Source organism: Elusimicrobiota bacterium (genome assembly GCA_016218575.1).
Lineage (GTDB): Bacteria > Elusimicrobiota > Elusimicrobia > UBA1565 > UBA9628 > JACRDN01.
The window spans coordinates 1-46,144 of the sequence record JACRDN010000008.1; the positions used below are offsets into that span (position 1 = coordinate 1).

Consider the following 46,144-nt stretch of genomic DNA (forward strand, 5'->3'; position numbering starts at 1 on the left):
CGCAGCCCAAAAGCGCTCGGCCCCTTCGGGGAAGCCCGAGCTTGGCCGATTTCTTCGTTGCTCCTCGGTCACATAGCTACCGCTATGCTCCCTCGTCGCGCCTCGAACTCGCCTCAAGCTCGGGCCTCCAAATTGATCATATTATTACTTGACAGGGCCTTATCTCAGGAAATCCCTGATCCAGGGAATCTGCGCGTAGGGGCGGATCGGGCGCGGAGAGTGCTTGGTGTCCACAAACACGATTTTGGCCTTGGGGAAGGTCTCGTGGAAAAGATTGATGTGGGCCGGCTCGTTCTCGAAGCCCGCCGCGACGACCCCCTTTTTCTGCAGGCGCTGAACCGCCTCGTTCTTGAACTCCCAGTCGGAGACCTCGAAGCGGGGCTTGAGGATGAGTTCGACCTCGCCACCATGCTCGGGCATGGGGAAATTGTTGCTCTTCAGAGACTCCAAGGTTCCGGTCCTCATGGTTTCATCGCGCCCCGTCAGGTACACGAGGCGTCCCCCGCTCTTGAGGACTTCCCGGCAATACACCGCGGCCCCGGGAACGGCGAGGTCCGTGCGCAGGTATTCGTTGGTGAAGAACCGGCTCTGCCAGAAGCTCTTGAGCTCGGCCAAGATCTCCGGTTCTTTGACCCCGACGGAAACGGCGGTGTCCAAGATCGAGTAATGCAGATGCCCGGAGTCGAGCTGGCACAAGGTCCAGGCCTCCTCGAAGAAGTTCAGGCGTATGTGGATTTGGGCGCAGAACTCTCTGAGAATCCTTATGTGCCTCTGGGCCGTGGAGAGCAAGGTGTCGTCGAGGTCGAAGACGACCAAGGGAGAGGAGGCACCAGGCCTCTTGGATTTCAGTTCCCGGAGGAGGGTGTTGAGGACTTCCTTTTGTTTCGGGATCACACCGGCACCGCCTCCTCGTTCTCGCGGGGCAGGGCGGAAGCGGGGCCCAGGCTCACCGTCGTGTTCATCGGAGTAGCCCTCCATAGAGGGAGCATCAGAAGCGCGCCGGCCGCGGAGAAGGGCATGATCATGCAGGTCCAGGCCCCCCAGCCGAATTTATCGAGAAGGGCTCCGAGGAGAAAGCCGGCCAGGCCGGAGGCCACGTATTGGACCCCGTCCAAAAGCCCGGTCACCGTGGCCGCGGCCTTGGTGCCGCCGAAGTCCATGGAGGCCGTGCCGGAAAGCATTCCGTGCACCCCAAAAATCCAGAGGCAGGTAAATCCGATCATGAACGAGGCCATGGCCGGCGACGAGGCCCGGCCCAGGGCGGCCAAGGCGGCGATTTGCCCCAAGTAGAAGATGAAGGCCACCGGAGGCCTTCGGGACTGGAAGCATTTGTCCGAGAGAAACCCGCACAAGAGCCCCCCCGCGATCCCGCCCAAAGTGATGCCCAAGGTCGCCATGGAGAATAAGCGGGTTCCATGCTGGACATGATGGACTTCTTTGAGGAAAGGCACGAACCAAAGGAGCAGCCCCTGGCGGACAAAGCCCGTGCAGAACTCCGCGGCGGTCAAGGTGAGGATTACAGGGTTGGAGAACACGTTCTTGACGAGATAGGAGAAGTCAACCGGCTCGTCCTTGTCAGATCGTCCGCTCGTAGCGTCACCGGTGTCGAAATTCGAGAAGCCCGCTTGGGCGGGCGTATCGGCCACCAGGACCTTGTCGGCGAGCATCATGGCGGCGACGGCGGCGGCGGGGATCAGGAAGACGCAGTACCAGGGCATTGAGGCCAAAATCCAGCCCCCGATCGTCATGGCCAGGAAATAGCCGCTCGAGATCATAATCCCGAAGATGCCGCCGAAGACGCCGCGCTCGCGCACGTGGAACCAGGGGGCGTTGATCTTGACCACGGCCAAGGCCCCGAAGGACTGGAAATATTGGTTGACCGCGTAAAGCAGGCTCATGCCCAGGAGGACCTTGGAGGCCCAGCCGTTGAGAAAGAGCAAGCCCACCGCCGCATTGACCAAGGCTGTGCCGAGGGCCCCGAAGAGGATGGCCTTCTTTCCCCCGCAGCGGTCGGTCAAGGGGCCGTTGACGATGACGGAGAGGGCGTAGGTCCAAAAGCCGGCCGTCGCGATCAAGCCGAACTGGGCCTTGGTAAAATGGAACCGGGTCATGAGCTCGGTGGAGGCGACGTTGAGGTTGTACCGGCTCATATAGAACGCGGCGTAGGTCAGGCCCAAGGGGAACCAATTCCAGAAGCGCCTGCGCCGGTAAGCCGCGCTGTGGGGTGTCACGTTAGTGCCTGATCCTAGCATATCCGAGTCAAGGGTGGTATAGCCCCTTCGATGACGGTGAAGTTGATCGACGAATCGCCGAAGGTGTAAAGACGGGCATCCTCGCTGCGTGTCGCCCGACCCCTAAAAATTGGGGCTTTTTCGGCAACCTGCTAAAGAGGTCCCGGCTTTCGACGCGGCCCCCGGGCGGTCGCCTCAGGCGCAAGGCCACGGCGGTCCTTGAGCGCCCGTGCCCGCTCGAGTATGTCCCGGACCATCTCGGGGCGCAGGTAGCCCAGGGAGGGCATGAAGTCGGTCATGAAGAAGCCGTAGGTGTGGGAGGCGATGAGCCCCCCGTGCGTGCCGGCGCGGCCGGCCACGGCCTTGTCGAAGACCGCCGGGCCGAAGGCGTAGCCTTCCTCGAAGCTGACGAGCACCGTGGCCGGATTCTGGACGAGGCCGCCCAGCCCGTCCCATATGCGGTGGATGGCGTCGGGGTAGCCGTGATCCCGGGTGGCCTGCCACCAGCTCGAATCCAGGGCGAAGCCGCGCACGTCGAACCGGCCCGCGGCCTTAAGCCGGCGCGCGACGCCCTCAAGACCCAGGGGGTCTCCGGAAGAGGCCTCGTAGCGGTAACGCTCGCCCAGCCTCGCTATCACGGCCTGCCCCCGGGGTCCGACCACTTTGATCCCGCCGTCGGCGCGGAAGAGACAGAGGTCAACTCCCCTCACCCCCGAAAGGACCCGGCACATCCGCGGTGCGTTTGCGGGATCCGTATAGACGGCCGCCGCCCCGACCAGCCCGTTCTCCGGCAGGACGAAATCCTCCTTGGCCGCCAGCGCCCCGACGGGATTAAAACCCGCGGAGCGCAGGGGTCCGGCCAAGTCCACGCGCCGGTTGGCGGCCAGGTTGTTACCGTGGTCCGAGAACATCACGATCTTGAGGGGGATCGGCAGTTCCGCCCTCGTCTTCTCAATGAGCGCGTCGAATTCGCGCAGGAAGGCCTTGAGCCTCTCCTCGCCCTCGACATGGGCGATCGGGTCAGTTAGGCCCATGTAGGCGATGAACTGGTCGCCCTGGAAGCGGAGTATCCGCTTCTTGAGTCCCGCGAAGGCGAGGTCGGAGAAGCCGCGGGGGAAGGCATAGGCGATGTAGCCGGGAAAGCCCAGGAAGTTGAGGGTCGGGTGGTAGTCATAGTGCTCCTTGGGCGTGGCGAAGACCTTCTTGGCGAGGCTCAAGCCCTTGAGGCGGCCGGCCGCCACGTCGTAGTAAAGCCGCTCGTAGCCGTAGGGCGTGCCGCCGGTCAGCATCTTGGAGAAGCTGGGCCGCGTCAGCGAGGGGAAAGTGCTCACGAGACGAGCCGGCTCCTGGAAAACCCTGAAATGCCCCTCGGCCTTGAGCTCCTGGATGACGCGGTAGGGAACCCCGTCTACGGCCAGGATCAGGCAGAGGAAGGGGCGCTCACGAGCCCCGGCCACGGCATCCCGCAGTTCCTCCTTCTCAATGTTCCAGTTCCGGCTCATCACCCAACGAGCGTAGAAACGGGGCAAGGCGGCCAGGCCCGCCGTCAGGAGACCGAGCGAGACAAGAGAGAACGCCAGAATCCGTGATTTTCGCGAGGCAAGCATAGGCTGCCCGTATTGTACAAAAAAGCGCGGGGCGGGGGAGGGCTTAGCCGAGCCTGGGCACGTTGGTTAGGGTCTTAAGGCCTAGTCTAGACTAGGCCTTAAGACCTAGCACGTTTGGGTCCTAAGTCCTATACTTTATTTCCCTGGGTTTATTTAAAATGGGCGCGTGAGAAGGCAAGGCCTCTCCCTGGCGCTGCTGCTTCTGCCCCTAGCCCCAGCCTCGGCCGGGACCACTACCCGCTGCTGGAAAACCGGGGACTTCCTTGGACGCGCCTACCACGTCGCCTTCATAGGGAATCCCGAGCGCAATCTTTCCATCCGCCACAAGCGCGGGGGCGAGCCATTCTCGCGAGTCCAGGACCTCGGCGTAGTGGTCACAAACGGCACCTTCTTCGATCCCATGCTGAGAGCACTCGGGGACATCCTCATTCCCGGAGAGCCCCCCTACCGGCCGCCGTGGCTGGTGAGCAAGCGAGAGCCGGGGCGCGTGGTGGACTTGAGGCGGCGCTGGGGAGTCGGCGTGCGCCGCGACGGGACCCTCGCGATAGCCCGGGGCCGCGCAGCGCTTTCCGAAATGAAGCTCTACCTCGGCGGCGCGGGAATCCTGCTCATTGGCGGCGCGGATCGGAGCGATGACAATTATCCCGAGACAGGCGTGCCCGGAATCAGCTTCCCCAGGGACGTCATCGAGCGCCGAGCCGGGCGCACCGCCCTCGGGCTTGCCCTGGAGAATGGAGAAACCATTCTTTTGATCGTAAACGTCCCCTCTCCCGTGGGACTGTTCGAGCAAGGCAGCGCTGCCCTGGGCTTGGGCGACAAGGGTGCCAGCGTCAAGGAGTTGGCCCAACTCATGAAAACCCTTGGAGCCCGGGACGCCGTGTTCTACGATGGTGGAGGCGCGTCCGCCTTCGCCGCCGGGCCGCCAGGAGCCAAGGATATCCTCGTCCCGCCAAGCAACCCCCAAGAGGACAGGAACCCCTCCCACATCATCGTAAAAGCCTGTCAGTAGCGCCGCGCAAGGCGGCAATCCCAGCCGCAGGCGGGCTTCCATCATTCCCCCTCCCGCCACTGCGGCACCTGGTCGCTGTTGTAGTCGCGCCGGGCGATATTGCTGACCTGGGGCGCAGCGTAATCAAACACTTTCTTCATATCCACGGGCCCAGTGCCCGCCTGCTCCTTGATGCCTTTGAGCAGGAAGTAGGTGAAAAGCCCGTGCCGCTGCGCCTCATAGGCATGGCTGATCTGGTCCGAGGCCGAGGCGGAAAGGACCCTGATGTTGGAAGGGACAACTCCGCCCATCCTCACGTTGACCAGCGGGCGCGCGCCCTTGGCGAGAATAGAACGTCCGCCGGCGCCCGAGAAGCACGAATCCACGATGACGGAGATATCCCTGGTCGGGAGTTGGGAGAGCGCCTCATAAAGACTCTTGAGTTGGTAGCCCGTCTGTTTAAGGTACGTCGGGTCGCCGTCATAAGGCACCAAATAGGCATCGCCCGTCTCGGGATTGGGCGCGCCGTGACCCGAGTAATAGACAAGAACCTTGGCGTCCTTCTCCACGCGGTTGGGCAGCCACTGGTCAAAATATTTCTCGAAATCGCCTTTGGTCGCCTCGTCGTTGACCAGAGTGGCGACGTTGGCATCCTGATAGCCCATAACCCGCGTCAGATAGCGCGAGACAAGGCGCGCGTCCATGTCGGCGAAATCGGCGTCCGGGAGCTTCTGCCGGTACTTGCCGACGCCGATCACCACGGCATAGGCATCCCGGCGCGCCGGGGACTTGGCCGCCGGAAGGTCGTCAACGTCGGAGGCGACGCGTGCGGGCGAGAGAGCGGGCGTCTTCGGAACGCTCGCCACGATCTGCGGCCCCGAGAGCACCGCGACGATCTCCTGATACCCGAGGGCTTGAGCATACTCCAACGCCGTCGGCCGCCCCCAGCCTGGCTGCTTGAAGGCCGCCGCCCTGTCTGCTCCCGCCTCCAGCAACAAGCGCAGCGCCTCGGGCTTATTGTCCATTGCCGGCCCGTAAAGCACTGGATACCCCGAGGAGGATCTCCCGTTAGGATCGGCTCCGCGGGCAAGGGCTTCTTTCATCCTGTCTGTCAAGCCCCATGCCCCCGCCAAGTACAGCGCCTCGATGAGCTCCTGGCGTTCGCCGCTTGCGATCGCTTCGGCTATCCGTTTCTCGGCGGCCGCCTGTCGGCTCTCAAGAGTCGTGCAAGCGGAAAGCAGGAGCAGCAAGGCGGCAACGACGGCATTTTGGTTCCTGCCACTCCGCTTCACTTAGAGCGCCTCCAGAGAATCCTTGGCGGTCCGCCTGCCCAGCCCCATCATTTCCCCTGCCGCCATTGCGGGTCTTGGTCGGCGTTGAGCTCGCGGCGCGCGTAGGCGCTGACTTTCGGCTTCAGGTAATCGAAGACCGACTGCATGTCGTCGCCCTTTTCCTTGAGCCCCTTGAGGAAATAGTAGGTGAAAAGCCCATGGCCCTTGTCCTGGTAGGTGTTCGAGATCTGATCGCCGGCCGAAGCCGCCATCACGGCGAGCTTGGCCGGGACATCCGTCTGCGCCACGGTGACGAGCGGCCTTGCGCCCGCGGCAATCACCGAGCGGCCGCCCGCCCCGGAGAAACACGAGTCCATGACGACGGTGATCTTCGCGGCAGGGAGCCTAGCCAAGTGCTCGTACATCTTCTTAAGCGGATAGCCGGTCTCGGCGATGTAGGTCGGGTCGCCGTCGTAAGGAACGAGATAGGCGTCGCCGGTCTTGGGATTGGGCGCGCCGTGGCCGGAATAATAGACGAGAACCTCCGCGCCCGCCTCGGCATGGTTGGGAAGCCAACGCTCGAAATATTTCTCGAAGTCGCCTTTCGACGCCTCGTCGTTGATCAGCATGGCGAGGTTGGCGTCCTGGTAGCCCAGCGCCCGCAAGTATAGCGTGACCAACTTGGCGTCAGCGTCCGCAAAATCGGCGGCAGGCAGCTTATGCCGGTACTTGCCGACCCCGATCACGACAGCATAGGCATGAGACTTGGCCGCCGCCGCGCGCGGCGGCGCGTCGACATCCGAGGCGACCGGTGACGACTGGACCCGCTCATGCTCCGACATGGGCGCGGAGCGCGCGAATTCCGCCAGCTTCGCGGAGCCCAGCAGCGCGCTTTCCATTTGGTCGCGTGCGGCCTTGATGGCGATGCGGTTGATGTCGTCGGTCAGCAGGAACGGCCGCCCCTTCTGCCATCCATGGACGGCCAGTTCCTCGATCGACTGGCCATCTGGCTTTGAAAATCGCGCGCGCGCCTGGACGTGCGTGATCCCGAACATATTCGCGGCGTACTTGACGTTCACCGACAGGTTCACCCTCAAATCGGCATCGCGCGCAGCGGTCTCCGCTAGCTTTTCGAGCAGGACTAGCTGAAAATGGGGTCGGAAAGCATCAATGATCTGTTCGGCGACTTGGCCGTCCGAGGCTTCTCTGGCATCTGCCGGAACGAACACCGCAAGGCTCAGGCGATTGAGAGCCAGGTTCACCGGGCGCTTCACGGCCGCCGGTGAGGCGCAGCCCGCAAGCAGCATCGTCGCGGCGAAGGATGCGAGGGCCAGTCCTCCGTACCCAGTTTTCATTAGCCTCAGCCGGGCGAAGCCGCGCTGGGCGGCGGAGACATCGTGGGCTTGAGCGACGCCGGGAGGTGGCCTTCGATGACAGCGGGCGTCTTGACATCCTTGGGCAGCAGGTCCAAGCGCTTGAAAACGGGGTGCTCGGCGTTCGGCTGGGAGTCGAGCGAAGTCTGGTGGCCGGCCACGCTCGAGGTCGGAACCATGCGAATAGTATCCCACGGGCAGTCCTTGGCGCAAAGCTGGCAGCCGATGCAGATGTCGTAGTTGACGTAGACTCCGAAGGTCGAGGGGTCGTCGCCGAATTTCTCGATGCAGCTGGGGACCGGGCAGACGGCCACGCAGACCTCGCAGCCGGTGCAGGCCCCCAAGTTGACCAGGGCCTTGATCTTGGCGCGGGAGGCGCCCTTGACCAAAGCAAGCCGCCGCGCGTCGTTCTGGGGGAGCGGCATTAAAGCGCCCCCATGAGGCCCCGGACGTGCTCGGGCACTTTCACCTTGCGCAGGACCTGCCTCAGGCGGCCGTCGGGGCCGATAACGAAGGTGGAGCGCTCCACCCCCAGGTACTTGCGGCCGTACATGGATTTCTCCTTCCAGACGCCGTACGCTTGGCAGATTTTCCTGTCCTCGTCCAGGAGCAGAGGGAAGGGAAGGGCGTGCTTTTCCTTGAAGCTGCGGTGGGACTTGGCGGGATCGGGGCTCACGCCCAGGACCACCGCGCCCTTTTTGAGGAAGGCTTCGTGGTTGTCTCGAAAATCGCAGGCCTCAACCGTGCAGCCCGAGGTATGATCCTTGGGGTAGAAGTAAAGGACGACGGTCTTGCCCCGGTATTGCTTGAGGCTTTGGGAGCGGCCCGCCTCGTCCGTCGTCTCAAAAGCGGGAGCCGCGTCCCCGACCTGCAACTCAGCCGCTGCCTTGATCGCCATATCGCAAGTATAGCAGTTGGCGGAAATTTAATTCAACTTCGGGCGGCAAGGAGGATCTTGGCGGCCTCCCTGGCCGCGCTCGGGCGGCCGAGGGCCTTGGCCCGGGCGCGCAGGGCCTCGAGGCTCCCGTTGGAAAACAAGCGCTTGAGGCTCTCCGTCAGCGCGCGAGGAGATTGCGCCGCGATGGCTCCTCCCTGGGAGAGGAGGTAGCGCGCGTTTCTTTCCTCCTGGCCGGGGATGGGATCGACGATGGCCACGGGAAGCCCCACGGCCAAGGACTCCGCCATGGTCAGGCCCCCGGGCTTGCCGATGAGGATGTCGGAGGCGCCCATGAGGCGGCAAAGACTCTCAGGCTCTTGGTGGGAATAGACCTGAAGGCGGCTTCCTCCGCGCAAAGCCTCCAGGTCCCGGGCCAGCGCCTCGTTGCGCCCGCATAGGGCCAGGACGTGGGCCCGCGGAAAGTCGGCGAGGAGGCTCTGCGCAATTCTCGGCAGGGGACCTAGTCCACGGCTGCCCCCGCAGAGAAAGAATACCTGGGCCTCCTGAGGCAGGCGCAGTTGCCTCCTAGACTCCTCTTGGGGAAGCGGCATCTCGAAGGCCGGGTGGACCGGGATCCCGGTCACGTGGATCCTCTGGGGCGGGATTCCCTTCTTGCGCAAGGCCTCGGCGACCTCGGGAGTGGGGGCGAGATATATGTCCACTTCCGGACTGATCCAATAAATGTGCGCCTCGTAATCCGTGATCACTCCCGCCAGGCGCGCGGAGAGCCCCCCCCGTTTCTTCTCGAGGGCCAGGGCCGCCAAGGGCGGGGCGTGAGTACAGACAATGAGGTCGGTGCCGAGCTCCGCCAATTTCGAGCGGCACTTGCCCCCCTCCAGGAAAAGGTAGAGCCTGCGCCAGTCGCGCGCGAATTTCGCCACGGACTCGTTGTCGTAAAGAGTCGCCCAGAGACCCGGGACGCGCTTGATGACCGACAAGTAGGCCTTGGCCAGGGCCGGCCCCAGAACCGGATGGAGATCGGAGGAAATGTTGACGCGGGCGGCCTCGCCTCCCTGGTCGGAAATGGCCTTTTCTAGAGCCAGGGCCGCGCTGGCGTGCCCGGAGGGCTCATAGCCGTAGACAAGGGCGACACGCACGGGAAATGCCCCGCGAAGCGGGGCAGGCTAGAGGTCGTTATCCTTGGCCAACTCCTCGTAGCGCTTGGGGTATTTGGCCTTGAAGTCGGCGACCAGCTTCTTGCGATGCTCGGCCCACTTGGCGGCGTCGGCGCCGGTCTTGCGCTGCTGGCTGTCGTGGACGAGGAACTTCCAAATCTTGGCCGCCTCGCTATCCTTGCCGCCGGCGCTGATGCCGCAGCCGGGCTTGGAGACCATCCTCTTGACGTAGCGGTTCCAGATGTTCCACTCGACCTGCCAGACCGTGTTGTCCTTGAATATCTCCGGCTGGTCTTTCTTGAGTTTTTCGATGGAGGCCTTGCGCTCGGCCTCGTCCTTCCCAGGGAGCTCCAAGAAGCGGCTGTTGAGGGGACGCGCCGCGGTATGGCAGGACTGGCAGTTCTTTTTCTTGTCCGAACCGAGCATGATTTTATATCCGGCTTGGACGTCCTTCGGATAGCCCGCGAGAACCCCCTTGTCGAGTTCGGCGGGGCCCAAGTCGTTGGGGTAGGGATTGGCCATGGCCTTGGCCTTTTCCTCATCGGCGGCGGATTTTCCAGCGGCACGGGACGTCGCAGGCGAGAGGATGAGGCAGGCGGCTAGCGCGGCAAAAGCGGACATTTTTTTCATGGGCATTCTCCTTAAAAAACGCAACGACCACGACGAAACTCCTAAAGACGCCACGACTACAGCAGACGAAAGCGGCTTAGAAGCCGCTTTCGTCTTTCTTGGCGACGCTCAAGAGCCAGCTCGCCAAATCCTCCAATTCCTTGCCCTTGATTTTATCTTTCCAGCTGGGCATAAACAAGGGCGGGGTCGGGCCGTTGGGGTTGAATTTCGCGATGGCCGAGGCGGGCACCCCTTGGGCGATCTTCTTCATGAGCTCCTCGTGGGTGTAGGTCCCGACCACGTCCACCAAGGTCGGCTCCCGGCCCTTGGCCATGTCCTTGAGCGGGTCTTCCTGCCCGGGCCCCATGGCGTTGAAATTGCGCCGGCCCTTGAGCGCGTCCAGCCCGTGGCAGCCCTGGCAGCCGTATTTCTCGAAGACGAATTTCCCGTGCCGGACCGGGTTGTAGATGCGAGGCTGGGCCTTGGGAGGAACTGAGACGAAGTATTTATGGGGCAAAATTTCCTCGGTCATGGACATAAGAAAAGTCGTGATGGCGGCCGCTCCCTCCTGGCCCAGTTCGGCGCGGAAATCCTGCATGCCGCTGGGCGCCACGGGCTCCGGGTTGAACTGGGCGTGGGGGTCGTTGGGGGTGACCTCTATGGGGTCATTGGTCAAATGTCCCATGATCCAGTTCTGGATGTTCCAATCGTGCCGCGGCAAGGGCTTGCCGTCCTGCATGATCCGCGAGAAATTGAAGCCCGCGATGCGCTCCAGGGGCTTGTCCGCGATGTCCTTTAGGTCCACGCTGACGATTCCCCCCTCCCCCCGTATGGCATGGCAGCCCTGGCAGCCGTGCTTGTAGAACAGCTCCTTGCCCTTGGCCGCGACCTCGGCTCCCGGGAGGGTCTCGAAATCGGCGTGGCAGCGCGCGCAGGAGGCCTGGACAAGGGAGCCCTCGAGCAGGGGCTTCTCCCAGTTATGAACCTTGCCGTGGGCGTCGACAGCCGTGAGGGCCAGGCCCTGGCCCTGGTGGCAGACCGTGCAGCCGTACTTCTGGAAAGGATGGTTCTTGACCACGGAGTCGATTTTTGGATGGGCCTTGTAGGGATGCTGGGCGAAGTCGCTGGTCAAGGTCGGGTTGGCGTACTCGTCCATGCCCACGTGGCAGGTAATGCAGCGATCGTAGCGCTGCAAGTCCTTGACGATGATCTGCTTGATCTCAAGATGCGTGCGCCGGAGCTTGGCCGCCTCTGCCTTGAGCCTTTCGGCCTCCTCGGGGCTGGCGGAGGCCGCCTTCTTATCCAGGGTTTCGGCCGCCATCTTGTAGTAGGTCCTCTGATAACCTTTCCACTCGGCCGAGTAATCGAGGGCGAAGGCCGCGGCGAACACGGCCAGGATCGCGGCGTTAAAGAAGTAGAACAGCTTTCGCAGGCTCATTTAGATGTTCATGCTGACCGCGGGAAGGGTCAGGATGTATTTGACGTTAAAGGCCAGGCGAGCTCCCATCTTAAGGAGAATGCCCATGGTGCAGACCACCAGGAACATGGTCACAAGATACCGAGCCCAGTCCACGGCACGGATGTAGCGTTGGGGCAGAAGGAAGCCGAAGTAGAAGTAGAGGTAGCCAAAAAAGATCAGCCAAATTCCCTGACTCATCGGCACCTTCCAGCCCAGGCGCGCCGCCAGCGCCAGCAAGGCCATGCCTGCGAAGAAGCAAGCCTGCGCCTTCCTGCCGTCTATGTCCTTTTGGACGAGCTTGGGCAGGAGCATGGAGCCGGCGAAGAAAGCCCCCAGGACCGGAACGCCCATCCAAACCGGCAATTTGGCCACGTCCGAGGGGCCAAACAGGCTCCAGGTCGGGGCCGGAGCGGGCTTGGGCATGATCCAGGAGTCCCAAGGCCAGTACCAGAAATAGTTCGGCCCGCGGCAATAGTAGCCGATGAAGATGAGGATGAACCACATGGCCACTCCCAGCATGAATAGGGCGTTGGCGAAGGGTCGCTCCTTCCAGGCATAATAGCCCACGCCCTTGGGGCTCGGGTCTATATAAGGTATGGCCATGAGGCCTGCTATGATGAGCCCTGGCACGGCCACTCCAGCGATCCAAGGATCGAAATAGACCAGCAGCTCCTGGAGGCCCACGAAATACCAGGGGGCCTTGGAGGGGTTGGTGGTAACGTTGGGATTGGCGATGCTCTCAAGCGGAGCGTTCTGCAGGACGCTCCAAAGCATCATGAAAAGCACGCAGGCCGCGGCCGCGATGTACTCCCGGACGATCAAGTGCGGCCAAACCTCGAGTTTCTCCTCGTCGGCCTGATAGGGAGCGGCTGAGAAGCTGTCCTTCCTGACCCGCCAGAAGTGGAGGATGAGGAGTATCCCCACCAAGAGGGGCACCGCCACGCAGTGGAGGACGTAGAACCGGAGCAAGGTGTTCTCGCCCACCATGGTCCCCCCCAAGAGCACGAAGCGCACGTCATTGTTGATGCGCATGCCCATGAGGGACCCGAAAGGACCCTCGTTGCCGAGCCCGGGAGTGGCCCCGGCCATGTTGGTGCCCACGGTCACGGCCCAGATGGCGAGCTGGTCCCATGGGAGAAGGTAACCCGTAAAGGACAGGAATAGGGTCAAAGTCAGAAGAAGGACTCCCACTCCCCAGTTGAACTCGCGGGGCTTCTTGTAGGCTCCGGTCAAAAATACCCGCACCATATGGGCGATGACCATGACCACCATGGCCTGCGCCGACCAGCGATGGAGGTTCCTCATGAGCTTGCCCAAGGTGACGGCGAACTCGAGATCCTTCATGTCGCGGTAGGCGAGATCTATGGTCGGCCGATAGTAGAACATCAAAAGAACGCCGGTCAGAGTCAACAAGAGGAACAGAACGAAAGAGAGGCCACCCAAGCCCCAGGTATAGGTCCACTCAAGAGCGCGCTTGCGGGCGCGCACCGGGTGCAGGTGGAGCCATACGTTGCCGATGATGTGGGCGGCACGGTCGCGCGGCGTGTCTTTCCAGACGCCTCCGCGGAATACGCTGCGCCAAATCTGGGAGTCAATGACTTCTTTTTTTATTTTTTCGATGTCCAGGGCGGGCATTTCCTATGCGGTGAATTCCACGAAGTACGGGGCCTTGTCCCGGCTCCCCGGCTTATTCTCCAAAACAGCCTTGTCTATGATGAGGTCCCCGGTCGCGGCGAGGTCTATCTTGGCCCGCCACAGCGGCTTGGGGGCGGGGCCCGCGATCACGTCCCCCTGGGGGTTGAAGTTCGAGCCGTGGCAGGGGCACTTGAAGCGGTTCTGGTCGTCGAACCAGTTGGGGGTGCAGCCGAGGTGGGTGCAGCGCGCCCACAGGGCGTAAAAGCCCTTTTCGGTGCGGATAACCCAAACACGCTGCTCGTTGGTCCATTTCGTGGAGACCCCGACCGCGTAATTGGCGGCCGGCCCGGCGTTAAATTTCTGCGAGGGCTCGTAAATCACGTTAGGGAAAAAGAAGCGGGCGGTGGCGGCAGAACCCGAGGCGAAGAAAGTCGCGAGCATGCTCCAGCCGACCCAGAGGAAATCCTTGCGGGTAATCTTCGCGGCTGCCGCCGGGGCCGCGACGGGCCTGGGAGCCGGGGGTTGGGCCGCGGAAGGCTGATTAATTTCAGTCATAAGCGGGAGATAAAATACAAATTATTTTTTGCGATCGTCAAATTCCCCTCATGGCCCGATCAGGACGATGGCCCCGCAGGCGATGCGGCCTCCGGCGTTGCCGGCGGGCTGGCTGAAGTCATCCGCTTTTTCATGAAGCACGACCGCGCGTCCGGCCACGGTCCTCGCGCCCGCGGAGAGCGCGACCTTGGGCAGCAGCAAATCGGCCGAGGCCGTGCCGTCGGCCGCCGCCGTGATGTTGCCGAAGTCTCCGACGTGCGCCCGCTTGAGGCCGTCCCTGAGCGCGTGGCCGTGGGGTTTCTTCATGGGGTTGTAGTGGCTCCCCGCGGCCTTCCCGGAATCCTCGCAGTTGCCGAACTCGTGGATGTGGAAGCCGTGCTCTCCAGGCGGCACCCCCTGCAGGCGGACGGAAACCTTGAGGCCCCCCCTGGCGTCCTCGAAGGAAACCGTGCCGCGAATGGGGGAACCCTCGGCGGTTCCCAGGATTTTTGCCGCTCCAGTCGCTGCCCCAGCCGGCAACGCCGCCGAAAAGGCGCAAAGCGCGAATATCCACTCTTTCATTTTGATCCTCCTTTGAAACGCATTTCCTCCGCCGCGCCGCGCGCGGTTTCGCGCGCCCAACGCGCGATGTTCGGATGCGGGCAAAGAGTGTCCCCGCTCCAGGAATAGTCCAGCCCCTTCAAAATCCCGGTGATGTGATCCTCTATGCCGCCGCGGGCGACAAGATAGGGGATCACCAGGGCGCGGCCGCGGGCCTCGGCCACGAGACGGCGCAGCTCCGCGGCCGCCTTGGCCTTGATCGGAACCGCGGAGTCGTCGCGTATGGTGGCGGCCGCGGCAGAGGCAAATCCCCCCTTCCTGCGCACTCCCGCCGCCAACCACCTCATGGACTTGAGCCAGGAGCGGTTGGCGGCCTCATCCACCGGACCATGGCCGACCAGGATCAAAGTCTCGCGGGCGGGCTCCCGGCTCAAGGCCCGCGCGCGCTCCAGCACGATTTGCCCGACCATGGGATGGGCGTCCAACGCCGGGGTCAAAGTCACGGGGACCGCGATGCGGGCCCGCGCGAGCGCGTCGCCGCCGTGGCCATGGGAGTGCGGCATGGAAGCCATGGCTTTCACGAAAACCTTCGAAGGCCGGGCCTTGAACCCCAGGACATAACGGGTTTGCTCCATGACCTCGGATCGGGAGCTGATGAAAAGGGGCACGGCCACGATCTTGGACACCCCCTTTGACTGCAGGCGGTCCACGGCCTTTTGGATGCTCTGGACCTCCGCCATGCCCAGAGCAGCCTCGGTCGGGACCTCCATCGAGAGCTCTTCCTGGATCTTGATCACCTCCCGATTCCATGAGGGAGATCCCCCATGAGCCAAGAGAAGAATGCCGTAAAGGAAAGTCTTTGCCATCATGCGGCCTGCCGCTCGGCGGCATGCCTTCTGAGACTGACCTCGCGCCCGCTCAACACGGACTCGTGCCAGGAGCAGAACTCCGCGGCCTTGGCGCGCGCGATTTGCCGGGCCCTTTCAAGCTCCGCGCCCCGGCTTTCCAGGTTCTCGGCCACGATGCCTTCCAGGTCCTCCAGGCGGTACAAATAGGCATGGTCGAGGCCGTGCACGGATTCCTCGACGTCCCGCGGCATGGCTATATCTATTAGGAAAAGGGACCTCCCGGAGCGGGACTTCATGGCCTCCGCGACCATGGAGCGCGTGATCACCGGTTCCGCGGACCCGGTGGAGGCGACGACGATGTCGGCCTCGGCCAAGGCCCGGGGGAATTCCTCCCAGGGGCAGGGCTCGGCCGATAATTTTTCGGCGAGCTCCGCGCCCCGGCTCCAGGTGCGATTGGCGATTTTGATCCTCCCCACTTTCTTGCCGAGAAGGTGCTTGGCCGAGAGCTCTGCCATGTGCCCGGCTCCCAGGATCAGCACCTCGCGATCCCTCAAACCCCCGAATATCCTTTCGGCCAATTGCGCCGCCACCGAGGCCGTGGAAATCTGGCCCATGGCGATGCCGGTGTCGTGGCGCACCTTTTTGCCCGCGTTCAAGGCCCTTTGAAAGAGAACGTTGGAAAGCTTGCCGGTCATGCCGGCGTCGCGCGCGGTCTCGTAGGCGGCCTTGACCTGGCCCAGGATCTCGCTCTCGCCGACGATCAAGGAGTCCAACCCCCCGGCCACCTCGAAGAGATGCTCCACGGCCCGCGAGCCTCCGCGCGCGTAGAAACGTCCCTCCAGGCTGCGGCCGGAGAGCTCCGCCAGAAGGGTCTCCGCCTTGGCGGGCGCGTCTGACTCCCGCGAAAAAAGGTACACCTCGAAGCGATTGCAGGTGGATAGGATCACGGCCTCTGGCGATCCCTCCCGGCGCAGGGCCGCGTAAAGCTCGGAATGCGGCAAGCGGGCCAGAGCCTCCCGCAGCTCCACGGGCGAGCTCTTATGGCTGAGGCCAAGGAGGGACAGCTTCATTTCAACCCCCTCCAGAAAGATAGCCGTGGAGCTGGCTCAGGAAATTGACCCCTATGAAGGTGAACACCACCGAGGCAAAGCCCACCATGGAAACGTAAACGGCCTTGCGCCCGCGCAGGCCCGCGATGAAGCGCATGTGAAGATACCCGGCGTAGATGAGGGCCGTGATGAGGGCCCAGGTTTCCTTGGGGTCCCAGCCCCAAAAGCGGCCCCAGGCATTGTAGGCCCAGATGCCCCCCATGATGATGCCCACGGTCAGAACCGGAAATGCCGCTACGATGATCTTGTAGTTGAGGTCGTCTAGCTCCTCGATGGAAGGCAGGCGGTAGCAGAGCTCGCTCGGCTTTCTCGACTTGATCTGGTGCTCCTGGATGAGAAGGGCCAGACCCACCCCGAAGGCGTTGCCGAAGGCGGCGTAAGCCGTCATGATCACCATGGGATGGATGTTGATCCAATAGCTCTGAAGGGCGGGCACGAGCCCGCTCACTTTGGGATCGGCGAAAATCACCGCGGCCCCGATCCCGAGGGCGGTCCAGGGGAGCACGAAGGCCCCCAGGATTCCCAGGCGATGCTCTCGCTCGACCACGAAGAACACCAGGGCCACGGCCAGCGCCAGGTACGACAAGGCGCCGAAGAATGTGTTGATGGGCAGGAAATACCTGTTCTCGGGAATCGCCCAGAAGGCCTGCAGGCGCAAAGCGAAGCTCGCCAGATGAAGAGCCAGGCCCGCTCCCAAGAGCCGCAGCATCCACAAGCTCCATTTCTCCTCCCGGTAAAACAGATAAGCGAACGCCAGGACGGTCGAGACCCCGTAAAAGGCCAGGACGGCCTTGATCAAAATGACTTCCATGCTCATTTATGAAACCTCCACCAGCGGACTCTTAGAAAGCCGGAACTCCTTAGCCCCCAACTTCTCCCTCAAGCCCCGCATCAAGGACTCGAATTCCTTCTCGAACTCTCTGGGCCCTCGGGAGCTCCACCCCCCCACAGATATCTGCGAGACCCCTCCGGGCTGGGGCTCGAGCAGGATCCAAAGCCTTCGGCGGTGGAGGTAGAAAAGGCAGATCATGCCGAAGAGCCACAGCGCGGAGCCGAACAAGACGACCTTGTAGCCCGGATCATAGGCGACCTGGATGCCGGAGAAGAGGATCGGATCGAGGGCCGCGAGCTGGAAGGGCGGCTCCGGCGCGCGTGAGAGAGTCCCGCCATCTCCCTCCACCAGGCAAAGCTTCGGATCGTTCTGAAAAAGCCACAGGGGGGAGGTTCGGTGCGGACCGACGTGGAAAATAAAGCGCACCGCTGGATTCTTGAGGTCCAGTGAGGCGTTTTCCACCTGCCCCCCGGCACTCACCGCGAAGTTCGGCATCATCACGTCCGCCTCAACCTCGAAGGGGGAGCCGGGAATCCGCTTGCGGCCGCGCTGAGGCAGGACCACAGTCTGCTTGCCCACCTTCAAGGTGGCGCTGCGAAACATCCCCCCCGCGCCCCAGGAGGCTTGGTAGAAGCGCACCCCCTTGATGTCCAAGGGATCGTTGACGTAAATGATCTTGGAGCCCAAGAGCTCCTCCCCCCGGCGCACTTTCATCTGTGAGGAAAAGAGTTTCGGCGTCAAGGTCCCGTCATAATAGCGCACCGTGAACTTGTCCACGAAAATTTCCCAGTCGGGCTTGTTCTGCATGGGGCGGGAGCGCCCCTCGAGAACCGGGACCATCTCCACGAAGCCCCAGACACCCTTCATCAAGGCCCCCAGAAGGATGACGACGAGCGCGATGTGGGCCAGATACGAGCCCCAGCGCTGGAGGCGGTGCCGCGTGGCCACGAAGGCGGCCCCCCCCTCCCCCGTGAACTCCGGAGCCAGGTGGTAGCCCGAGCCGCGAAGGTGCTCCTGGGCGCGGGCAAGAGCCTCGCGAGTGGACCCCTCGGCCACGAGAAAGGCTTGGAAGGGCTTGAGCCGCAGAGCCGCCTCCTTCTTGGCCAGATGCCTCTCCACCTCTTGCTCTCGGGTGAGCTCCGGGGGCAGGGCCACCAGGCCCATGTCCGGAGGGCTGCTCCACAGCTTGCAGAGGACGACGTCGATGGCCATCAAGGCCAAAAGGCCCATGAACCACCAACTTTGGTAGAGGTTGAAAAGCCCGAAGAAATCGAATAATTTTCCCCAATTCGGATAGGCGCGCATGAAGGCATCCGCTTTTTCCGGGGCTTCGGGAACCTGGGGAAGCAAGGTCCCTACAGCGGAGGCTAACGTGATCAAGGCGCCTAGGAAGATGTTGAAGCGGACCGACCTAAAAAGCCTCATGGGGCCGTTGTATTCTACTTTTTTGGACCCCAGAAGTAAACGCCGAGCAGGGCCCATGGCCGGTAGGACGTTGGGCCCTGGCCCGCCGCGAGCTGATTGCGTGACTCCATGGTCGTCCCATAGACTCCGAGAAGGATCAAGGCCCCCCCCGCCACGCTCCAGGGGCTGAAGCCCTCCTTTTGAATGAGAACGGCCATGCCCACCCCGACCAAGGGTTGGAGGAAGATGAAGTTGGCCACGGTCGAGGCCGGCATCACCTCGAGGGCCTTGTTCCAGGCCCAGGTACCGAGGAAGGTGACGGCCGCGGCCAGGTAGGCCGCGGCGGCCACGGCCGAGCCCCCGGCTCCTGCCGGCCAGGCAATGCCCCCGCACAAAGCCATCGGCAGAAGAGACAGCGCCGTGGTCAGGCCCGCGAAGGTCATGGCGTCCACCTTGCGCAGAAGCGGCTTCCCTATTAATGAATACAAGGCCCAGCAGAAGCCATGTAGAAATAACAGAACGTCTCCTTTAAAATGGGGGGTGATCGTCGCATTCCAAAACGGGACTCCCTGCAGTATGATGAGCGTTGACCCCGCCAGCCCGCTCAAAAGTGCCGCGACTTTCAAGGAGTTGATGGTCTCCCCCAGGAAAAGAGCGGAGAGAAACACGAGAGTGACCGGCTCCACCCCCACCAGAAGCGATGCGTTGGAGGCGCTCGAGAGCTTCTGGCCCACGGTCCCGATGAGAAGCGGCGCGGCGTAACCAAGCACGGCCACCACCATCATCCTGGCCCAATCCCGCCAGGCCAGCTCCAGCCTCAAAACAGCCTTGTAGATCAAGGGCAGGAAGAAGAAGAACCCGAGCAGCGTCCGCCAGAAAACAAGTCCCTCGGGTGAAAAGCCCCGCAGGGCGTAGCCCGTCGCCACGTAGGAGGACCCTCCCAGGACATTGGCCAACACCACGAAGAACACTCCGTTCACGGGACATATATTATAGTCCAGAATGGCCCGGCTTCATGCCGACCGATAGAAGTTTGAACTTCACTTTGATATAATTTCCAAACTTGCATGGCATCATCGAACGGCGGTTTTCAGGGATCGGGGCGTTGGGCCGTGATCTTGGGCGGCTCCTCGGGGTTCGGCCTGGCCACGGCCAAGAGACTGGCCCAGGCCGGGGTGAACATCCTCATCGCGCACAAAGACAAGGAGGGCACGGTTGAGACCGTGATCAAGCCCCATTTCGAGGAGATCCGCAAGCACGGGGTCGAGCTCGTCACCCACAATGCCAATCTCTTCGACGACGAGGAGCGCGGGATGGTGTTCGAGAGCATTGAAAAGCATGCGGGGGCCGGCAACGTGCACCTGTTCATGCATTCCATAGCAGCCGGCTCCTGCAAACTCGTCGTCGAGGATAAGTCCCCCGATTTCAAGGGACAGGCCTTCAAAGGCCTCTCCGAAGCTTTGAAAAACGAGGGAGTCTCGGCCTCGCCCGAACTTCTGCGAAAGGCCGTCAACCTCGCCTTTCACGAAAAGGGTTGCGACGCCCTGTACACCTTGGCCGAAAGCCGCATTCCTTATAAAGAGGACCCCTTGAACGAGGACGATCTCCAGCGCACGATTTGGATGATGGGCTACGATTATCTCCTCTGGGGCCGAGAGCTCTTAAACGCGGGCCTCTTGACCAAGGACGCGCGCATGGTGGCCATGACCTCGGAGGGCAACGAGGTCGCCTGGAAGGGCTACGCCGCGGTCTCGGCCGCCAAATGCGCTCTCGAGGCCTCTTGCCGGGCCATGGCCGTGGAGCTGGCCCCCTACGGGGTGCGCTCCTACGTCGTGCAGGCCGGAATCACCGACACCCCGGCCGGAAACGCGATCCCTAATTTCGACCTGATGAAGGCCCAGGCGCGCCTCAGAAATCCCTTCCACCGCCTGACCACTCCCGAGGACGTAGCCGAGGCCATCTTCAGCCTCTGCCTGCCTTCTTTCTCCTGGACCAACGGAACCATCATCCGCGTGGACGGAGGCGAGGCCATCTCGGGGCTGTGATGCTCTCCATAATGGGGATGGGCTATTATTTGCCCAAGACAGAGATCACCAATGATTTTCTCCACCGAGAGGTGGGCCTCGAGCGAGGCCCGAATTGGGTGGATTCGCGTTTGGGCATCTACAAGCGCTATTCGGTTCTCAGCCGCGACTACATATTGAGGACCAAGAATCAGAACCCCGCCCAGGCCATGCTCCACGCCAAAAGCCTGGGCGAGACCCCCGTCACTATGGCCGCCAAGGCCGCCCGCATGGCCTTGGAGCAGGCCGAGGTCCGCCCGGAGCAGGTGGGCCTGGTGATCGGCAACTGCGACACCCCGTTTCAAACCATTCCGAGCCTGGCCAACCTGGTCGCCAAGGAACTCAAGATCGGGGGCGGCTCCCACCGGGACGTCAACAGCGCCTGCTCGAGCTTTGCCCTGCACATGCAGATGCTGAGCGAAATGGACGCCTCCCGCGTCCCTGAATTCATCCTCTGCCTACAGTCGAGCGCCTACACCACCCGGACCGACTATTCCGCGGCAAGCATAGACGGCTATATCTTCGGCGACGGCGCCGCGGCCCAGGTGGCCTCCCTCAAACGCCGCGGCCGGCTTCTGGTGGAGCCCATGATTTTCGAGACCAAGCCCTCCGACGCCGATGAGATCACGGTGGACATCGCCGGGCACTTCACGCAAAATGGGGCCCTGGTCCGGGAATTCTCCATCCGCAAGACTTGCGAGATGTTCGAGGCTATCGCGCAGGCCAAGGGCTTGTACGCCGAGCAGGTTTACACCGTGGCCCACCAGGCCAATCACGTGATGCAGGACTCCATCTTGGGCCATCTCAATCTGCCGGAAGAGCGGCATTTTCGCAACGTCCGCGAGCAGGGCAATATCGCGGCGGCGGGCTGCCCCTCCGCCATTGCCCAGAACCTGCAGCGCCTGCCCAAGGGTAGCCAGCTTGTCTACGCGGTGGTGGGAGCGGGGCTGGCCTGGGGCGGCGGCTACATGGAGGCTCTATAAATGACCAAGGACATCGCGGTCGTGACCGGCGCCTCGGGAGGCATCGGCCGGGCCATCGCCAAGAGAATCCACGAGAAGTCGGAAGGGACCCTGCGCCTGGCCCTGCATTACCACGGCAACCAGCAGGCGGCCGAGAGGCTGCGCTCGGAGATACCGGATTCCTTCCTGGTGAAGGCCGACCTGACCTCCCAGGGAGGCAGGCAAATGTTGCTTGCCGCCGCGCTTAAGGAAGGAACTCCCTACGTGCTGGTCAATAATGCCGGCATAGACAGCCCTCACGAGCCGGCGCTGAATATTCAAGAGGAGTCGTTCGATAAAATCATCTCCACCAATCTTAAGGCGCCGTTTTTTTTGATGCGCGATTTCGGCCGGGAAATGGCCCGGGCCGAGGGCGGGATCATCGTCAACGTGAGCTCCATCCTGGCCCGGAAGGCCCTGGTCGGAAGCGCCATTTACCGCGCCTCCAAGGCGGCGCTCGAGGCCGCGACCAAGCAATTCGCCTCGGAGCTCGGGCCCCGCGGGGTCCGGGTGAGTGCTGTGACCCCGGGCTTCATCGAGACCCCCATGACTAACGGGCTCTCCCAGGAGCTCAAGGAAGAGATGCGCGCCGAGATCGCGCTGGGCCGCTTCGGCGCTCCCGCGGCGGTGGCCGAGGCCGTATGCCAGCTCATAGAAAACGACTACATCAACGGCGCCGTGCTCGCAGTGGACGGGGGGATGAGCCTGTGAACGATCTCACCCCCGCCGAGGTCCTGGCCTTGGTCCCCCAGCAGAGGCCCATGCGCTTCATAGACGAGATACTTGAGCTCGACCAGGAGCATATCCTCGCGGTTTACACCTGGAAGGACGAGGACTGCGCCGGGCATTTTCCCGGCAACCCCGTAGTCCCCGGGGTCAAGCTCATAGAGATGTCGGCGCAGGTGGGCAACGTGGCCTGGGGGATTTACCACATGGCCCTCAAGACCTCCCCCGAGGAGATCGGCCTCATGGTCGGATTCTTCACCGAGATAGAGCGCGGGGTTTTCAAGAAGATGGTGCGCCCCGGAGACAAGGTGGCGGCCTACGCCCACTTCGGCCCGGACGGCTACTTTCGCGGCAACAAGATGGCCAGCCGCGTCGAGATCCAGTTCTCGGGCGGGCCCAAGGACGGCGAGGAGATATTCTCCGCAAGAACCTCCGGGCTGTGGGTCCCGAGGGATTCCCCCGCATTGAAATGACCATGAGAAAGCGCGTGGTCGTGACCGGGTTGGGCGTGGTGGCCCCCAACGGCGTGGGCCTGGCCAATTACCGCCAGGCCCTGCGGGCGGGCAAATCCGGCATCAAGCGGCACGAGGAGCTCGAAAAACTCAACTTCTCGGCCCAGATCGGCGGGATCCCCCCCCTCGAGGAGGAGGACGTCCTCCGGGTCATCTCCGAGAGCGACTACCACAAACTCAACGAGGCCATGATCTACACGGCCCTGGCCGCGGTGGAATGCGCCCGCAGCTCCGGGGTCGATATTGATCTGCGCAAGGGCTACCAGGCAAACCCCGTGGATTGGAGCTCAGGAGCCATCATAGGCTCGGGCCTGGGCGGAATGGACACCATTTTCAACGAGATCGGGCCCACCTTGGAGGAGGCCGCGAGCCAGGAGCCGGGACGCGGCACCATGCCCATGGGAACCGACATCGTGCCCAAGGTCATGGGTTCCTCGATCAGCGTCACGGTGGGCAAGTTCCTGGGGGCTGGCGGCCAGGTGAGCTCCAACAGCTCCGCCTGCAACACCGGAACCGAGGCGATTTTCGAAGGCTTCAAGCACCTCCAGCTCGGCTACGCAGAGTCCATGTACGTGGGCGGAGCCGAGGGAACGCATTACGCGCTCTGGGCCGGGTTTGACGCCATGCGAGACGTGCTCTGCTCCAAGTTCAACCACATGCCCGAAAAGGCCTCCCAGCCCATGGGGACCGGGGCCTGCGGCTTCGTGCCGAGCGGCGGGGCCGCGGTGCTGAGGCTCGAGACCCTGGAGTCGGCCGGGAAGCGCGGGGCCCCCATCCTCTGCGAGCTCGTCTCTGCCTATTGCAATTCCGGGGGCCAACGCGACGGCGGCACCATGACTTTCCCCAACGCCGACGGGGTGTCTCGCTGCATCCGAAAGACCATCCAAGATGGAGAGATATCTCCAAAGGATATTTCTCTTATCAACGGACATCTGACATCCACCACGGCTGACCCGAGGGAGGTCAACTCCTGGATCCGAGCCCTCGAGCTCGATCCCAAGAAGTTCCCGTTCATCCAAGCCACCAAGTCCATGATCGGGCATTGCCTGGGAGCGGCCGGAGCCCTGGAAGCCGCCGCGGTCGTGGACCAACTCGTCCACGGCTACGTGCACCCCTCAATCAACAGCGAGGAGGTCCACCCCGAGATTTTGAAGGTGTCCCAAAGCATCCCCCACGAGCTCCAGGAGCGAGAACTCCGCTACGTCATCAAGGCCTCCTTCGGCTTCGGAGATGTCAACGGCTGCCTATTATTCAAACGCTGGGAGGGTTCATAACATGGCATTCAAGAGACGGGAGACCGTGATCGAGGCGGTGGATTTGAACGCGATTTCGCCCGACGAGACCGAGAAGAAGATCATCGCCGGAGTCAGGAAATACGCTACCAACGAGGCCAACTGGTCCAAGGCCGACGGCAACGTCCCCTACCTCGGGCACATCATCGGCATGGGCATCGAGTCAAGCAACCTGGCCGACATCACCATGTCCATCGAGAGGCAATTCCTCACGCGCAAGACCAAGCGCGTGCCCCTGGCCGAGGGGAGCGCTGAGTTTCGCCTGGAGGACGGGGAGCTCGGAAAGCTGCGCATCCTCGATGGGCAGGACGCTCTGGCCGCCACCCCGGGGCTCTCCGTCAAGATGCTCATGGATTTCGGCCATATGCCCGAGAACGAGGCCTATCTCTCCAAGATTGTCTCTTTCGCCTACATCGTGGCAGTGGGCGATGGCTACAAGATGAACGATGCTCTCCGCAAGGTCCTGGCCAAGCTCGAGAAGCTCTCCGGGACGGAGAGGGAGGAGGCCGTCCAGAACTTGAGGGCCATGGCCGAACAGGCCAAGGCTTACGAGGCGCTCCTCGCCGACCCCAAAGCCTTGGCCGCCTCGCGCCAAAAGTCCTACGAGAACGACAAGCGCGCCTGCGAGGCATTGAGCCAGGATCTGGCGGTGGCGAGCGACAAGATCAAGGGCCTCTCTTCCTCCAACGATACCGCCCAGATCGCATCACTACGCTCCGAGGAGGGGGAGCTCAAGACCCGCCTCAAAATGGCCCAGGCAAAGCTCCGGGTTTCCGAGGAGGCGGCCAAGGACGCGGCCAACCGAAAACCCGTCGAGGAGGCCAAGGTGCGGGAGCTGCGAGGACTCCTCTCGGAGAGCTTGGCGCAGGCCGCCAAGCATTAGCGTTTGCTCGCCCGCGAGGAAACCTTCGCCTTAAAGGTCCAGGGCCTGGCGAGCCGGGCCTTCGCCTGGCCCATTTATTGGGCCATGGTCGCGGCGGGGCGACTTTACTTCCGCTACAAGTTCTCGGGCTTGAAGGAGTTCCGCCGCGAGATTTGGGAGAAGCTCGAGTCCCGCGAGGGCCCGGTGATCTGGGCCGCCAACCACCTGACCCTCATCGACTCATTCCTGGTGTTCTGGGCGGTCTGCCCCTGGCGCAAGGCCGCCGACAGGCGCCTGGGGCCCTGGTCCACGCCGGAATACCGCAATTATTACCACCTGGGGGGCTTCTTCAAGGCCCGGCTCATCAGAGGCCTCATGTATCTCTGCCGCTGCATCCCTTTCCTAAGGGAAGGAGAGGACGAAGCCTCGGCGCGCTGGCGCGAAAGGGTCTTCGACAAATGCGCCTGGCTTCTCAACAACGGGGGCTCTGTCTTCATCTACCCGGAGGCCGGCCGCTCGCGCTCGGGCTGGCTTGACCGGAGAAAACCCAAGGATTTTCTTGGGCGCTTGGCGTTGATGGCCCCCAATGCGTCTTTTCTCTGCGTCTATCTGCGCGGGGAGTCCCAGCTCTACACGACCGCGGCTCCAGCCAAGGGCGAGACCTTCCGCATGCATGCCGACCTCATCCCCGCGGTCCTTCCAGGAGAAACCGCGCCACGCCAGATTTCCCAGCGGCTTTTCGACAAATTGAGCGAGCTCCAAAACCTATGGTTTGCGGGTAGCGCCCTTCCCAAGAACTGCGGGGGCAACGATATCGTCGACCTCAACTCCCCCCTGGCCCGGGAGCATTTCGACCCGGAGACCGGAGATGTGGACCCCGACTGGAGCGAGCGCCACTTCACGGCCAAGGAGCGCGCTTACCTCGCCGAGCTCCCTAGGGAGCGGGTCTACCCGGCCTGCTGGAAATTCCTGGCGGCTAAAGAGGCTTCTCACAAAGCCCTCTCCCAATCAGGAATCCACACGCCCTCTGGAGGATTCCTGATGCTACAGGCCGACCTCTTCCGGCGCCGGGTCCTGCACAGGCCCACCGGAGCCCAGGTCGAGATCGCCTTCACGGATGAGGGCCCCGAGAGAGTCCATTGCCTGGCTGTTTTCCGGGGCGGCTCGCTTGGTTCCGCCGAGGAGGCGGGGGATGTTCTGTGGGAAGTAAGCGAGCTCCCGCAGGGAGCTCGCCCGCAAGACCATGTTCGGGAGATGTGCCTGCGACTTATCGCCTCCTCCTCGGATGAGATCAAAACTCCCGACGTTCTTAGTTTCACCGAAGTGGACGGAATACCGAAGGTTCTTTACAAGGGGAAAGCCCAGGACTGGGGGCTTTCCCTATCTCACTCAGGCCGCTTTACGGCCTGCTCGTTCATGATCTCATGACCTCCATGGATAAAAAATACTGCGTGATGTTCGCCGGGCAATCCGTCCAGGAGACCGGCATGTGCCGGGAGTTGTGGGAGCTTCCCGCCGCGCGGGACGTTCTCAAGAGGCTTAAGCCTTCATTGGGCGAGGACCTGGAATACATCACGACCGGGATGCCGGAGTCCGAGCTCGCCCTCACCTTCAACGCCCAACGCGCCATCCACGCCCATCACCTGGGCCACTGGTTCGCCTATAAGGCCGCTCATCCGGGCCTGGCCTTGGATGGGGCCGTAGGCCACTCCATGGGAGTCGTGGCTGCCCTGGTGGCCGCCGGATGCTTGAGCGTGGAGGACTCCGGAGTGTTCATCCGCGCCCGAGCCCAAGCCTTCTCCGACGTTTGCAGGAGCTTTACGGTCCCCATGGGACTTGCCGCCATCTCCACCGAAGTCCTGGACGATGCCGTGGGTGAGCTCAAGGCCTTTTCCGGCGTCGAGTTGGCCCTCCACAACACCGTCGGCCGGGGCGTATTGGGAGGAACCCTCGCCAACCTGCAGGCCTTCGCGGCGAAAGCGGAGCAAGAGGGGTGGCCGGTGAAGATAAGAATTTTAAAGGTAGAAGGACCTTACCATACTAGCGCGTTCACTTCTTGCAAGGAATCCCTAAAACTAGCTCTCGACCGGGTCGAACTTCGTTCGCCCCGGGTCTCATTATTTATGGGCACTTCCGGACGGCGGGAGAGGGATCCTCAAAGGATAAAGGAATTGCTTGTAGAGCAGGCCGACTCCTGCGAGAAGCATCTGGCCGCGGTCCGTTCGGCCTATGAGGCGGGCTGCCGGAATTTCCTGGAGGTAGCCCACAAGCCCCAGCCGCTGACCTGGATCAAGGACCAGCTGCAAGACGAGAAGGGCGAGCTTCTCCCGGGAATCTCGACCCTCGCCGTCAAGACGGCGGAAATCGGGAGATAGCCGCTTCCCGCTCCTCGCATTTGCTGCAGCGCCCGCAATGCCTCAGGCCCTGGGGCCTGAGGCAGGAAAAAGTCAATTCGGCGGGAAAGCCCGGGACCAGGCGCGCCACGTCCTGCTTGCTCCTGCGCCTGTAGGGGGCCATGATCTTGATCCGAAATCCGAGCGCGGCATCGAGGGTTATTTCCATGGACTTAAAGAACGCCGGGCGGGCGTCAAGGAAGGGATTGCCCTTAAGGATGGCCAAGGCCACGACGGGTATGCCCCGGCGCGCGCAATACATGCCGGCATGGCTCAGTAAAACCAAATTCCTTCCAGGCAGGTACACGTCCTCGCAGGGACTGCCCGCCGGGGGAATTTCCCGCCCGGTCAGGCTCCAGTGGCCTGCAAGCAGGCCGCGCATGGGAACCTCCAGGATCGCAAGAGGCCTCAGGCCAGGACATGCCAGCGCCCTAAGAAACTTCTTAAGCCAGGCCTCCTCGGTTTTTTCCCAGCCGAATCCGCTCCGGACGTAGAGCGGCCTCACTTCATGGCCCCGGCGCAAAAGATCGGCGATGAGGACCGAGCTGTCGAGGCCTCCGCTGGCCAGAACGCAGACCTTCCCCGAGTTCATGACTGCTCCACCCCAGCGCAAAAGCGCGCCTTTACGTCCTCCAGCATGGGCTCGCAAAGAGCCGGGCTTGCACCCATCAGCAGGCGGCAATACGCCGATTCTCCGCAGAGCTTCAAATCGCGGGCGTCGTAGGCCCGGTGGTAGGTCGCAAGATCCTGACATCTCCTGGGGAAAGGCGGCGGGAGGAGGCGCGGGCATACCGCTGGGTCCTCGCCCCGAGCGTAGAGGAGCCTGCCAACGCAATCCTCGAGATCGGGGGCATAGCGGTAATAAGGGAGAAGCTCCGAGCAGGCCGCGCGCGGATCTCCCCCGGATCGGAAATAGCGGGCCACGATCGGACAGGCCTTGCGAAAGGTTCCCGCCTTGAAGGGGCCTCCGTCGCTCGGAATGCGGTGGGAGTTCTCGCGCAGGCAGGCCTCGAGGACCTGGGCGCCGCGGGTGATCCGCTCGCGGTCGAACATCCAGAGATAGCAGTCTCTTTTGCAGGAGTAGACCAGCGGAAACGGCCATGGTTTTGGAGAACGGCCGGAAGCCTTTCGGTCCAGGGGGGCCAACTCCTCGCAGATATTGGGGTTGTCGAGAGTGAATGCCCGGCAGGCGAGGTAGAGCCGCGCGTACTCGGCGAGCTCAGGCGCGCGAGCCAAAGCCTTCTCCAGGGAAAATTCCTTGCGGCAGGCCGCCTCCGGTTGGGCAGCAGCGGCAAAGGCGGCGACGAACAGGAAGCTCAGTGGCAAAGCTTCTCCTCCAGGCCTCGGCTGATGGCCGCGGCCAACTCCATCCCGCGGCCCGCCAGGGCCCGGCAGACGTCCGAGTCTGCGCAGACTCCCGCGTCGCCCGAGGCGATCGCCTTGCGCGAGAGGGCGATGCCCCGGCAGCGCTCGGCATAGAGATCGAAAGTCCCCCTCAAACCGTCGCATGCGGAGGCCTCTCCCTCGTACGCCTTAAAGCCCCTGGCGCAGGCCCGCACCTGGTGCGGGCCGTAGTAGCGGGGGACCAGGCTTGGGCAGACAGCCGAGGGACTCTCCATATTCTTCTCCAGAAGCCCGCACAAGAATTCGGCGTCGTTCGGACCCATCGTCGGTTGGCGGCTCAGGGAATCACGGCATATTCGAGGGAAGTCTTCTGTTCGTCCCGCCAAGGCCCGCGCGAAGGCCATCTCATGATACCATTCCCGGCAAGCCTCGTCGTGCGGGACGGATTGGCCGGTGAAGACCTTCCGGAAGGGGGCCAAGGCCGAGCAGACCCTGGGATCCCCCTTGGCCAAGGCCAAATAGCGGAAATAAAGCGCGGCCCGTGGCAAAGCTAGGTCATTGAAAGCCCTAAGGCTCTCCTGCTCCCATGGCGGCGGAGAGGCTTCTCTCAGAAGAGCCTCCACGCTGAAGGGATGGGGGCATGTCAGAGCTTTCCTTAATAAAGAAGGCCCGGGAGAGTTGCCGTTATGGGCGACCCCTTGATGAGCCGCAGAAATTCCCCCTGCCGTTGCATGCGGGCGTTCCTCAAAGCTCGGCGCCGGCAGCTGCGGCACGACGGCGGGCTTTGGAGGTGTTGTGAGGGCCTCGAGGAACGCCACCAGAAACTCCTTTTCCTCGGCGGAAAGCCCCAGGGGCTTTATGGCGGGATCCCGGCCTTGGGCCTCGTCGCCGCCGCGGTCGTAGAAATCCACCACCTCCCTCAGAGTGCGCAGGCTGCCATCGTGCATGTAGGGCGCGGTTAGAGCAGCGTTGCGCAGGGAAGGGGTCCGGAAAGCGGCCCTGCTGGCCGGCCCCGGCAGGACGGCGGAGCGCCCCTCGTCCGGCATCGGGGATTTTAATCCGATATTGTGAAAATTGCCGTCCGAGAAGTCCGGTGTCGCGTGGCAGCGCAGACATTGGGCCTTCCCAGTGAAAAGCACGAGACCCCGGGCCACGGCCGGCTGCATGGGCGCGCCCTTCTCATGGAAGCGGTCGAATGGGCTGTCCGGCTCCTGCTCCAATGAAGCCACGAAAGCCTCGAGGGCGCGCGCGGCGAGGGCGGGAAGATTTTCCTTGCGCCCGTAAAGCCTATCCAGACCTCGGGCGTAGAACGGGATCGCCCTAAGCTTGGAGTCCAAAGCCTCCAAGCCCTGGTTCATCTCCTTTGGGTTGCGGATGGCGCTCAGGACGGCTTCGCTGATGCTCTTGGCTCGCCCATCCCAGAAGAGCAGCTTGCTGTAGTGGACGTTGAGCAGGCTCGGAGTGTTGCGCGGACCCTCCTGGTGGTTGAAGCCTTTGGCCCTGGGCAAGCCGTCCGACCAGGCCAGGCCGGGCTGATGGCAGGAGGCACAGCTCACCGCATTGTTGACGGAAAGCCGCGGATCGAAAAACAGCTGCTTGCCGAGCTCGACCTCCTCGGACTTGGCGAGGGTTTTGCGGCGCAGATACGGGAAAAAAGCGTCTATCTTGTCGAGGGCCGCCCCCAATTCTTCAGGGCTTGGGAACGCTGCCTCGCGGCCCTCTGCCGCGCCGGCAAGACCCATAGAGAGAAAGAATACCCCGCTCCAGGCCCTGCGCTTAAAACTGGACATAGCGAAACGGACCGACAGGGTTTTGCAGGGCCAGGTAGACGACCGCGGCGGCGGCCGCGGCGAGGGCCAGCAGGGCAAGCCCCCACCATGCCCTGAGCCGCCAGAGAAAGGAGAAGACTTTTTTCAGGATTTCCATGACCCGGATCATAATTTAATCTTTTGCAGGACGAGTTCGGCAATGACCTGGTGCGCCTCTTGATTGGGATGCGTGTCATCCCGGGCCACCCACCACCGGTGGGGTTCCCCCTCGCCGCCGAAGGCCTCCAGGGCGTCGATAACGACGCAGCCCCGGGTCTCGAAGACCCGCCTTATCCGCTGATGGATAGGGGCAAAAGGGTAGTCCTTAAGCTCATGGAGGTCGGGCAGAAGAAGAACGGTGAGCTTGGCATCGAGCGCCTGCGCCTGGTCCGCGGCCTCTTCCAGCAAGGCCTTGTAGCGCGGCCAGCGCTCCCCCGCGTAAAGCGAATTGTAGTAGGCGGCGTACTGACGCCCGGGAGAACGGCTCACCTTCCAAGCCCGGGCCATGAGTTTGCCGACCACGCAGATCATTGAGTGCCGCGCCAGGAAGTTAAGCCGGTATTTTTGGGCGCTCTCGGCGTCGTTGATGAAGAACGCCAGAATGATATGGTCGGGCCGGTATTTATAACCCTCCTGGCGCAAATAGGCCAGCTCTTGGGCCGTGCCGTAATTGCCCACGCCCGCGTTGATCACCTCGTAGCGCCGCCCCGCGGGGCGGCGCGGTCCGCGGTTCAAGGCCTCCTCGATCCTGCGGCAGAAAGTCTTATCCTGAGCGACCCCGAAGCCGAAGGTCAAGGAATCCCCGAGGACCAGGACGCGGTAGACCCCGGCGGGTTTGTCGTAGGCCTTTTCCGGCCCCCTCAAGCCCTTGGAGTTGATGCGGACCTCCACCCCCATGATCCGAGCCGAGGCTCCGGGACGGTGGACGTGGGAGCGGGCGTCGCCCACCGATCGCTTGAGGAGCTGGGAGTATTTCCACATCTCGACGTCGTAATTCTGGACGAGGAGAAAGCCGAGCCGCAGAAACGCCTCCGCCATGGCGATGGAGAAGAGGAGAGGCGCCGCAGTTTTTCGCATCCTTGGCGAGCCATTATATATTACATTGCCCCGGCCCCTTCCTTGATTATATCATCCATGGGTGAAGAAGCTGATCGTAGCGGCCCTACTTCTCTCCCGCGGCGTCGGACAAGCTCTGGCCCAGGCAGTCAACGACCCGATTTCGCGGCGTTATTATTACGAGGATATCTTTGAACCGTTCTTCTCGCCCGATAAAGACAACCCCGAAATTTACCGTTCCCGACGTCCGGGAGCGGCCAACGGCTCCTTCCCCATCCGTAAGGGCAAGGACGCCTTTCGGATTTTCATCCTAGGAAGCTCCATCGCCAAGCTCTTCGGGGAAAGCCGCGAGGGAGGCTTTCGGGAAATGCTGGGGAAAGCCTCGCCCTTCAAAGAGATAGAGCTCCTTAACTGCGGGATGAGCGGCTACGACAGCTTCCGGACCCTAATGCTCGAATCGGAGGTTCTCGCCTATTCTCCGGATCTCATCGTCATCCTCATGGGATTCACCGAAGCCGCCGGCACGCCCCCGGTCCCCCTGTGGCTGCTCAAGGTCCAGGATCGCCTATCCCGGCTCAAGGCCTACCAAGCGCTCCTCGATAAATTTTCCGCCGGTCCCCCCTCGCGGCCTTACGCCGAGATGGAAGCGGCCTTCGGCGCCAACCTCCGCCAGATGCTCCGCCAGGCCCGCCTCAAGGGAGTCCCCGCGGTGGTGGTAGTGCCTCCCCTCAATTACAGGGACGCCCCCCCGACCGGACCTGCCCCGGCGGACGAACGCTTCGTGAAGGGCTGGGTGCTCCACCTTCAAGGCCGGCATCGGGAGGCGGCCGCCGAGCTAAGGCTCTCGGGTTCCGCTCTGGGCCTCTTCTATGCCGGGAGATCTGAGGAAAGGCGCGGCCTTGCTGAAGACGCCCGCAGGGACTACGAACGCTCCATTGACCTGGACCGCAAACCAGACGACCTGCGCTGTGGCTCTTCCTGCCGGGGGCTTATCAAGCGCGTTTCGCGCGAGGAAGGAGCCATTTTGGCGGACGCCGACGCCCTGTTCAAAAGGAAGGCATTTCCGGGACTGCCGGGCCTCGACATGTTCGACGACGCCGTTCACTGGAAGAGCCCCTGCAACGCCCTGGTCTCGGCGGCCGTTATCGAGAGCATGGGAAAGAAGCCGGAGATGAAATCGCTCGAGGCTTGCCCCGGTGCCCGGGGAAGCTGGACCACCCTTGAATACGCCTTCAACCAGATCTCCGCGCCGAACCGGCGATCCTTGTCGCACCGGGCCGTCGTCTTCCTGGAGGCGTCCCTCGGGAAACGGACCGAGCCTGAAGCGCTCCCCGCCTTGGTGAAGAGGGCCGCGGCGAGCGCCGCGGCCAACGCGGGGCCCTGGGGAGCTCCCGCCGTCAATACAGATCCTTCCCTTTTTTACTGGCATTTGGGCGAGATCGAATCCCTTCGCGGCAACCTTCAGGAGGCTGGCCGCTTCTACTCCAGAGCCCTGGCCTTGAATCCCGCCCTTCCCCGCCTATGGGCAAGCCAAGCCGTCGCGCTGGCCTTGCTCCGGGATCGCGACGGCGCGCGCCGGAGCTTCACCGAGGGATTGGCCCGCGCCCGAGGCCCTGGGAGAGAAGAGGAGTCCCGACATATCCGCGCGGCTATGAGAGCCCTGGGATTGGAGCAGTCTCCGAGAACACCGCCGGCCGCGCCGCGCCACCTAAAAAAGAGCTCGGCGCCGCGCCTTCAACCCTTCTGGACCGCGCAGGCCTACTCCGCGCTGAGGGCGAAAAACCGGCGGCTGGCCCTCGAGTTCCTGGCCAAGGCCATGAGCTCGGCCCGCGCCCCCGGGGACCTGCACGCCGCCGCCTTGGGCTACCAGGAGGCGGGAGACCTAAAGACCGCCCTGCGTCTCTTGAATGGGCTCGCCCGCCGCGCGCCGCCGCGCGCCGAATATCTCAAGGATTTGGGGATATGCCTGTACCGTAGCGGGAATGTCGCGGAAGCAATTAAAAGCCTGGAAGCCGCGGTCAGGCTCGACCCGGAGGGGCCGCAAGCCCTGATGAGCCTCGGCTCGATATACCAGTCCCAGGGGCGCCTAAGGCAAGCCCTCAAGCTCTACGACTCGGCCCTGGCGGCGGGGCTCGGGGGCAAGGAGCTCAATGCCAGGATTCGAGACAGCCGGAAAGAAATACTTTCTCTGCCGCGCAAGCCCTGAAGCGGCTCAGGGCTTGCGCTTCTCCTGGATGAACTCGATCTTATTGTCCTCTGGGTCGAATCCCGTGACGCAGCGCGCCCCCCACTCCTCGTCGGCCGGAGGCTTGGGGAACTTCACCTTGTCCTTGAGCCGCTCGTAGAGGGCGTCCACGTCGTCCACCCTGAAGCCGAAGCCGCAGCGAGACGCGCTGGCTCCGCCGGCCCCCTTCAAGTCCTCGATGTCCTTGCGGTCCTTGTGGATCACGAGCCATTGGTCCTGGCCCAAATTAAGGACGACGCAGTCCGGACAGTCGTGGTGCACGGGCAGGCCGAGGACTCCGGAGTAAAAGCGCGCCACCTTCTCGACGTCCAAGGCCTTGATGATGACGTTGTAAAATCCCCGAATTCCGGCGACGGTCTGGGTCATGCTCTCACCTCGCTAAACTCAATCATACTATACTCCCCCCGCCGCCTCCTACAGCCTCTCCAGGACGTTCAGCCAGCGCGGGTAGAAATCCTCCAGGCTCGGGTAGCGCTCCCGAGAGGCCTCGTACTCCTCAAGGCCCTTCAACACCGGACCCAGGAAGGCGTAGCCCGAGCGCAGGTAGGCCCGTTCGATTTCCTCGGCCGCCCCGGCTCCCTCTTTTTGCCTGAGCAGGCGGCAGCTGGGTGCCAGGACCAGATGCTCGGAAAAGCAGTCGAGCCACCCCGACCTGCGCGCGTGCCCGGAGATCCGGGCATGAAGCCGCGAGAAATTTCCGATTCGTTCGGCGTATTTTTCCGCCCAAGCGTCCATGACCGCGTGGGAGAGCTCGTGCCAGGCCTTGGCTTGGAAGAGCGGCCTTGAGACCGGGCTGATCCCGTCCCAGAGCCCCGCCTCCGGGTCCGACGGGCAGATGACGGTCCAGCTCTCGGCTCTTCCGCCCGGCCTTTGCGCCTGGTCGCTGTAGGAGGTCCTGAAGGCCAGGGGCGAGACCATCACGATGAAGTCCGCCTTGACCTCGACTCCAAGGTAGCATGAAAGGCCGGCCGAATAATCTTCTCCCGCGAGGGCCTCCCTCACGGGAGCCGCCCAGCGCGACAGGCGCTCGCGCCACGGGTCGAAGAACTCCAGGAAGCGGGAGCGCTCCGCCAAGGAGCGCAGGGCGCCGAGAAGAGCCGCGTCCCTGCCGTTGGGACCCGGAACCGCCGCCCACTCGAGCCTGGGCAAGGCAGAGGCCTTGAGAAGGGTTCCGGCCACCTGAAACCAACGGAAGGCCGCTGGCTCCTGCAGCGATCCGCGAACCGCGGCCAAGGCGGGGTCCCCGGAGAACGCCGCGAATCTCCTGCGCGACTCCCGCGCGTACTCGAGGACGTCGGGGGAGGACTTCTCCAAAAAAGCCGGCAAGGGGCCGGGTTCGATAAGTCCTTGAACCGCAGCCAAAAGCTCGATGCGCGCGTCCACGGAGACGATGGGCCTGGCCTTGAGCCTCAGGGCTTCCTTAAAAGAAGCCAAGGCCTCGTCCAAGCGCCCGGCTTGGCGAAGGTTGGCGCCGCGCAAGGCCAGAAGTGCCGCGGCCGCCTCGCGCGCATCCTCCCGAAGAAGCTGAGCAGGCAAGGGCAGGCTCTCCCAGACTCGGCCGGCTACTTCCGGGCCGGCCTCGTCTATGAGCTCGCCGTAGGTCCCTCGCCAATATTGGGGCGAGACGCTGATTTTCTCGTAGTATTGGCGCAGGTCCTCCTCCTGGCCTACGGCATCGCCTTGGCGTCCCCGGAGGGCCGCCCGGGCCTTCAACAGCTCCCCGTTTCCGGGGCCGATCTTGAGGCCTTCATCGTACGAGGCCAAAGCCTCGTTGGAGCGCCCCAGGGCTTCCAGGGCCCGGCCGATGAAGAAATGTATCTCGGGAAAACGGTCATTAAGTTCGGCGGAGCGCTTGAAATCCACCAGGGCCGGCTCGGGCCGGCCCCGCTCCAGCCTCAGGCATCCCCGCCAAAGGAAGGCCTGCGGATAATCGGGGCGCTCGGCCGCGGCTTGATCCAGGTCTTTCTCGGCTTGGTCGAGATCCCCGAGTCGGCGCGCCGACTCCCCCCGCCAAGCCAACGCCCAGGCGCGCCGCTTGCCGAGCTCGCCCGAAAGGGCGCGCTCCAGGTCCTGGCGCGCCCCGGCGAAATCGCCCAGCTTGAGGCGCGTCTGCCCCCGCCAGGCCCGCGCCCAGACGGCCTCCGGGTGCTCGGCAAGGCACCCATCGAGAAGTCCGTTCGCCTCCAGCAGGGCCTTTTCATCCTTGGGCATCTTGCCCTGGACCCACTCGCAGGTGGGGTTGAGGTCGCAGGCGCGGTTGACGTCCTCGACCGCGCCCAGGATGTCTCCCAGGCGGCGGCGAATCAGGCTTCTCTTGAGGAAGGCCCATTCCTCCTGCTGCGAGAGCTCGATGGCCTTGTCGAGATCGTCCAGGGCCTCGTCCAAGCGCCCGAGCCGGGCCTGGCAGACGCCGTGGCCGATGTAGGCCCAATCGTAATTCTGACGGCAGGCGATGGCCTTGTCGAAATCCGAGACCGCGGCCTCCAGGCGCCCCAGCTTTTCCTGGGCCTGGCCGCGCAGTTTGTAGTACTCGGCGCATTCCGGGGCCAGGCCCACGGCCCGGTCGAGGCTTTCCACCGCATCGGCGAAACGCCCAAGGGCGCCCAAGGCGGTCGCCAGCCAAAAGTGCCCCTGAGGCTCCTCCGGGTGGAGCGCGATCCCGCGCGAGATTTCCGCCGCCGCGTCCTCGTAGCGGTTGGCCACCCGCTTGACGAAACCCCGGAATATCATCAACGCTCCGCATCTGGGATGCGCCAGGAGCGCCTCGTCCAGGGGCCTTAAATTCTCCGCCGCGGTCTTGTAGCGGACGATGCCGGTCCTGGCCTTCTTCAGCGTTTCGTGGACCCGACGCGCGGCCTTGGCCGCGTCTTTGGGCATGAGCTTAATGATGCGCTCGGCCCCCTGCTCGGAGTTCTGGACCGAGGCCCGGGAGAAAATTTTCATGGGGAAGCGGCGAGGGCCTTCATCTCGTCCACGAGCCTCGGGAAGAAGGATTGGAAGTTGGGATAACGCGCCTTTTGGATCTCGAACTCGACCAATCGGGAGGCCAGAGCCTTCACGTAGGCTTGCGCCGGAGACTGCGGGAGGGGTATATCCCGGCCCAGGAGGCGCTTGCTTATGCGCAGGCTCAGCGCGGAAATGACCAAGTGCTTGGCGCAGGCCTCCCAGGAGGGCGGGCAATCCCGGGCCGCCGGCCCGTAAAGGGCCGAGAGCCCCTTGATCTTCTCCTCCGAGTCGACAAATCCCCATTCCACGGGGATATACAAGGGCTTATAGCCGTCTCCGTCCTGGAAGAAATCGCCGAGGCCGAAATAAGGCCGACCGTCCCGGATATTCGGCAGGCCGTGAATGGTGAAAACCGAGAAAGGCCCCTTGCCCTTTCTTCCCGGGCCCTGGTAGGGGTAGGGCCATATGAAGGAAGTGAAGCGGCTGCGGCTGTAGAGAAGGGGAAGGATGACGGTCATGCGGCAGTCAAGATCCTGGCGCAGGTATGATTGCATCAAGGCCAAATAGTCCGTCCCGTCCAGCTCCTGGCGGGCCAAGCTCTCGTAGCGCGCGTAGCCCCTGGAATGCTCGCGGTAAAATTCCATGAACTTGGAGGCCCTGGCGAAATCGCGCATTTCCACGAGGAAGCTCTCGACCGCTCCGATTCCTCCGAGCGACTCAATGAAGCCCTGGGGGAGTCTGGCGCGCGGAACCTTCCAGGCCAGGACCGGGGGCTCGGTTAAAAAGAAAAAAATGATGCCGAAGGCCTCCTCGCTCGGGCGCCTCGAGGCCGCGGCCGCATAGGCCTTCACGGCGGGATGCGAGCGAAAAGCCGCGAAGCGCTTTCGAACCAAGGACGGCTCCGGATAGATTCCCTCCGACGACTCCCCCAGCCCCGCTAGGCGCTGGACCGCGCCCAGAAGCTCGAAGCGGGGATCGACGGCGACGGAGAGATTCGAGCTCCCCCAGGCCGCGCCGGAGCGCGCCAGGAGAAGAAAAAGGGTCACTTTCCGGCGCAGGCCCAAAGCTCGTCCTCCGTGAACTTAAGCTCCGAAACCCTGCGATTGAGGAGGAGAAACGAGAGCAAGGAGGAATGCCCGGCGAACGGCGCTGAAATGTCGAGAGCAAGGAAGGAGGGCCAGGACAGGGGCTCGGCGAAGCGAACAGCCCACCAATCCGCCGAGCGCGCCATGCTCGCGACCGGATGCAGGCGGTGGAGGGCCGCGAAGGCCGCCTTGAGCTCCGGGTGACCCATCATCCCGGGAGAGAAGGCGCGGTCTTGGCCGGCGGACTTGGCGGAAAGAACGGACCCCGAAACAAAACGGTCCGCGGCTGGGTCCCATACGAGCTCGAGCCAAGGAAAACCTGGCGCGGGGGCGCAGCACCTGGGGCCCATTTTGGAGAGCCCCAGGACCCGGGCGGCAGCGGCAGACCAGGAGGCGTAATTCTCCGATCCGCCTCCATAGCGAAAGCCCAGTTTTTTTGCCGGCCCGATGCTCGACAGCATCAGCTCCCAAGAGCCCTCACGGCAAACCTCGTCCAATCGTCCGAGGAAAGCCTTCAACTCCCCGCATTCCAGCGCCGGAAAGGATTCAAGGAGGGCTCTCAGCCACTCGTCTCGCTCGACCCGGTTCAAGCCGCCGCCTCCACGGAGAGCGGCGCGGCCGCCGCCGCGCTCCCTCCAGGGCTCAAGAACGGCGCGCGGCCCACTTTGTCCTCGAACTCCGCGCTCTTGTGGAATCCCGTGTCGAACAAGGAGTGCTCCTTGCGGTGCTTCAAGCAGTTTTCCCGGGCCTCATCCACCAGGGCCGGTGGAAACCACTGCATGCCGTGGAACAGGAACCCTAGCTCCCTCCACATCCCCAGGAGGAATTCCCGGCCGAATTCGGTAAAGGCCCCGTAGAAAGCCAGCGAGCGCAAGGCCGTTTCGACCTGGAAGAGGCGTTGGGCCACGTTGAGCATGGAGTCCACCGATGCCTTCTCTCGATAGGAAGTGTTCGAAACCGCGCTTAGAAGATATCCGGCCACGTTCAGGAAGGCGTGCGCCCCCAGGAGAAGCCCGCGCAGGCGGCGGGCGTCCGGCCTCCACGGGGAATAGAAAACCTGACCGCCCTGTCCCGGCAGAAGCAGGGGCTCGGCCACGAGGAGCTGATTTATTTTTTGGTGGCAGAACTCATGGATCAAGGTCTCGGCCTGGAGCAGGGGATCACCCGAATGCGACAGGCAGATGGCCCCGCGCAAATTCACGTAGGAGGAGCTGACACTGCCAAAACCCATCGAGTTCTCAAGCGGTATGATCACTCGAACCATGTCCCGAAATTCCCCGAAAAGGCCCGGAGCTCGGGCTTCCATGTCGGAAAGGGCCTTTCGCAGCGCCGCGCAAAACCGCTCGCGCGCCTCCCCCTCCGGATGGGCCAGGCCGTGCATGGTCACCCCATGGGCGATAAGCCAGGCCCGATCCTCAAATTCAATGCCGGGAAGGATCTCCTCGCAAGGGCGGGCGGTCTTGCCACCCGCCTCGAGCCGGCCCTTTCCAAGGGCAAGCGGCACCGTCTTGCCGGCCGCGGAGGCGGGATAATCCAGGCGCAGGGGGCTGCCGTACAATGCGAGCCGGCCGGAGGGATCCACCAGGCCCTCCAGGCGCAGGGAGGCGCCCCGCTTCAAAGCCAAGGCGGCCGCGAATCCCTGGAACAATCCGAAGTGCAGGCTCCAATCCTCCGGTCCGCGGGGAGCGGCGGCGAAGTGCTTATCCCATAGAAAGAGCCAATAATCCAGGGCCGGGTGGGAGAGGATGGCGTCGCGCTCGGGGCCGGAGCTTTCGATGACGTAGGAAAGCCCGCGCAGGTAGGCGCGTTTAAAGGCCGCGGGCGGAGCCCTTCTGGGATAGTCCTTGGCCGCGGCCTTGAGCCCGGCCAGGGCCTCGCGGGTCCGGCGCCGGAAAATCCATTTCCATTCCGGAGTGATTCCACCCCCGTAAATCCAGGATTTCTCGTTGAGCCTCATAGGATCAGGGACAGGACGTGGCGCCCAAGAAGGCATGTTATAAAATAACCCAGGAAAATCCAATGCGAGAAAGCCATGGTCGTGGCCAACGGCACGGTCTCGATGCCGTGAGAGGCACACCAGGCCTTGAGCGCTACCACCTGCTCCTCGGTCAAGCCGTCGGCGTAAGGCGCGGAGAAATGCTCCGCGTGGAAGTCCTCGTCCTGCGCGAGCTGGGAGAGAAAGCTGTGGTGAAGCACCATGTAGGAAAGGATCTTGTCCCTGGGAATGTCGGGATGGTCCTCGTTGTCCCAAGCCCGCACGAAGGTCCAGGTGAGCCCGAAAAAAACGCCGAGACACGCCAACGGAAGGAATTGGAGGGCCCAGGCCAAAACCGGCCCGGCTCCTAAAAATGAGGAGAAGCGGGAGGCAAGCCCCCGGGGGATCAGCCCCATCAGAAGCCCCACGAAGGGCAAGGCCAGCATGAGGACCTGGCCCGCCATCAAGCCCACCGTCCATTTGATCCCAAGCTGGAGAAACAACGAGAAAACCGCCAACGCCCCAAAAGCCCTCCACAGCTCCGGACCCAGGAACTCCGGGCGCCGGATCGCGAGGAATACGATGAGGAAGACGGCCGGAATCCAGCCGTAAGTCCGCCCTATGAGGGAGCGCAGGCGGTTGGCCAGGTAGAGGACCGCAAAACAAAACAGGGTCCTCAGGAGCGCCGATCCCAGGAAATCCTTGACCGCGCAGGAAAGCGCGGCCATGACGACCATGGAGAGCACCCAGCCGCAGGCCTTGAGGAGCACCGCCCCGGGGTTTTGGCGGGCCCAGGCGCAGTCCTCCCGGGCCTCGCCTAGAGCGCCGAGCAGGACTTCCCGGGATTTCTCCCGGACGTAGCCGAGCCACCGCCGCAGGCCCATCTGGGCCCAGAACTCCTTGATGTGCCTGAGCCTCGTCCTCCAGACATGGCGCGCGGCCTGAAGAAAAATCGCAGCACAGGCCGGCAGGAAGATATTGATCAGCACCGAAAGGAAGAGCCATCCGGACTGGAAGGAGGAGGAGACCTTCATCATGGGGTAGACCGCGGCCAGGAAGAGGAAGAGCTTCGTGTCGCCGGCCGGCCATATCCTGGCCCACCACAGGGCCATGGCCGCGACGGCCGTGCTGGCGAGATACCCCCCCAGGTCCGAGTAGAAATTCCAATGGTAATAGACGGAGACAAGCCCCCTCTCTCCCAAGGCCGTGCTCGCCAGCATCAGGGCGTAGCAGACCAGAGCGAATTTCAGGCCGAAGGCCAGATGCCGGTGGCGTATCTTGCGCTGCTTGTAGTCCGAGGCCGCCACCAGGCCCCACAGGCCGAGGAAAATAGCCCAGGATAGGGCTTGGATCGCCGAAAGGAGGAAGCCGTTCTTGAACGCCATCAGGCCCCCCGCACTCGCCTCAAGAGTTCGATGATCCTGGGATAGAAATCGGCCAGGCAAGGATATCGCCCGCGCGCGGCCTCATACTCCTTGAGGATCTCGTAAACCGGGCCGATCAAGGCGAAGCCTTCCTTTTTCTCCCGGGAAAGGCAAAGCAGGCCCTCCTCCTCCCCGCGCCTGGCCGCGGCCAGGCGCGCGGTGATGGCGCGGATCACGTGCTCATCGACCATGTGAAGCCAGCCGGGCGGCCCCTGGTATTTGTTCTTGGCGGTGCCGCTCATCAGGGCGTAAAGGCCGGAGAGGGGCTCCAAGGCTCCGCGGTGCGACTGCGTGACGCGGTCCACCAAAGTATGGCAGACCTCGTGCCAGGCGTTGATCAAGATGTCGGGCTTAAGCTCCGCCCGGGGGCGGCCGTTTTCCACGCGGCTGTGCCCGGAGATGGTGTAGATATCCCAGGAGCCGTCCGCCCCAGGGTGGAGCACATTGTGCATGGCCCAGCCGTGATACAGGGGCGAGAGGATGAAATGATAGCGCACGGTCGAGCGCATCCCCAAATAATCGAAGACCGGAGCCTCTATATCCAACCGGTTCAGCGACTCCCGCAACGGCTCGAGCAGCGATTCGTAAAAGGGCCTCTCACTATCGAAAAATTTCTGGAAGCCCCCCTCCCGGCAGAATGCGCGCAGCGCGGGCAGAAGCCGGCTCACCGGATCCTGGCCGGCCTGGCGGCCGTAGTGGCCCGCGGAAACGGACACCTCGAGGGCGGGAGGCGGGCTGAAGTCCAGGATAACCAAGGCGGGGTGGCGGTGCCTCCAATCTCCCGGCCCCATGGCGCCAAAAAGCCGGCAGGCCTCGTGCTCTCGTCCGAGCGCGGAGGCGCGTTCCCAATACCCACTCGGGCCGCAGGCGGCGCAGGGTCCAGCCTCGGCCAGGCCTTCCAAAACCGCCACCAGCTCCACTTTGGGGTCTACCTCCAAAACCGCCGGCATCAGAGCGCCCTTCCGGCCGGCCGGGCCCTGTCCGCCGCGGCCCGTAAGGCGTCGAGGAGGCGCCGGCCCCGCGGCCCCAGGGCCGCGGCGGATAGGCCCCGCGCCAAGGCCAGGGCCTTTCGCGAGAATCCAGCGCGGAAAGCCGCCTCCACCAGCGCCAGGCGGCCCTCCGCCTCCAGGCCCGAGCGCGGCCGCCACAGGACGGGAAGCGTCCAGCGCGTCCAGAGGCAGAAAATCGCCGCGGACTCCGGGTGCCTGCGGCAGGCCGACAAGACCTCTTGGGCGCATCCCGAGAAATTTCCCAAGGCCCACAGGGCCGCCGCCCGGCCGAGGCGCACGGGGATGTATGACGGGCGCAGGGCAAGCGCCCGGTCGGCCTCGACCAAGGCGCGCTCGAAATCCCCCGTCCCGCGGCAGGCATCGCTCGCCCAAGCGCGAGCCAGGAACGAGTCGGGGGAAAGCTCCAAGGACTGGTCGAGGACGGCCAGAGCCTCCCGCGCGCGCCCGGCCATGAGGCGCGAGCGCCCCAGCCAAGCCAGGGCCAAGGCCCTGCGCCGCGGCTCCCGGTCGGCCACGGAGCGCAGCTTAGCCTCGCTCAGCACCACGAGGCCTCCTCCTGGGATGGACCGCAAGGCTGGGACGGCTTTCTTGAGCCGCTTCCAGTCCCGCGGGCCGGGAGGGCGCGCGCGCATGCGCGATCGCTCGGCCGAGAACGCCTCGGCCGCTGGATCGCGGACCAGCCAGTCGAGGGCGCTGTGGAGCAGGGCGTCCGAGAATGAAAGCTCGACGCAGAGCGCTATATCCTCGAGCGGCCGGCCGGAGTCCGAACCTTCCCACTCGAGGAAAGCGCGGCGCCGGTAAAAAGAGGGCCGGGGCAAAGCCTCCAGGCATTTCGACATGTCCGCCGCCGCGCCCGCCAAGTCGCCCGACTCCTCCCTAAGCATGGAGCGCCAGGCGAAGGCGAGCCTGTACTCTGGATCCAAGGAAACCGCGAGGTCCAGATCCTCCAGGGCCTCCTTTTTGCGGCCTAGGCGCTTGAGCACCTCGGCTCTCCAAGCGCGGATCCAGCCCGACTCGGGCTCGAGCGCCGCGGCCCGATCCATCTGCGCTAGGCCCTCTCTTGGGTCCTCCAAGGGACTGGCCTCGGGGCGCTGGCCGCTCAGCGCCCGCCCCAAAAAAGCTCTGACCCAGGCCCTGCCGGGCTCTCCTTCCAGCGCCCGGCGCAAAGGCGCGATTTGGAGGTCGCTGGCTCCCAGGATCGCGGCTCGGATCGCGCAAGCCCAAGAGGCCGAGGCCTCTTGGGCTGAGAGTGTGTCCAGGCCTTGCAGAAGGATCTGGTTTTCCAGCCCCTTCTCCATAGGTCCCCTCATCCCGAAAGCCAGGTAGAGTATCCTTACGAAGCCGTCCAAATTCTCCGGATGGAGGGTGATCGCCCGATGCGCGTCCTCCACTGCCGCGGCCCGGTCTCCCATTCTCCATGCGGAGCTCGCCCTCAAGGAATAGATGCCCGGGCAGCGCGGGTGGCTCTTGGCCACCCGCGAGAAATCCCGCCGGGCTCCGTCCGGATCATGCTCGCGCTCCCGGAGCATCCCCCGCGCGATCAGGGCGCAGGCAAGCTCCGGAGCGAGCTCGACGGCCTTATCGAGGCAAACCGCGGCCGGGCTGTTTCGGCCCAAGGAGAAAAGCGCGAAGCCTTTCCATAAATGAAAGGGACCGGCTCCGGGATCGAGCTCCAAGGCCTTATCGAAATCCTCGGCGAAGCCGGCCGAGCCGGCGCTGGCCTTAAGCTCCCCGCGGAAGGCGTAGGCTGTCGCGAGCTTCGGATCGAGGGCCGCGGCCCTGTCAAGGTCCGAGAGCGCTCCCGTCGCGTCCCCAAGGATGCGGCGCACCCTGCCCCGCGCCGCCAGCGCGCGCGCGGAGGGCGGAGAGTCGCCCTCCGCGGAGAGAAGAAAGAGGGCCTTTTCGTAGACTTGCCTCCTGTAGCGGCCGTGCTCGGGCAGAAAAAACTCCCGAAGGAATCGGATGTCTCCCGCGACCGCCGGACAGTCCCATAGGAGGTCGAGCCACTTCTGGCCCTCCAGCAGAGCGAGGGCCTTGTCGAGCCTCATTTGCGCAGCCCGGCCTGTATCTGCCGCCGACGCGACCACCAGGAAGGAGCCGCGCGCAGAGCCTCCTCATAATCGCGCCGCGCGTTCTTGAACTGCTTCAAGCCTTCCCAAAGAGCGGCCCTGGTCGAGAGGGCCTCGGCCAACAGCAACGAGCCCGGCCCTTGGGGCCGGGCGAGCGCTATGGCCCGGCCGGCGCTTTCCATGGCCTCTGCCGAGCGGCCGAGGCGCTGCAATGCCACGCTGCAGTTAAGATGCGCCTCCGCGTCCCCTGGCGCTGCGTCGCGCACGCGCATGAAATCCTTGAGCGCCTCCGCCGCCTCGCCGCGCAGGAACAGCCAGACCCCGCGGGCCTTGAGCTCTGAAACCGAAAGCTTCTCGCCCGCGGCGGCCGAGGGTGGGGACAGGGGAGGAACCGGCTCACGGGAGGCGCGCGCGCCCTTGCGGCACTCCGAGTTGGCGGGTTCGACCGCGTAAGCCTCGGAAGGCCGCGGCGGCCGCGGCACGGCCTTGCCGTGAATTTCCTTGGCCCGCGCCAGCTCCGCGAAGGCTTCCAAGAGCTCGGGGTAGAAGTCATTCAAGGTGGGATAGAGGTCGCGCCGGGCTTCGTAATCGGCCAGCCTGTCGATGACGACCTGCAGGTAAGGCAGTTTTTCCTCCTGCTCGGCCGTGGGGTGCCAGACATCCTCCTTCGTCCTGCCGGCGCGCTTGGCCCAGGCCAGCATGCGCCAGGCGACACCCTGCGCCACGTGCTCGCGCAGGCACTGAGCCCAGAACCCGTAGCAGTGATCGGCGACGGGCGCAAATAGAGCGCTCGTCGCCTGCACCTCTGCCGGGAAATCCCGCAGGCGCCGGTCGAGCAAAGTATGGGAAAGCTCGTGCCAGAGGTCCCAGCGCCGGTTCCAAAACTGGAATTGTGGTATCCCGGAACGGATCTCCGTGGGGCCGAGCGTGGCGAAAATAGAATGACCGGCCTTCCCGTCCTCCGAGCATTCGATATGATTCATGTTCCCCTCCTGCCGCGGACCGCGCAAAGGGCAGAGCATCATCGAATAGCGGGCGCGCACCTCAAGGCCGGAATACTCCTCAAGCATGGAGGCATAGTCCCGGTCCTTCATCTCCGAGACGACCTCGCCCACCAAACTCCGGTACAGGGGGCGGTGGGAGTTGAAGAATTCCATGAAGCGGCAGTCTCGGGCGAAGGCCTTGAGGAGCGAGACGAGCCTTTCCACCTCGGAGGGAAGCTCGTGCTTAGTCGCCAACTCCGGAGGATCGCCCAAGTCCAGCATCATCCGTTGGGCGCCCACGGCGTCCAAGCCCGCGAGCCTGGCGCGCCGGTACGCCTCGACCGCCGGATGTCCCCGGAGCCTCCAGAAACGCCTCCGGACCTCGCGGGCATAGTCCGAGTCGTTTAGGGCAAAGCCGTCGAGACCCGGAACCTCTCCGGCCAGGACGTGGACGACGGCCAAGAGCTCGATGCGGGGGTCGAGGCTCACCGACGGGTATGGAAACGACCTCTCCCCGGCTACGGCCGAGGAGCAAAACCAAGCCAACACGGCGATAAGCATCTTCATTGGGTCCCTCCAGGCGCTAAGGCCCTGTCAAGTAATAATATGATCAATTTGGCCGAGCGCTTTTGGAGCGAGACAAGGAGCAAGGAGCGAGCATACCCGCAGCGGTATGTGAGCGACGAGCGACGCAGGCGCAGCCCAAAAGCGCTCGGCCCCTTCGGGGAAGCCCGAGCTTGGCCGATTTCTTCGTTGCTCCTCGGTCACATAGCTACCGCTATGCTCCCTCGTCGCGCCTCGAACTCGCCTCAAGCTCGGGCCTCCAAATTGATCATA

The 46,144-nt window shown here is 63.6% G+C and carries 42 protein-coding genes; 10 read left to right on the forward strand and 32 right to left on the reverse strand.

Annotation, left to right across the window (positions count from 1 at the left end; genetic code table 11):
* Window positions 1-159 precede the first annotated feature (159 nt).
* The 3 genes from HY921_02150 to HY921_02160 form a co-directional block, all read right to left on the reverse strand.
* Window positions 160-894, reverse strand: a complete 735-nt coding sequence (locus HY921_02150) for a hypothetical protein (GenBank protein ID MBI5629667.1) — start codon at window positions 892-894, stop codon at window positions 160-162.
* The gene (locus HY921_02155) at window positions 891-2,231 is read right to left on the reverse strand and encodes an MFS transporter (protein MBI5629668.1); all 1,341 of its coding nucleotides are present in this window, start codon (window positions 2,229-2,231) and stop codon (window positions 891-893) included. Before HY921_02155 ends, HY921_02150 begins: the two co-directional genes overlap by 4 nt.
* 152 nt (window positions 2,232-2,383) lie before the next feature.
* A complete protein-coding gene (locus HY921_02160; protein ID MBI5629669.1) occupies window positions 2,384-3,838 on the reverse strand; it encodes a hypothetical protein in 1,455 nt (484 codons plus the stop codon).
* A gap of 166 nt (window positions 3,839-4,004) precedes the next feature.
* Between HY921_02160 and HY921_02165 the strand changes: the two genes are divergently transcribed.
* Window positions 4,005-4,847 carry a phosphodiester glycosidase family protein gene (locus HY921_02165; GenBank protein ID MBI5629670.1) on the forward strand — a complete coding sequence of 281 codons (843 nt, stop codon included), beginning with the start codon at window positions 4,005-4,007 and terminating at the stop codon, window positions 4,845-4,847.
* A gap of 41 nt (window positions 4,848-4,888) precedes the next feature.
* Here HY921_02165 and HY921_02170 read toward each other — a convergent pair whose 3' ends face one another.
* From HY921_02170 to HY921_02240, 15 genes are all read right to left on the reverse strand, one after another.
* A complete protein-coding gene (locus HY921_02170; GenBank protein ID MBI5629671.1) occupies window positions 4,889-6,118 on the reverse strand; it encodes a caspase family protein in 1,230 nt (409 codons plus the stop codon).
* A gap of 47 nt (window positions 6,119-6,165) precedes the next feature.
* Window positions 6,166-7,452: a caspase family protein gene (locus tag HY921_02175; protein ID MBI5629672.1), complete on the reverse strand. Its 1,287-nt coding sequence runs from the start codon at window positions 7,450-7,452 to the stop codon at window positions 6,166-6,168.
* Window positions 7,453-7,457: 5 nt separating this feature from the next.
* A complete protein-coding gene (locus HY921_02180; GenBank protein ID MBI5629673.1) occupies window positions 7,458-7,895 on the reverse strand; it encodes a 4Fe-4S dicluster domain-containing protein in 438 nt (145 codons plus the stop codon).
* Window positions 7,895-8,368 carry a thioredoxin-dependent thiol peroxidase gene (gene bcp, locus HY921_02185; protein MBI5629674.1) on the reverse strand — a complete coding sequence of 158 codons (474 nt, stop codon included), beginning with the start codon at window positions 8,366-8,368 and terminating at the stop codon, window positions 7,895-7,897. The genes HY921_02180 and bcp overlap by 1 nt, the downstream gene beginning before the upstream one ends.
* Window positions 8,369-8,400: 32 nt before the next feature.
* Window positions 8,401-9,504 carry a UDP-N-acetylglucosamine 2-epimerase gene (locus tag HY921_02190; GenBank protein ID MBI5629675.1) on the reverse strand — a complete coding sequence of 368 codons (1,104 nt, stop codon included), beginning with the start codon at window positions 9,502-9,504 and terminating at the stop codon, window positions 8,401-8,403.
* Between the two features lie 27 nt (window positions 9,505-9,531).
* Window positions 9,532-10,152: a hypothetical protein gene (locus tag HY921_02195; protein ID MBI5629676.1), complete on the reverse strand. Its 621-nt coding sequence runs from the start codon at window positions 10,150-10,152 to the stop codon at window positions 9,532-9,534.
* A 76-nt stretch (window positions 10,153-10,228) separates the two neighbouring features.
* Window positions 10,229-11,569, reverse strand: a complete 1,341-nt coding sequence (locus HY921_02200) for a c-type cytochrome (GenBank protein MBI5629677.1) — start codon at window positions 11,567-11,569, stop codon at window positions 10,229-10,231.
* On the reverse strand, window positions 11,570-13,225 hold the full coding sequence (locus HY921_02205) for a cytochrome b N-terminal domain-containing protein (GenBank protein MBI5629678.1): 1,656 nt from the start codon (window positions 13,223-13,225) through the stop codon (window positions 11,570-11,572).
* A gap of 3 nt (window positions 13,226-13,228) precedes the next feature.
* Window positions 13,229-13,780: a ubiquinol-cytochrome c reductase iron-sulfur subunit gene (locus HY921_02210; GenBank protein MBI5629679.1), complete on the reverse strand. Its 552-nt coding sequence runs from the start codon at window positions 13,778-13,780 to the stop codon at window positions 13,229-13,231.
* A gap of 48 nt (window positions 13,781-13,828) precedes the next feature.
* The gene (locus tag HY921_02215) at window positions 13,829-14,341 is read right to left on the reverse strand and encodes a superoxide dismutase family protein (GenBank protein ID MBI5629680.1); all 513 of its coding nucleotides are present in this window, start codon (window positions 14,339-14,341) and stop codon (window positions 13,829-13,831) included.
* Window positions 14,338-15,189, reverse strand: coding sequence for a hypothetical protein (locus HY921_02220; protein ID MBI5629681.1), 852 nt, complete (start codon window positions 15,187-15,189; stop codon window positions 14,338-14,340). Before HY921_02220 ends, HY921_02215 begins: the two co-directional genes overlap by 4 nt.
* On the reverse strand, window positions 15,186-16,238 hold the full coding sequence (locus tag HY921_02225) for a glutamyl-tRNA reductase (GenBank protein MBI5629682.1): 1,053 nt from the start codon (window positions 16,236-16,238) through the stop codon (window positions 15,186-15,188). The genes HY921_02220 and HY921_02225 overlap by 4 nt, the downstream gene beginning before the upstream one ends.
* Before the next feature lies 1 nt (window position 16,239).
* Window positions 16,240-17,094, reverse strand: a complete 855-nt coding sequence (gene ccsB / locus HY921_02230) for a c-type cytochrome biogenesis protein CcsB (protein MBI5629683.1) — start codon at window positions 17,092-17,094, stop codon at window positions 16,240-16,242.
* Window positions 17,095-18,534, reverse strand: a complete 1,440-nt coding sequence (locus tag HY921_02235; protein MBI5629684.1) for a cytochrome c biogenesis protein ResB — start codon at window positions 18,532-18,534, stop codon at window positions 17,095-17,097. It abuts the gene before it with no gap.
* Window positions 18,535-18,548: 14 nt separating this feature from the next.
* The gene (locus HY921_02240) at window positions 18,549-19,493 is read right to left on the reverse strand and encodes a DMT family transporter (GenBank protein MBI5629685.1); all 945 of its coding nucleotides are present in this window, start codon (window positions 19,491-19,493) and stop codon (window positions 18,549-18,551) included.
* An 87-nt stretch (window positions 19,494-19,580) separates the two neighbouring features.
* On the opposite strand from HY921_02240, the gene HY921_02245 reads away from it, so the two are divergent.
* Genes HY921_02245 through HY921_02280 form a run of 8 tightly spaced genes read left to right on the forward strand, consistent with a single transcriptional unit; the run spans window position 19,581 to window position 27,344 of the window.
* On the forward strand, window positions 19,581-20,558 hold the full coding sequence (locus tag HY921_02245; protein MBI5629686.1) for an SDR family oxidoreductase: 978 nt from the start codon (window positions 19,581-19,583) through the stop codon (window positions 20,556-20,558).
* Window positions 20,555-21,559 carry a hypothetical protein gene (locus HY921_02250; protein MBI5629687.1) on the forward strand — a complete coding sequence of 335 codons (1,005 nt, stop codon included), beginning with the start codon at window positions 20,555-20,557 and terminating at the stop codon, window positions 21,557-21,559. The genes HY921_02245 and HY921_02250 overlap by 4 nt, the downstream gene beginning before the upstream one ends.
* Window positions 21,560-22,288 (forward strand): SDR family oxidoreductase, encoded by a 729-nt coding sequence (locus HY921_02255; GenBank protein MBI5629688.1) that lies wholly within the window; start codon window positions 21,560-21,562, stop codon window positions 22,286-22,288.
* On the forward strand, window positions 22,285-22,776 hold the full coding sequence (locus tag HY921_02260; protein MBI5629689.1) for a beta-hydroxyacyl-ACP dehydratase: 492 nt from the start codon (window positions 22,285-22,287) through the stop codon (window positions 22,774-22,776). Before HY921_02255 ends, HY921_02260 begins: the two co-directional genes overlap by 4 nt.
* A gap of 2 nt (window positions 22,777-22,778) precedes the next feature.
* The gene (locus HY921_02265; GenBank protein MBI5629690.1) at window positions 22,779-24,089 is read left to right on the forward strand and encodes a beta-ketoacyl-[acyl-carrier-protein] synthase family protein; all 1,311 of its coding nucleotides are present in this window, start codon (window positions 22,779-22,781) and stop codon (window positions 24,087-24,089) included.
* Window position 24,090: 1 nt separating this feature from the next.
* Window positions 24,091-24,990, forward strand: coding sequence for a hypothetical protein (locus tag HY921_02270; protein ID MBI5629691.1), 900 nt, complete (start codon window positions 24,091-24,093; stop codon window positions 24,988-24,990).
* 3 nt (window positions 24,991-24,993) lie between these two features.
* Window positions 24,994-26,397 carry a 1-acyl-sn-glycerol-3-phosphate acyltransferase gene (locus tag HY921_02275; GenBank protein ID MBI5629692.1) on the forward strand — a complete coding sequence of 468 codons (1,404 nt, stop codon included), beginning with the start codon at window positions 24,994-24,996 and terminating at the stop codon, window positions 26,395-26,397.
* Between the two features lie 5 nt (window positions 26,398-26,402).
* Window positions 26,403-27,344 carry an ACP S-malonyltransferase gene (locus HY921_02280; protein MBI5629693.1) on the forward strand — a complete coding sequence of 314 codons (942 nt, stop codon included), beginning with the start codon at window positions 26,403-26,405 and terminating at the stop codon, window positions 27,342-27,344.
* Here HY921_02280 and HY921_02285 read toward each other — a convergent pair.
* Genes HY921_02285 through HY921_02305 form a run of 5 tightly spaced genes read right to left on the reverse strand, consistent with a single transcriptional unit; the run spans window position 27,319 to window position 31,591 of the window.
* Window positions 27,319-27,954, reverse strand: coding sequence for a 7-cyano-7-deazaguanine synthase (locus tag HY921_02285; protein MBI5629694.1), 636 nt, complete (start codon window positions 27,952-27,954; stop codon window positions 27,319-27,321). The two genes, HY921_02280 and HY921_02285, sit on opposite strands and share 26 nt — an antisense overlap.
* Window positions 27,951-28,688 (reverse strand): hypothetical protein, encoded by a 738-nt coding sequence (locus tag HY921_02290; protein ID MBI5629695.1) that lies wholly within the window; start codon window positions 28,686-28,688, stop codon window positions 27,951-27,953. The genes HY921_02285 and HY921_02290 overlap by 4 nt, the downstream gene beginning before the upstream one ends.
* Entirely contained in the window at window positions 28,679-30,496 is a 1,818-nt protein-coding gene (locus tag HY921_02295; protein ID MBI5629696.1) for a hypothetical protein, read from the reverse strand. The genes HY921_02290 and HY921_02295 overlap by 10 nt, the downstream gene beginning before the upstream one ends.
* Window positions 30,483-30,632: a hypothetical protein gene (locus tag HY921_02300; GenBank protein ID MBI5629697.1), complete on the reverse strand. Its 150-nt coding sequence runs from the start codon at window positions 30,630-30,632 to the stop codon at window positions 30,483-30,485. The genes HY921_02295 and HY921_02300 overlap by 14 nt, the downstream gene beginning before the upstream one ends.
* A gap of 8 nt (window positions 30,633-30,640) precedes the next feature.
* On the reverse strand, window positions 30,641-31,591 hold the full coding sequence (locus HY921_02305) for an SGNH/GDSL hydrolase family protein (protein MBI5629698.1): 951 nt from the start codon (window positions 31,589-31,591) through the stop codon (window positions 30,641-30,643).
* Between the two features lie 61 nt (window positions 31,592-31,652).
* Here HY921_02305 and HY921_02310 point away from each other — a divergent pair, with 61 nt between their 5' ends.
* A complete protein-coding gene (locus HY921_02310; protein ID MBI5629699.1) occupies window positions 31,653-33,776 on the forward strand; it encodes a tetratricopeptide repeat protein in 2,124 nt (707 codons plus the stop codon).
* A 6-nt stretch (window positions 33,777-33,782) separates the two neighbouring features.
* On the opposite strand, the gene HY921_02315 is transcribed toward HY921_02310, so the two are convergent.
* The 9 genes from HY921_02315 to HY921_02355 are packed head-to-tail and all read right to left on the reverse strand — an operon-like array spanning window position 33,783 to window position 45,874.
* A complete protein-coding gene (locus HY921_02315; protein MBI5629700.1) occupies window positions 33,783-34,181 on the reverse strand; it encodes a VOC family protein in 399 nt (132 codons plus the stop codon).
* Window positions 34,182-34,229: 48 nt separating this feature from the next.
* On the reverse strand, window positions 34,230-36,758 hold the full coding sequence (locus HY921_02320) for a DUF4932 domain-containing protein (protein MBI5629701.1): 2,529 nt from the start codon (window positions 36,756-36,758) through the stop codon (window positions 34,230-34,232).
* Complete coding sequence (locus HY921_02325; protein ID MBI5629702.1) at window positions 36,755-37,825, reverse strand: DUF4932 domain-containing protein; 1,071 nt, start codon at window positions 37,823-37,825, stop codon at window positions 36,755-36,757. Before HY921_02325 ends, HY921_02320 begins: the two co-directional genes overlap by 4 nt.
* A complete protein-coding gene (locus tag HY921_02330; protein MBI5629703.1) occupies window positions 37,804-38,436 on the reverse strand; it encodes a hypothetical protein in 633 nt (210 codons plus the stop codon). Before HY921_02330 ends, HY921_02325 begins: the two co-directional genes overlap by 22 nt.
* Window positions 38,433-39,803 carry a hypothetical protein gene (locus tag HY921_02335; protein MBI5629704.1) on the reverse strand — a complete coding sequence of 457 codons (1,371 nt, stop codon included), beginning with the start codon at window positions 39,801-39,803 and terminating at the stop codon, window positions 38,433-38,435. The genes HY921_02330 and HY921_02335 overlap by 4 nt, the downstream gene beginning before the upstream one ends.
* Window positions 39,800-41,206 carry a hypothetical protein gene (locus tag HY921_02340; protein MBI5629705.1) on the reverse strand — a complete coding sequence of 469 codons (1,407 nt, stop codon included), beginning with the start codon at window positions 41,204-41,206 and terminating at the stop codon, window positions 39,800-39,802. Before HY921_02340 ends, HY921_02335 begins: the two co-directional genes overlap by 4 nt.
* On the reverse strand, window positions 41,206-42,195 hold the full coding sequence (locus HY921_02345; protein MBI5629706.1) for a DUF4932 domain-containing protein: 990 nt from the start codon (window positions 42,193-42,195) through the stop codon (window positions 41,206-41,208). Before HY921_02345 ends, HY921_02340 begins: the two co-directional genes overlap by 1 nt.
* Complete coding sequence (locus HY921_02350) at window positions 42,195-44,303, reverse strand: tetratricopeptide repeat protein (protein MBI5629707.1); 2,109 nt, start codon at window positions 44,301-44,303, stop codon at window positions 42,195-42,197. The genes HY921_02345 and HY921_02350 overlap by 1 nt, the downstream gene beginning before the upstream one ends.
* Window positions 44,300-45,874: a DUF4932 domain-containing protein gene (locus tag HY921_02355; GenBank protein ID MBI5629708.1), complete on the reverse strand. Its 1,575-nt coding sequence runs from the start codon at window positions 45,872-45,874 to the stop codon at window positions 44,300-44,302. The genes HY921_02350 and HY921_02355 overlap by 4 nt, the downstream gene beginning before the upstream one ends.
* Window positions 45,875-46,144 lie beyond the last annotated feature (270 nt).

Excerpts from the sequence above, each read along its gene's own strand:
- HY921_02340 (MBI5629705.1), bottom strand. The coding sequence starts at position 41,206 with ATGGCGTTCAAGAACGGCTTCCTCCTTTCGGCGATCCAAGCCCTATCC.
- HY921_02245 (MBI5629686.1), top strand. The coding sequence starts at position 19,581 with ATGGCATCATCGAACGGCGGTTTTCAGGGATCGGGGCGTTGGGCCGTG.
- HY921_02210 (MBI5629679.1), bottom strand. The coding sequence starts at position 13,780 with ATGACTGAAATTAATCAGCCTTCCGCGGCCCAACCCCCGGCTCCCAGG.
- HY921_02200 (MBI5629677.1), bottom strand. The coding sequence starts at position 11,569 with ATGAGCCTGCGAAAGCTGTTCTACTTCTTTAACGCCGCGATCCTGGCC.
- HY921_02225 (MBI5629682.1), bottom strand. The coding sequence starts at position 16,238 with ATGAAGCTGTCCCTCCTTGGCCTCAGCCATAAGAGCTCGCCCGTGGAG.
- HY921_02265 (MBI5629690.1), top strand. The coding sequence starts at position 22,779 with ATGAGAAAGCGCGTGGTCGTGACCGGGTTGGGCGTGGTGGCCCCCAAC.
- HY921_02255 (MBI5629688.1), top strand. The coding sequence starts at position 21,560 with ATGACCAAGGACATCGCGGTCGTGACCGGCGCCTCGGGAGGCATCGGC.
- HY921_02355 (MBI5629708.1), bottom strand. The coding sequence starts at position 45,874 with ATGAAGATGCTTATCGCCGTGTTGGCTTGGTTTTGCTCCTCGGCCGTA.
- HY921_02160 (MBI5629669.1), bottom strand. The coding sequence starts at position 3,838 with ATGCTTGCCTCGCGAAAATCACGGATTCTGGCGTTCTCTCTTGTCTCG.
- HY921_02220 (MBI5629681.1), bottom strand. The coding sequence starts at position 15,189 with ATGATGGCAAAGACTTTCCTTTACGGCATTCTTCTCTTGGCTCATGGG.
- HY921_02305 (MBI5629698.1), bottom strand. The coding sequence starts at position 31,591 with ATGCGAAAAACTGCGGCGCCTCTCCTCTTCTCCATCGCCATGGCGGAG.
- HY921_02295 (MBI5629696.1), bottom strand. The coding sequence starts at position 30,496 with ATGTCCAGTTTTAAGCGCAGGGCCTGGAGCGGGGTATTCTTTCTCTCT.
- HY921_02175 (MBI5629672.1), bottom strand. The coding sequence starts at position 7,452 with ATGAAAACTGGGTACGGAGGACTGGCCCTCGCATCCTTCGCCGCGACG.
- HY921_02350 (MBI5629707.1), bottom strand. The coding sequence starts at position 44,303 with ATGAGGCTCGACAAGGCCCTCGCTCTGCTGGAGGGCCAGAAGTGGCTC.
- HY921_02285 (MBI5629694.1), bottom strand. The coding sequence starts at position 27,954 with ATGAACTCGGGGAAGGTCTGCGTTCTGGCCAGCGGAGGCCTCGACAGC.
- HY921_02315 (MBI5629700.1), bottom strand. The coding sequence starts at position 34,181 with ATGACCCAGACCGTCGCCGGAATTCGGGGATTTTACAACGTCATCATC.
- HY921_02235 (MBI5629684.1), bottom strand. The coding sequence starts at position 18,534 with ATGAGGCTTTTTAGGTCGGTCCGCTTCAACATCTTCCTAGGCGCCTTG.
- HY921_02270 (MBI5629691.1), top strand. The coding sequence starts at position 24,091 with ATGGCATTCAAGAGACGGGAGACCGTGATCGAGGCGGTGGATTTGAAC.
- HY921_02205 (MBI5629678.1), bottom strand. The coding sequence starts at position 13,225 with ATGCCCGCCCTGGACATCGAAAAAATAAAAAAAGAAGTCATTGACTCC.
- ccsB (MBI5629683.1), bottom strand. The coding sequence starts at position 17,094 with ATGAGCATGGAAGTCATTTTGATCAAGGCCGTCCTGGCCTTTTACGGG.
- HY921_02335 (MBI5629704.1), bottom strand. The coding sequence starts at position 39,803 with ATGAGGCTCAACGAGAAATCCTGGATTTACGGGGGTGGAATCACTCCG.
- bcp (MBI5629674.1), bottom strand. The coding sequence starts at position 8,368 with ATGGCGATCAAGGCAGCGGCTGAGTTGCAGGTCGGGGACGCGGCTCCC.
- HY921_02180 (MBI5629673.1), bottom strand. The coding sequence starts at position 7,895 with ATGCCGCTCCCCCAGAACGACGCGCGGCGGCTTGCTTTGGTCAAGGGC.
- HY921_02195 (MBI5629676.1), bottom strand. The coding sequence starts at position 10,152 with ATGAAAAAAATGTCCGCTTTTGCCGCGCTAGCCGCCTGCCTCATCCTC.
- HY921_02300 (MBI5629697.1), bottom strand. The coding sequence starts at position 30,632 with ATGGAAATCCTGAAAAAAGTCTTCTCCTTTCTCTGGCGGCTCAGGGCA.
- HY921_02280 (MBI5629693.1), top strand. The coding sequence starts at position 26,403 with ATGGATAAAAAATACTGCGTGATGTTCGCCGGGCAATCCGTCCAGGAG.
- HY921_02215 (MBI5629680.1), bottom strand. The coding sequence starts at position 14,341 with ATGAAAGAGTGGATATTCGCGCTTTGCGCCTTTTCGGCGGCGTTGCCG.
- HY921_02320 (MBI5629701.1), bottom strand. The coding sequence starts at position 36,758 with ATGAAAATTTTCTCCCGGGCCTCGGTCCAGAACTCCGAGCAGGGGGCC.
- HY921_02345 (MBI5629706.1), bottom strand. The coding sequence starts at position 42,195 with ATGCCGGCGGTTTTGGAGGTAGACCCCAAAGTGGAGCTGGTGGCGGTT.